Annotated in this window: 46 protein-coding genes, 3 tRNA genes and 1 riboswitch; of the genes, 27 read left to right on the top strand and 22 right to left on the bottom strand. The window is 67.9% G+C overall.

From position 1 onward, the window contains the following. From tuf to BM436_RS26115, 4 genes are all read right to left on the bottom strand, one after another. The coding region (gene tuf, locus BM436_RS26100; RefSeq protein ID WP_093558081.1) for an elongation factor Tu at positions 1-947 on the bottom strand (947 nt) is incomplete at its 3' end. A 68-nt stretch (positions 948-1015) separates the two neighbouring features. Further along, a tRNA-Thr gene (locus BM436_RS26105) sits at positions 1016-1090 on the bottom strand. Positions 1091-1132: 42 nt separating this feature from the next. Next, a tRNA-Gly gene (locus BM436_RS26110) sits at positions 1133-1206 on the bottom strand. Between the two features lie 54 nt (positions 1207-1260). Continuing rightward, a tRNA-Tyr gene (locus tag BM436_RS26115) sits at positions 1261-1345 on the bottom strand. Positions 1346-1566: 221 nt separating this feature from the next. On the opposite strand from BM436_RS26115, the gene BM436_RS26120 reads away from it, so the two are divergent. Then, positions 1567-4857 (top strand): EAL domain-containing protein, encoded by a 3291-nt coding sequence (locus BM436_RS26120; RefSeq protein WP_093558468.1) that lies wholly within the window; start codon positions 1567-1569, stop codon positions 4855-4857. 21 nt (positions 4858-4878) lie between these two features. Here the strand turns inward: BM436_RS26120 and BM436_RS26125 are convergent, their stop codons facing one another. Further along, positions 4879-6444: an HDOD domain-containing protein gene (locus BM436_RS26125; protein ID WP_307666158.1), complete on the bottom strand. Its 1566-nt coding sequence runs from the start codon at positions 6442-6444 to the stop codon at positions 4879-4881. Positions 6445-6655: 211 nt separating this feature from the next. Continuing rightward, positions 6656-8251, bottom strand: coding sequence for a DUF3369 domain-containing protein (locus tag BM436_RS26130; RefSeq protein ID WP_093558469.1), 1596 nt, complete (start codon positions 8249-8251; stop codon positions 6656-6658). Between the two features lie 235 nt (positions 8252-8486). Here BM436_RS26130 and BM436_RS26135 point away from each other — a divergent pair, with 235 nt between their 5' ends. Together BM436_RS26135 and BM436_RS26140 are read left to right on the top strand one after the other, a co-directional pair. Beyond that, positions 8487-8984, top strand: coding sequence for a chemotaxis protein CheW (locus BM436_RS26135; protein ID WP_093558470.1), 498 nt, complete (start codon positions 8487-8489; stop codon positions 8982-8984). A 21-nt stretch (positions 8985-9005) separates the two neighbouring features. Beyond that, positions 9006-10742 (top strand): methyl-accepting chemotaxis protein, encoded by a 1737-nt coding sequence (locus tag BM436_RS26140; RefSeq protein WP_093558471.1) that lies wholly within the window; start codon positions 9006-9008, stop codon positions 10740-10742. A 117-nt stretch (positions 10743-10859) separates the two neighbouring features. Here the strand turns inward: BM436_RS26140 and BM436_RS26145 are convergent, their stop codons facing one another. After that, positions 10860-11837, bottom strand: a complete 978-nt coding sequence (locus BM436_RS26145; protein ID WP_177307519.1) for a J domain-containing protein — start codon at positions 11835-11837, stop codon at positions 10860-10862. Positions 11838-11960: 123 nt separating this feature from the next. After that, positions 11961-13118, bottom strand: coding sequence for a class I SAM-dependent methyltransferase (locus BM436_RS26150; RefSeq protein ID WP_093558473.1), 1158 nt, complete (start codon positions 13116-13118; stop codon positions 11961-11963). 61 nt (positions 13119-13179) lie between these two features. Here BM436_RS26150 and BM436_RS26155 point away from each other — a divergent pair, with 61 nt between their 5' ends. From BM436_RS26155 to BM436_RS26180, 6 genes are all read left to right on the top strand, one after another. Next, a complete protein-coding gene (locus BM436_RS26155; RefSeq protein ID WP_093558474.1) occupies positions 13180-13968 on the top strand; it encodes an SDR family oxidoreductase in 789 nt (262 codons plus the stop codon). Positions 13969-14001: 33 nt separating this feature from the next. Next, entirely contained in the window at positions 14002-14400 is a 399-nt protein-coding gene (locus tag BM436_RS26160; protein WP_093558475.1) for a dihydroneopterin aldolase, read from the top strand. Beyond that, complete coding sequence (ttcA, locus tag BM436_RS26165) at positions 14400-15332, top strand: tRNA 2-thiocytidine(32) synthetase TtcA (protein ID WP_093558476.1); 933 nt, start codon at positions 14400-14402, stop codon at positions 15330-15332. Before BM436_RS26160 ends, ttcA begins: the two co-directional genes overlap by 1 nt. An 85-nt stretch (positions 15333-15417) precedes the next feature. Further along, positions 15418-15657, top strand: a complete 240-nt coding sequence (locus tag BM436_RS26170; RefSeq protein ID WP_093558477.1) for a CopG family ribbon-helix-helix protein — start codon at positions 15418-15420, stop codon at positions 15655-15657. A gap of 30 nt (positions 15658-15687) precedes the next feature. After that, the gene (locus tag BM436_RS26175) at positions 15688-16014 is read left to right on the top strand and encodes an ArsR/SmtB family transcription factor (RefSeq protein ID WP_093558478.1); all 327 of its coding nucleotides are present in this window, start codon (positions 15688-15690) and stop codon (positions 16012-16014) included. A gap of 12 nt (positions 16015-16026) precedes the next feature. Further along, on the top strand, positions 16027-16959 hold the full coding sequence (locus BM436_RS26180; RefSeq protein WP_093558479.1) for an acyl-CoA desaturase: 933 nt from the start codon (positions 16027-16029) through the stop codon (positions 16957-16959). A gap of 17 nt (positions 16960-16976) precedes the next feature. Here BM436_RS26180 and BM436_RS26185 read toward each other — a convergent pair whose 3' ends face one another. From BM436_RS26185 to hppD, 5 genes are all read right to left on the bottom strand, one after another. After that, positions 16977-18749 (bottom strand): M14 family metallopeptidase, encoded by a 1773-nt coding sequence (locus tag BM436_RS26185; protein WP_093558480.1) that lies wholly within the window; start codon positions 18747-18749, stop codon positions 16977-16979. A gap of 88 nt (positions 18750-18837) precedes the next feature. After that, positions 18838-20409, bottom strand: a complete 1572-nt coding sequence (locus BM436_RS26190) for a S41 family peptidase (RefSeq protein WP_093558481.1) — start codon at positions 20407-20409, stop codon at positions 18838-18840. Between the two features lie 15 nt (positions 20410-20424). Next, positions 20425-24246, bottom strand: coding sequence for a M48 family metallopeptidase (locus tag BM436_RS37580; protein ID WP_218164931.1), 3822 nt, complete (start codon positions 24244-24246; stop codon positions 20425-20427). A 308-nt stretch (positions 24247-24554) separates the two neighbouring features. Beyond that, positions 24555-28133: an indolepyruvate ferredoxin oxidoreductase family protein gene (locus tag BM436_RS26200; protein WP_093558482.1), complete on the bottom strand. Its 3579-nt coding sequence runs from the start codon at positions 28131-28133 to the stop codon at positions 24555-24557. Positions 28134-28304: 171 nt separating this feature from the next. Then, positions 28305-29429 carry a 4-hydroxyphenylpyruvate dioxygenase gene (gene hppD, locus BM436_RS26205; protein WP_093558553.1) on the bottom strand — a complete coding sequence of 375 codons (1125 nt, stop codon included), beginning with the start codon at positions 29427-29429 and terminating at the stop codon, positions 28305-28307. Between the two features lie 139 nt (positions 29430-29568). On the opposite strand from hppD, the gene BM436_RS26210 reads away from it, so the two are divergent. The 4 genes from BM436_RS26210 to BM436_RS26225 all read left to right on the top strand — a co-directional run bounded on the left by BM436_RS26210 (position 29569) and on the right by BM436_RS26225 (position 33357). Further along, positions 29569-30102: an Lrp/AsnC family transcriptional regulator gene (locus BM436_RS26210; protein ID WP_093558483.1), complete on the top strand. Its 534-nt coding sequence runs from the start codon at positions 29569-29571 to the stop codon at positions 30100-30102. Between the two features lie 131 nt (positions 30103-30233). Then, positions 30234-31823 carry a methyl-accepting chemotaxis protein gene (locus BM436_RS38555; protein WP_093558484.1) on the top strand — a complete coding sequence of 530 codons (1590 nt, stop codon included), beginning with the start codon at positions 30234-30236 and terminating at the stop codon, positions 31821-31823. A 14-nt stretch (positions 31824-31837) separates the two neighbouring features. Then, the gene (locus tag BM436_RS26220; protein WP_229490738.1) at positions 31838-32245 is read left to right on the top strand and encodes a hypothetical protein; all 408 of its coding nucleotides are present in this window, start codon (positions 31838-31840) and stop codon (positions 32243-32245) included. Between the two features lie 14 nt (positions 32246-32259). After that, entirely contained in the window at positions 32260-33357 is a 1098-nt protein-coding gene (locus tag BM436_RS26225; protein WP_093558485.1) for a porin family protein, read from the top strand. A gap of 10 nt (positions 33358-33367) precedes the next feature. Here BM436_RS26225 and BM436_RS26230 read toward each other — a convergent pair whose 3' ends face one another. From BM436_RS26230 to BM436_RS26245, 4 genes are all read right to left on the bottom strand, one after another. Then, positions 33368-34036 carry a GNAT family N-acetyltransferase gene (locus BM436_RS26230; protein WP_093558486.1) on the bottom strand — a complete coding sequence of 223 codons (669 nt, stop codon included), beginning with the start codon at positions 34034-34036 and terminating at the stop codon, positions 33368-33370. Positions 34037-34213: 177 nt separating this feature from the next. Next, entirely contained in the window at positions 34214-35464 is a 1251-nt protein-coding gene (locus BM436_RS26235; RefSeq protein WP_093558487.1) for a multifunctional CCA addition/repair protein, read from the bottom strand. Positions 35465-35466: 2 nt separating this feature from the next. Beyond that, on the bottom strand, positions 35467-36183 hold the full coding sequence (locus BM436_RS26240; protein WP_093558488.1) for a glutathione S-transferase family protein: 717 nt from the start codon (positions 36181-36183) through the stop codon (positions 35467-35469). A gap of 30 nt (positions 36184-36213) precedes the next feature. Then, complete coding sequence (locus BM436_RS26245; RefSeq protein ID WP_093558489.1) at positions 36214-38187, bottom strand: lytic transglycosylase domain-containing protein; 1974 nt, start codon at positions 38185-38187, stop codon at positions 36214-36216. A gap of 98 nt (positions 38188-38285) precedes the next feature. Between BM436_RS26245 and BM436_RS26250 the strand changes: the two genes are divergently transcribed. Next, positions 38286-38807: a 5-formyltetrahydrofolate cyclo-ligase gene (locus tag BM436_RS26250; RefSeq protein ID WP_229490740.1), complete on the top strand. Its 522-nt coding sequence runs from the start codon at positions 38286-38288 to the stop codon at positions 38805-38807. On the opposite strand, the gene metF is transcribed toward BM436_RS26250, so the two are convergent. The 4 genes from metF to metK form a co-directional block, all read right to left on the bottom strand. Further along, the gene (gene metF / locus BM436_RS26255; protein ID WP_093558491.1) at positions 38804-39631 is read right to left on the bottom strand and encodes a methylenetetrahydrofolate reductase [NAD(P)H]; all 828 of its coding nucleotides are present in this window, start codon (positions 39629-39631) and stop codon (positions 38804-38806) included. The two genes, BM436_RS26250 and metF, sit on opposite strands and share 4 nt — an antisense overlap. Continuing rightward, entirely contained in the window at positions 39618-39974 is a 357-nt protein-coding gene (locus tag BM436_RS26260) for a phage holin family protein (RefSeq protein ID WP_093558492.1), read from the bottom strand. Before BM436_RS26260 ends, metF begins: the two co-directional genes overlap by 14 nt. Positions 39975-40028: 54 nt before the next feature. Continuing rightward, on the bottom strand, positions 40029-41444 hold the full coding sequence (gene ahcY / locus BM436_RS26265) for an adenosylhomocysteinase (RefSeq protein WP_093558493.1): 1416 nt from the start codon (positions 41442-41444) through the stop codon (positions 40029-40031). Between the two features lie 27 nt (positions 41445-41471). Continuing rightward, a riboswitch (S-adenosyl-L-homocysteine riboswitch) is annotated at positions 41472-41541 on the bottom strand. A 74-nt stretch (positions 41542-41615) separates the two neighbouring features. After that, a complete protein-coding gene (gene metK / locus BM436_RS26270; protein ID WP_093558494.1) occupies positions 41616-42785 on the bottom strand; it encodes a methionine adenosyltransferase in 1170 nt (389 codons plus the stop codon). A 188-nt stretch (positions 42786-42973) separates the two neighbouring features. Here metK and BM436_RS26275 point away from each other — a divergent pair, with 188 nt between their 5' ends. From BM436_RS26275 to dapF, 3 genes are read left to right on the top strand one after another with little or no spacing between them, the layout of a single operon-like run. Continuing rightward, positions 42974-43837, top strand: coding sequence for a lysophospholipid acyltransferase family protein (locus BM436_RS26275; RefSeq protein ID WP_093558495.1), 864 nt, complete (start codon positions 42974-42976; stop codon positions 43835-43837). Beyond that, positions 43834-44736, top strand: coding sequence for an LpxL/LpxP family acyltransferase (locus tag BM436_RS26280; RefSeq protein ID WP_093558496.1), 903 nt, complete (start codon positions 43834-43836; stop codon positions 44734-44736). The genes BM436_RS26275 and BM436_RS26280 overlap by 4 nt, the downstream gene beginning before the upstream one ends. 20 nt (positions 44737-44756) lie before the next feature. Continuing rightward, complete coding sequence (dapF, locus tag BM436_RS26285) at positions 44757-45620, top strand: diaminopimelate epimerase (protein WP_093558497.1); 864 nt, start codon at positions 44757-44759, stop codon at positions 45618-45620. 11 nt (positions 45621-45631) lie between these two features. On the opposite strand, the gene BM436_RS26290 is transcribed toward dapF, so the two are convergent. After that, positions 45632-47125, bottom strand: coding sequence for a tetratricopeptide repeat protein (locus BM436_RS26290; protein WP_443094107.1), 1494 nt, complete (start codon positions 47123-47125; stop codon positions 45632-45634). A gap of 488 nt (positions 47126-47613) precedes the next feature. Here BM436_RS26290 and BM436_RS26295 point away from each other — a divergent pair, with 488 nt between their 5' ends. From BM436_RS26295 to BM436_RS26340, 10 genes are all read left to right on the top strand, one after another. Continuing rightward, a complete protein-coding gene (locus BM436_RS26295; RefSeq protein WP_093558499.1) occupies positions 47614-48660 on the top strand; it encodes a porin in 1047 nt (348 codons plus the stop codon). A 216-nt stretch (positions 48661-48876) separates the two neighbouring features. Continuing rightward, positions 48877-50178, top strand: coding sequence for a porin (locus BM436_RS26300; protein WP_093558500.1), 1302 nt, complete (start codon positions 48877-48879; stop codon positions 50176-50178). A gap of 99 nt (positions 50179-50277) precedes the next feature. Continuing rightward, complete coding sequence (locus BM436_RS26305; RefSeq protein ID WP_093558501.1) at positions 50278-50952, top strand: DUF484 family protein; 675 nt, start codon at positions 50278-50280, stop codon at positions 50950-50952. Between the two features lie 4 nt (positions 50953-50956). Beyond that, positions 50957-51904, top strand: coding sequence for a tyrosine recombinase XerC (locus BM436_RS26310; RefSeq protein WP_093558502.1), 948 nt, complete (start codon positions 50957-50959; stop codon positions 51902-51904). Positions 51905-52031: 127 nt separating this feature from the next. Further along, positions 52032-53093, top strand: a complete 1062-nt coding sequence (locus BM436_RS26315) for a CobW family GTP-binding protein (RefSeq protein ID WP_093558503.1) — start codon at positions 52032-52034, stop codon at positions 53091-53093. 111 nt (positions 53094-53204) lie between these two features. Continuing rightward, positions 53205-53648 (top strand): RNA polymerase-binding protein DksA, encoded by a 444-nt coding sequence (gene dksA, locus BM436_RS26320; protein ID WP_093558504.1) that lies wholly within the window; start codon positions 53205-53207, stop codon positions 53646-53648. Between the two features lie 150 nt (positions 53649-53798). After that, positions 53799-55139: an STAS domain-containing protein gene (locus BM436_RS26325; protein WP_093558505.1), complete on the top strand. Its 1341-nt coding sequence runs from the start codon at positions 53799-53801 to the stop codon at positions 55137-55139. 117 nt (positions 55140-55256) lie between these two features. After that, positions 55257-55805, top strand: coding sequence for an ATP-dependent protease subunit HslV (hslV, locus tag BM436_RS26330; protein WP_093558506.1), 549 nt, complete (start codon positions 55257-55259; stop codon positions 55803-55805). Beyond that, entirely contained in the window at positions 55802-57142 is a 1341-nt protein-coding gene (hslU, locus tag BM436_RS26335) for an ATP-dependent protease ATPase subunit HslU (protein ID WP_177307521.1), read from the top strand. Before hslV ends, hslU begins: the two co-directional genes overlap by 4 nt. A gap of 20 nt (positions 57143-57162) precedes the next feature. Next, positions 57163-57354, top strand: coding sequence for a hypothetical protein (locus tag BM436_RS26340; RefSeq protein ID WP_093558507.1), 192 nt, complete (start codon positions 57163-57165; stop codon positions 57352-57354). Positions 57355-57385: the final 31 nt, after the last annotated feature.

Here is a 57385-nt window from a genome sequence, read left to right on the forward strand (position 1 = left end):
TTCGACAGCACATAGATCTCGCCGGTGAAGTGGTTGTGCGGCTTGATCGAGCCTGGCTTCGCCAGAACTTGACCACGTTGCACGTCTTCACGCTTGGTGCCGCGCAGCAGCAGACCGACGTTGTCGCCGGCTTGACCCTGGTCCAGCAGCTTGCGGAACATTTCCACGCCGGTGCAGGTGGTTTTCACCGTGTCGGTGATGCCGACGATTTCGATCTCTTCGCCGACTTTGACAACGCCGCGCTCGACACGACCGGTCACCACGGTGCCGCGGCCGGAGATCGAGAACACGTCTTCCACTGGCATCAGGAAGGCGCCGTCCACTGCGCGCTCTGGCGTAGGGATGTAGCTGTCCAGCGCGTTGGCCAGGGCCATGATGGCTTCTTCGCCCAGCGGACCGGTGTCGCCGTCCAGTGCTTTACGTGCCGAACCCTTGATGATCGGCAGGTCGTCGCCTGGGAACTCGTATTTCGACAGCAGCTCGCGCACTTCCATCTCAACCAGTTCCAGCAGCTCTTCGTCGTCCACCAGGTCGCACTTGTTCAGGAACACGACGATGTATGGAACGCCAACCTGACGGGCCAGCAGGATGTGCTCGCGGGTCTGTGGCATTGGGCCGTCGGCGGCGGAGCACACCAGGATCGCGCCGTCCATCTGCGCGGCACCGGTGATCATGTTTTTGATGTAGTCGGCGTGGCCTGGGCAGTCAACGTGGGCGTAGTGACGGTTGGCGGTTTCGTACTCGACGTGCGCGGTGTTGATGGTGATGCCGCGTGCTTTTTCTTCTGGAGCAGCGTCGATCTGGTCGTACGCTTTGGCTTCGCCGCCGAATTTCTTCGACAGAACGGTTGCGATCGCAGCGGTCAGGGTGGTCTTGCCATGGTCAACGTGACCGATGGTGCCAACGTTCACGTGCGGCTTAGTCCGCTCGAACTTTTCTTTTGCCATTTTAGACTCCTAACAAATTTGATAAGTGTGCAGGGCACGCGCCCGACTGCTGAAGATACTGCGAATTCTGGTGCCCTTTACGTGGATTGAACACGTGGCCTCTCCCTTACCAAGGGAGTGCTCTACCACTGAGCTAAAAGGGCTTTTATTTGTTGCGATGCGCTGCTATGCATTGCAAGTCCAACTGGAGCGGGTGAAGGGAATCGAACCCTCGTCGTAAGCTTGGAAGGCTTCTGCTCTACCATTGAGCTACACCCGCGAGGTATTCGTTCACTTTCTTTACTGCTTGCCACTCAGTCTTCTTGCAAAAACTTGGTGGAGGGGGCTGGATTCGAACCAGCGTACTCATAGAGAACAGATTTACAGTCTGTCGCCTTTAACCACTCGGCCACCCCTCCGCGAGGAACCGCAGAGTATGAAGCAATTACTTTGACTTGTCAACACATCCCGCAGTTCATTCAACCGACCGATCTGCAAGCTGCGATGTCTCGTCTGCTTCGGGACGAAATTATAAGCACATAAATTCGAAAGCGCAAGGGTAGTTTTTACATGGAATGAATCGGGTCAAAATTCTTATACAATCGACCGCAACCGGGCGAATGGAGCACAGGCTGAGCATATGCGGACTAGCAATCAACCGAACTGGCGCGCGCCCCTGCTGGCCAACCTGCTCCTGGCGCTGGCCTACCTGGCCACCGGGCGCCTCGGCCTGCAACTGGCGATCGGCGGCAGTTACGCCTCGCCACTGTTCCTGCCGGCCGGCATCGCGCTGGCCGCGGTCTACACGCTGGGGCCGCGCGTGCTGCCGGGCGTGGCGCTCGGTTCGCTCGGCGTCAACCTGATCCCCTTGGGCAACGGCATGCCGGTCGACGGCGTGCAGGCGCTGGCGGCGCTGGCCGCCGCCGCCAGCGCCAGCCTGCAGGCCTGGACCGCCATGCTGGTGCTGCGGCGCCTGGTGCAGCCGGCCGTCGGCGCCGGGCGCGACGTGCTCGGCTTCATGCTGCTGACGCCGGTGCTGGCCACCATCAGCTGCACCCTCGCGGTGGGCGCCACCGTGCTGCTGGGCCGCCTGCCCGCGGCCGAGATGGCCATCACCTGGTTCACCTGGTGGCTGGGCGACACCACCGGCATCCTGCTGGCGGCGCCGCTGACCTGGATCGCCATCGGACGCCCGCGCCCGCTGTGGCTGCGGCGCCGCTGGCTGGTGGGCTTGCCGCTGCTGCTGTCGGCGGCCGTCTTCATCGTCATCTATTTCCAGGTCGAGCACTGGGAAAACGCCCAGCAGATGCAGACCTTCCGCCTCAAGTCGCAACAGGCGGGCGACCTGCTGCAGGCCCAGTTCAGCGAGCACGAGCGCTTCATCTACGCGCTGTCGCGGGCGCTCGGCGACCCGCGCCGCGCGCCCAGCGCCGATGACTTCCGCAACCTGGCCAGCGGCTACCTGGACAAACGCCCGGAGTTGCTGTCGATGATGTGGCTCAAACCCGTCACGCGGGAGCAGCGCCCGGGCTTCGAGGCCTGGGGCCGGCGGTACATCGAGCCCGGCTTCGAGATCCGCGACGGCGGCCCCGGCGGCCTGAAGCGGGCGCCCGAGCGCGCGCAGCACATGGTGTCGACCTACATCGAGCCGGCCGCCAGCCGGCGCTACGCGGGGGTGGACTTCCTCGGCGAGCCGCTGCGCGCCGAGACCGTGCGGCAGGCGCTGCGCAGCGGCCAGCCCAGCGCCACCGCGCCGCTCAAACTGTTCCGCCAGAGCCAGCGCGGCCTGCTGCTGATGCAGGCCGCCTACGCCGGCGGCAGCAGCGCCGAGCCGGCGGGCATGCTGCTGATCTCCATGCACGTCGAATCCTATGTGGAGCGCGCGCTGTTGCAGGTCAACTTCCCCGCGCTGCGGGTGCGGCTGGACGACATCAGCGACGGCACGCCGCTGCCGCTGCACGACCAGCTCGGGCGGCCGCCGCGCCGCGGCGACGCGCAGCGCGCGCTGAGCTTCGGCGGCCGCCATTACCTGCTGACCCTGGCGCCCACGGCGGCCTACGCGGCCCAGCAGCGCGGCTGGCAGAGCTGGACCGTGCTGACCTGCGGCCTGCTGCTGACGGCGCTGCTGGGCGGCATGATGCTGCTGATCTCGGGCGAGCGGGCCCAGATCCAGGCCCAGGTCAAGGACAGCACCGCCCGCCTGCGCGAGCGCGAGGCGCGGCTGCAGGCCATCCTCGACAAGGCGGCCGACGCCATCCTGACGCTGGACCGCGACGGCGTGCTGCTGTCGGCCAACGGCGCGGCGGGCCGGCTGTTCGGCTACGCGCCGGAGCGCATGCCGGGCCTGCCGCTGTCGCGCCTGCTGCCGCTGCCGCCGGGGCAGACGGCGGCCGGCCTGCTGCGCGGCGTGGCCGGCGGCGCCAGCCACGAGCACGAGGCCACCGGCTGGCGCGGCGACGGCAGCGCCTTCCCGCTGGCGGTGTCGGTCAGCGAGGTGGAATTGCCCGACGAGCACCTGTTCGTCGCCATCCTGCACGACCTGACCGAGCAGCGGCGCGCGCAGGAGCGCATCCACCGCCTGGCGCACCACGACCCGCTGACGGGGCTGGACAACCGGCTGTCGCTGAACTTGCGGCTGGACCAGACGCTGGCGCAGGCGCGCCGCGGCCAGGGCATGGCGGCGGTGATGTTCATCGACCTGGACCACTTCAAGAAGATCAACGACACCCACGGCCACCAGACCGGCGACCTGCTGCTGCAGGCGGTGGCCAACCGCCTGCGCGAGATGCTGCGCGAGGTCGACACCATCGCGCGCCTGGGCGGCGACGAGTTCATCATCGTCACCGCCGACGGTGTCACGCCGGACACGGCCAGCCAGATCGCGGTGCGCATCGTCGAGGCCCTGTCGGCGCCGTTCGCGCTGCAGGGCACCACCGTGCACAGCGGCGCCAGCGTGGGCGTGGCCATGTATCCGGCCGACGGCGAGGACAGCGCCACGCTGCTGCGTCACGCGGACACGGCGATGTACGCCGCCAAGAGCCAGGGCCGCGGCAATTTCCAGTTCTTCTCCAGCGACATGAACGCCGCCACGCACGAGCGCCTGCTGCTGGAGAGCCGGCTGTGGCGCGCGCTGGAGCAGGAGGAGTTCGAACTGCACCTGCAGGCCCAGGTGGAACTGGCGAGCGGCGCCATCATCGGCGCCGAGGCGCTGCTGCGCTGGCACCATCCCGAGCTGGGCACGGTGGGGCCGGACCGTTTCATCCCCATCGCCGAGGAGTCCGGCCTGATCCTGCCGCTGGGCGACTGGGTGCTGCGGCAGGCGGTGCGGCTGCTGGTGCGCTGGCGCGAACAGGGGCTGGGTCATTTGCGGCTGGCGGTCAACCTGTCGGCGCGGCAATGCCACGGCGGCGGCCTGCTGCCGCTGCTGGACGGCCTGCTGGCCGAGATGGCCGGGCACGGCATCGCGCCGGCGCTGCTGGAACTGGAGATCACCGAGTCGGCCGCCATGCGCGATCCGGAAAGCAGCCGCGCCCTGCTGCGCGAACTGCGCTCGCGCGGGCTGAAGGTGGCGATCGACGACTTCGGCACCGGCTACTCCTCGCTCAGCTACCTGAAGCTGTTCGAGCTGGACCGCATCAAGATCGACCGCGGCTTCGTCAAGGACATCGAGAGCGACCCGAACGACGCGGTGATCGTGGCGGCCACCATCGCGCTGGCGCACACCTTGCGGCTGCAAGTGATCGCCGAGGGCGTGGAGACGGCCGCCCAGCGCGACTTCCTGAGCAGCAAGGGCTGCGACGAGGCGCAGGGCTATCTGTTCGCGCGGCCGCTGCCGGTGGAGCGCTTCGAGGCGCTGGCGCGCGGCAACCCAACGGCAACGGCCGAGGTCAGACCCGACGGGTCCGACCCCACACCCGCGGCGGCCGCGTGACATGACACCGCTGTGCGGTTTTCAAGGCGGGGTCAGCGCCACGATCAGCTGGCTTTTCAGCGCGCGGATCAGCGCGGTCTCGTCGGGCGGCACGCCCTCCGGCGCGGGGACGTTGCGGTCGGCGTAGAACAGGCCCAGCGGCGTGCCCTGCACCACCAGCGGCAACACGATGAAGCTGCGCGCGTCCGGCAGCAGCGCGCGGTGCCAGTCCGGCAGCAGCGCGCGGATCTTGGGCGTGCCGGCGTCGGCGATCATCAGGTCGGCGTCGTTCTTCATGGCCAGGTGGAACAGGTCCGGCCCCGCCAGCGGGAAGCTGAAGCCGGCCATGCGCTCGACGTGCTTTTCGCCGAACGCGATGCGGGCCCGGAACTGCCCCACCCGCATGTCGCGCAGACACACGGTGGCGAAACGGAAACCCATGCCGCGGTAGAGCGTCTCCAGCACCGCCTGGATCAGCTCGTTCAGCTTGCTGTTGCCGGAGGCCCGCATCTGCGCCACCTCTTGCACGCCGGACAGCAACTGGTCGCGCGCGTTGTAGGGCTTGCCGCTGGGATGGCAGCCGGCGGCGGGGCCGCCGCCCGCGTCCAGCGCGGCCAGCAGCAGCACGTTGGGCAGGCCGTCCGCGCCCTCTTCCGCGTCGTCGCCGCCGGGCGCCGCCGGCGGCCGCATGTTGAGGCTGTCCAGCAACTCGTTCATGCCGCCACGCACCGTGCCCAGCAGGTCGGCAAGCTGGTCCCGGTCCAGCGCCAGCGCGGCGCCGTAGCGCTGCAGCAGCGCCTGCAGCGCGGCGGCCGACGGCTTGCCGCCGCGGCCGAGGATGCGCGCCACCTCCATGCTGAAGGACACCACCATGCGCACCCATTCCTGGCGGTGCTGCGGCGCCTTCAGCGGGCCGGGCGGCAAGGGGCCGATGGAGCGCACGATCACTTCCGGGATCTTCCACTCGTGCAGGATGGCGGCCGACAGCGCGTCGTAGCTGCTGCCCAGTATCATCTGCGAGGCCTGGCCGGCGCCGTGGCTGCCGCCGGCCACCAGCGCGTTGATTTCGCGGTAGCGCTCATGCTGCTGGGCCGCCACCAGCAACGGGCCGATGTTCTTGAACAGCGCGCCGATCGAGGCCTCCTCCGCGCCCTGGTGGGCGCTCACGCGCGCCATCTCGCGGCCCACCAGGCTGGCGCACAGCGCCGCCTCCAGCTCCAGCCGTATGCTTTGCGCATGGCGGCTGTTGGCCAGCGTGTCCACCAGCAGCATGGCCAGCGCGGACGATTTGACGTTGTCGAAGCCGAGCAGCGAGATCGCGCGCGACACCGTGGTCACCGGCGTGCCGGCGGCGGTGCGGAAGCGCGGGGTGTTGGCCAAGCGCAGCACCTTCTGCGTCAGCGCCGCGTCGGACAGGACGAAGTAGGCCAGGTCGTGGGTGCCGCCGTCGTCGGAGTCGATCAGCTGCACCACGCGCGCCACGGACACGCCCAGCGCGAACACGTTCTCGTCGCTGCACAGCTTTTTCAACAGCGCGCCGCGCACCGGCTTGAGGTCGGCCTCGGCGGTGTACGGCGCAAGCGCCGCGGGGCCCTTCATTGGGTTCATTTTTCCATTTCCAGAGTTCCGTCTGCGCAGGGACGAGGCGCACGTGACGCGGCGGGCGCGCGGGTAGCGGCGGCCGGCTGCTCTTTCGGAAGTATATTCCGCTAGTGCGGGAAAGAAACGGAAATCGTGGAAATTGGAGAGAATCGGGGGCATTCGCCGTCCGCGGCGGGGCTGGCCCGCCACAGACTGGCAAAAAAACAATGGCAAGCCGTCAATGTTCGCCGGGCGCCGGCTTCTGGCCCAGCGTGGGATCGCGCGCCACCACGTCCATCAGCGAGCGCACCACTTCCGGGTCGAACTGGGCGCCGCCGCGGGCCTGGATGTAGGTCATCACCTCCGGATACGGCCACGGCTCCTTGTAGGGCCGCTCGTGCAGCAGCGAGTCGAACACGTCCACGATGGCGACGATGCGGGCCGACAACGGGATCTCCTGGCCCTTCAGCCCGTTGGGATAGCCGTTGCCGTCGAAGTGCTCGTGGTGGGCGCCGGCGATCTCGGCGCCGTAGGTCAGGTAGCTGACGCCGTCGACCATGTTGGCGGCCCGCTCCAGGATGGTCTGGCCCACTTGCGCGTGGCTCTGCATCTGCACCCGCTCCTCGGGCGTGTGGATGCCCGGCTTGAGCAGGATGTGGTCCGGCGTGGCCACCTTGCCGACGTCGTGCAGGATGCTGGCCAGGCCTATCATGTCCAGCAGCTGGGGCGTGAGCTGCTCCGGGTAGACGCCGCGCTCGGCCATCGCGTTGGCGATCGCCGTGGACAGCGCCTGCACCCGGCGCACGTGGCCGCCGGTGCCGCGGTCGCGGAACTCGGCCAGGTCGGCCAGCGCCACCACCGTGGCCTCCTGCGCCTTGCGCAGCTGGCCGAACATGTACAGGTTGTCGAACGCGGCCGCGATGCGCTGGCAGAACACTTCCAGCAGGTCGCGCTGGATCTGCGCCAGCGGCCACGGCGGCGTGACGGAGATCGCCACCTCGCGGTTTTCCTGGGTGTGGATGAACAGCACGTTGGCGGGGTGCTCGAACTGGCTTTTCTTCTCGGCGAAGGCCTTGGCGATGGTCGGCCACAGCGGGTGGCTGGTGGGCATCAACTCGTGCTCGGCCAGCGCCGCGTAGCCGCCCGTGGCGGCCACCACCGTGGCCGGGCCGGTGTCGCCCTGCATCAGGCACAGCACGCCGTCGGCGCCGACGTCGAGGATGGCCGACACCTGGTTCAGCACGCCGGAGGCGAACTCGCGCAGCGAATGGATCTGGTACAGGTTGGTGGCGCCGGCCAGGATCTTGCCCAGGCCGACGCGGCTGCGCTCGAGCATGTTCAGGCTCTCGTAGGCGCGCAGCGCCGAGATCACCGTGGTGAACAGCTTCTGCGTGGTCAGCTCGGTCTTGGCCTTGTAGTCGTTGATGTCGTATTCGATGATGACGCGCTGCTCCGGCGCCTGGCCCGGCTGGCCGGTGCGCAGCACCACCCGCACGATGGCGTTGTGCAGCTCCTCGCGGATGCGGCGCGCCAGCAGCAGGCCGGCGTCGTCGGTCTCCATCACCACGTCCAGCAGCACCAGGGCGATGTCGGGGGTGTCGCGCAGGATGTCGAAGGCCTCGCGCCCGCTGTGGGCGGAAAACAGTTCCAGCTCGCGGCCCTTGAAGCTCACGTTGCGCAGCGCCAGGCGGGTGACGGCGTGGACGTCGACGTCGTCGTCGACGATCAGCACGCGCCAGAGGCGCTGGTCGGGAGCAGCCGGGCTGGCCGCTGGCGCCTCGTCTTCATCCTCGTCGAGCAGCCAGTTTTCTTCCGCGGCGGTTGAATCGGTCATACAGTCTCCCAGGTCGCACGAGCCCGTCGGGTTCACGCGCATTGCGCTCGAGGCGGCGCTCGGTGTCTAGTTCCCAGCATAATCAGATTTTGCAAGCATGACAACCCCCACACTTGCCACCGGCGCATCCTGGCAACAATCAGCAAAGTCCCCGAAAACCAGCTAATCTGATGATTATCGGCAAGCATCGGCGCCGTCATCACATCGGACCACACCGAACCCCCAAGGACCCATTATGCAAGATACAGCAGGCAGCAGCGCACAATCCGGCGGCGACATCGCCGGCCGCGAATTCCTCGCCTTCAAGCTGGGCAAGGAGGAATACGGCATCGACATCCTCAAGGTGCAGGAGATCCGCGGCTACGAGGCGGTCACCCGCATCGCCAGCGCGCCCGAGTTCATCAAGGGCGTCATCAACCTGCGCGGCATCATCATTCCCGTGGTCGACATGCGCATCAAGTTCCGCCTGGGCGAGCCGGTGTACGACCAGTTCACCGTGGTCATCATCCTCAACATCAAGGGCCGCGTGGTCGGCATGGTGGTGGACTCGGTGTCCGACGTGACCACGCTCACGCCCGAGCAGGTCAAGGCGGCGCCCGAGATGGGCACGGCCTTCTCCACCGAATACCTGATCGGCCTGGGCACGATAGACGAGCGCATGCTGATCCTGGTGGACATCGACAAGCTCATGTCCAGCCCGGAGATGGGCCTGATCGACGCCATCGCCCCCTGACTCCCCCTACCCAAAAAAACCATGAACCTGTCCAAACTGAAGATACGCACCCGCCTCACCGCCGGCTTCGGCGTGCTGGCCGCCCTGCTGGCCATCACCATCGCGCTGGCGTTCGGCAGCCTGACGGCGGTGGGCAACGACAACAAGGCCATGCGCGAGCGCGATTTCGTCAGCGCCCAGGCCGCCACGACGGTGGACGCGCTGGCGCGCGAGAACGTGGGCCGCACGCTGGCCCTGTTCATCCTGCCAGACAAGGCCCAGCGCGGCGTGTTCTACGGCCAGATCGACGCCAACAAGAAGGCCATCGAGCAGGCCCTGGCCACGCTGGACAAGGTGGTCGAGTCCGACAACGGCAAGCGCGGCCTGGCCACCATCCGCGCCGACCTGGCCGCCTACACCGCCTCCTTCATCAGGGTGGCCGACCTGGTCGAGGAGGACCGCAAGGACGACGCCGCCAAGCTGATGAACAGCGAGACCTTCCCGGCGCTGAACACGCTGCTGGCCTCGATCAAGACCACGGTCGACAAGCAGCAGCGCGACATCGACGAGGCCGGCGCGAAGGCGGCCGGCGACATCGCCTTCGCGCGCGCGCTGATCACCGGCATCGGCCTGGCCGCGCTGGCGCTGGCGGCCGCGCTGTCGCTGACGATCACGCGCTCCATCACCGGCCCGCTGGACAAGGCGGTGGCGGTGGCCAGGGACGTGGCGGACGGCGACCTGACCAGCTGCATCGCCGTCCCGGGCGACGACCGCACCGAGACCGGCCAGCTGCTGCTGGCGCTCCGGCACATGAACGAGAGCCTGTCGCGCACGGTGGGCGGGGTGCGCGACAGCTCGGCCACCATTTCGCGCGCCTCCGGCGAGATCGCCAGCGGCAATATGGACTTGTCGGGCCGCACCGAATCGCAGGCCAGCTCGCTGGAGGAGACCGCCAGCTCGATGGAGCAGCTGACCTCGACCGTCAAGCAGAACGCGGACAACGCGCGCCAGGCCAACCAGCTGGTCATATCCGCCTCGTCCGTGGCGCAGCGCGGCGGCCAGGTGGTGGCGCAGGTGGTCGACACCATGGGCTCGATCAAGGATAGTTCGCGCAAGATCGTCGACATCATCGGCGTGATCGACGGCATCGCCTTCCAGACCAACATCCTGGCGCTGAACGCGGCGGTCGAGGCGGCCCGCGCCGGCGAGCAGGGCCGCGGCTTCGCGGTGGTGGCCTCCGAGGTGCGCAACCTGGCGCAGCGCTCGGCCTCGGCCGCCAAGGAGATCAAGACGCTGATCGGCGACTCGGTGGAAAAGGTGGACGGCGGCAGCAAGCTGGTCGACGAGGCCGGGCAGACCATGGAACTGATCGTCACCTCGGTGCGGCAGGTGGCCGACATCATGAGCGAGATCACCGCCGCCAGCCAGGAACAGAGCATGGGCATCGAGCAGGTCAACGAGGCGATCTCGCAGATGGACGAGATGACGCAGCAGAACGCCGCGCTGGTCGAGCAGGCCGCCGCCGCCGCTCAAGCCATGCGCGACGAGGCGGGCACCTTGGCGCAGTCCGTCAGCGTGTTCAAGGTGCTGGAGCGGCACGGCGGCGAGGGGGCGGCGGCGGCCAAGACGGCGGCGCCGGCGCTGCGCGCGGTCGACCAGGCCCGGCCCGCCAGGACGGCGACGGCGCCCCGCTCCGCCGCCGCGACGCCCAAGCCGGCAACGCGCGCCGGCAACGCCAAGCCGCAGGTTGCGCCGGACGAGAGCTGGGAGGAGTTCTAAGCCGCGGGGCCGCCCCGCGCCGGCCAACGCGGGGAAACGCCGGGCCGGCGCCGGGCCGCCCCCACCAGGCGCCGGCCAGCCCCGGGACGAGGCCGGCAAGCGCCGGGCCAGCGCCGGCTAGCGCCGGCAGCCCGGCCGGTCGGCGCCGGTGTGCAGGTTCTGGTAGCGGATCTCGTAGCGGCCGGTGGCCAGCTTGTCCACCACCAGCGTGTCGCGCGCCAGCACATAGGCGTAGCGCACATTGGACTTGCGCTCCAGGTCGTACACCTTGATGAACACCGCCGACGGGTTGTTGGCGTTGTCCAGGGTCAGCTGCATGTCCTCGCCCTTGTTTCCGACCGGGAAACCATCCACGTAACCCGACTGCGCCGGCCACGGCTCGCCGTTGGGCGCCATCAGCGCGGCCGGTTCGCCCTCGCAATCCTGCGCCACGGCCGAGCCCGGCAACACCACCTGCGACAGCGCCACCACCTTGATCGCCGGCGCCGCCGACAGGGTCGCGCCCGCCACGTGCGGCTTGGGCACGGCCCAGCTGTCGGCCAGCGGGTCGGTCCTGGCCTCCTCGGCCTTGGCCTTGGCCTTGAGCGCGGCGCGCGGCGCCGGCGCCACGGTGGCGCTCAGCTCGCTGTTATTGCCCAGCGCGGCGGCCAGCACCGCCTGCAGCCGCGGCTGGCCGGCCGACAGCACGCCGCCCACCCAGCCCGCCATCACGCCGACCGATACCGCCACGCACCATTTCCAGTTGCGCCGCAGCAGGGTCTTCACCGGACGCGGCTCGGCCATGTCGGGCCAGGCCTGCGCCGGGCCGTCCTGGCGCGCGGGCCGGTGGCCGTCCTCGCCGCGGGTGCTTTCCAGCCACTCGATCTCCCACTCCTCGGCGGCGATCCACTCGTCGTGCTCCTTGCGCTTTTGCGGGTCGGACAGGGTGCCGTAGGCGCTGTTGATGATGGCCATGATGCGCGCGGCCTTCTCGTCGCCGGGATTCTTGTCCGGATGGTATTTCTGGCTCAAGGCCTTGTAGGCGGCGCGTATGACCTCCTGCGGCGCCATGCGGGCCACTTTCAGGTTGTCGTAGTGAGAATGTATCTTTCCCATCAGTCGGTTGAGGTTTTAACAGGCGCGCGGCGACGGGATTGTCGCGCTGAGTCGATCATCATAGCCGATTCCGCGGCGGCGTTCGCATCGAGCAGGCGATGTAAAACCGTCCAGTTCACGCGATCACAGGCGGTGGCTGCGGTCGGCGGCGGCCAGCGCGGGCGCCAGTCGCACGCCCTTGCCGACGATCAGCACCTTGAACAGCTCGCCCATTTCCGCCGGCGACAGCAGCTTTTGCACGGCGTTCGCCCGCGGCAGGTAGGCCTTGGCGTCGGCCGGGTCGGTGCGCGTCAGCAGCTCGCCGATGCCGGCCGCCAGCAGGAAGCTGGCCTGGCTCATATAGGCCAGCACGTCGGCGCCGCCGTCCTGAGCGGCCACCGCCATGGCGGTGAAATCGACGTGGGCGGTGATGTCCTGCAGGCCGGGCAGGTAGAACGGGTCGGCGTGCGCGTGGTGGCGGTAGTGGCACATCAGGGTGCCGGCCTCGCGCTGGCCCAGGTAGTACTCGTGCGCGGGGAAGCCGTAGTCGAGCAGGATGGCGGCGCCGCCCGCGCCGCGCGCCAGCATGCGCGCCAAGGTGGCCATGAAGCCGCGGGCGGAGCCATGCAGCTCGGTGGTGTAGCCCTCCGGCAGCAGCGCCTCGTCCTCCGGGTGGACCTGGGCGGCCAGCTGGTCCAGCAGGGCCGGCCCCGCCTCCACCTCCACATAGTCGAAGCGGCCGTCGGCGACCGTCACGTGCAGTTCGCGCCAGCCGGCGGCCGTCTTGCGCGCCAGGTGCACGGGCATGGCGTCCAGCACCTCGTTGCCGATCGCCACCCCGGTCCAGGCGTCCGGGAAGCCGTCCAGCCACTCCACCTGCGGGAAGCCGCGCAGCAATTCCTGCTGACGCGCGCGCAGTTCGCCGGACAACTCGACGATGGCGTAGCGCTCGACGGCGACGCCGGCGGCGGCCGCCTCGGTGAGGATGTCGCGCGCCAGCTTGCCGGTGCCGGCGCCGAATTCGAGGATGTTGGGCGCGCTTTGGGCGATAATAGCGGCTGCCGTGTGCGCCAGCGTGGCGCCGAACAGCGGCGTGAGCTCGGGGGCGGTGGTGAAATCGCCGTCTTTTCCCAGCTTGGCGGCGCCGCCGCTGTAGTAGCCGAGGTCCGGCGCGTACAGCGCCAGCTCCATGAAGCGGGCGAAGGAAATGGCGCCCGATCCCGCGGCGATGTCGGCGGCGATCAGGTTCTGCAGGGCGTGGGACGCGGCCAGCGCGTCACTGGTGGGTGCGGGTAGGGACATTCCGGCATTTTAGTGTATCGCCGCGGCCCGCCGGCGGTTTTTGAAACAGCGGATTATGCAAATGACAACGACGAATTCCGACAACGGCGGCGCGGCGGCGCCGGTCGCCCTGGTGACCGGCGCCGGGCGCCGTATCGGCCGCGCCATCGCGCTCGGCATGGCGCGCGCCGGCTGGGACGTGGCCGTGCACTACCGCCACTCCGAGGCCGAGGCCCGGCTGGTGGCCGGCGAGATCGCCGCGCTGGGCCGGCGCGCGGCCCTGCTGCCCTGCGACCTGGCCGACGAGGCCGACGTGCGCCAGCTGCTGCCGCGCGCCGCCGCGCTGCTGGGACCGGTTTCCTGCGTGGTCAACAACGCCTCGCTGTTCGATTACGACAGCGCGGCCGACTTCACGCTGGCCAGGCTGGAGGCGCACATGGCGGCCAACGTGGCCGCGCCCATCCTGCTGGCGCAGGCGCTGCACGCGGCCACGCCGGACGGGTATCAGTCCGTGGTGATCAACCTGCTGGACCAAAAACTGTACAATCTCAACCCCGACTTCCTGTCCTACACGCTGTCCAAGGCCGCCCTGCACACGGCGACGACCTTGCTGGCGCAGGAACTGGCGCCGAAATTGCGCGTGGTCGGCGTCGCGCCCGGCATCACGCTGGTGTCCGGCGAGCAAAGCGAGGAAGGCTTCGCCAAGGCGCACCGGCGGACGCCGCTGGGACGCTCCAGCACGCCGGACGACATCGTCGAGGCGGTGCTGTACGCGGCCGGCGCGCGCGCGCTGACCGGCAGCACGCTGCTGGTCGACGGCGGCCAGCACCTGACGGCGCTGCCGCGCGACGTGATGTTCCTCGCCAAATAGCCACACCCCACAACACCTTACGAAAGACCTGACATGCTGTCCGCCCTGACCCATCCCCGCCTGCAAGACTGCCGCCGCCTGTTCCTGCGCAACTACGAAGTGCTGATCAACATCGGCGTGCACGAATTCGAGAAAAAGGGCGAGCAGCGCGTCCTCATCAACGTCGACCTGTACATCCCGCTGGCGGTGTCGACCCCGTCGGCCGACGAGCTGCACGAGGTGGTGGACTACGACTTCATGCGCGACACCATCGCGCGCCGCATGGCCGAGGGCCATGTGCACCTGCAGGAAACGCTGTGCGACGACGTGGTCAGGGCCATGCTGTCGCACCCGCGCGTGCGCGCCGTGCGCGTCTCGACCATGAAGCCGGACGTCTATCCCGACTGCGAGGGCGTGGGCGTGGAAGTGTTCTCCATCAAGGACAACGTGTGATGAACGCCGTGCTCAACATCACCGCCCCGGCCGCCGAGCCGAGCCAGAAATCGGTCGAGAAGACCGCGCTGGAAAACAACAAGCTGCACAAGCGCCTGTGCCGCCTGGTGGGCCAGGCCATCGGCGACTTCAACATGATCGAGGACGGCGACAAGGTCATGGTGTGCCTGTCCGGCGGCAAGGACAGCTACGCGCTGCTGGACATCCTGATGACCCTGCGCGAGCGCGCGCCGATCGATTTCGAGATCGTGGCCGTCAACCTGGACCAGAAGCAGCCGAACTTCCCGGCCGACATCCTGCCCGCGTATCTCGCCAAGCTGGGCGTGCCCTTCCACATCGAGAACCAGGACACCTACAGCATCGTCAAGCGCCTGATCCCGGAGGGCAAGACCACCTGCTCGCTGTGCTCGCGCCTGCGCCGCGGCATCCTGTACCGCGTGGCCGACGAGCTGGGCTGCAACAAGATCGCGCTGGGCCACCACCGCGACGACATCATGGAGACCTTCTTCCTGAACATGTTCTTCGGCGGCAAGCTCAAGGGCATGCCGGCCAAGCTGGTGTCGGACGACGGCAAGCACATGGTGATCCGGCCGATGGCCTACGTGAAGGAGGAGGACACCGAGCGCTACGCGCAGGTGAAGGGCTTCCCCATCATCCCGTGCGACCTGTGCGGTTCGCAGGAGAACCTGCAGCGCAAGCAGATCAAGGCCATGCTGCGCGACTGGGAGAAGAAGCACCCGGGCCGGGTGGAGAACACCTTCTCGGCGCTGTCGACGGTGGTGCCGTCGCACCTGATGGACCGCGATCTGTTCGGCTTCGCCGACATCAAGGCCGACGGCCTGGCCAACCCGCAGGGCGACATCGCCTTCGACGAGGAGCCCTGCTCCACGCCGGCCGCCATGCCGGGCACGATCCCGCTGCAGCCGCTGTAACGCCCCCGTGGCGGCGCGCGCCCGCCGCCACGCGTCCCTTCCCGGCCGCCAGGCGTACAATGGACCTTCATTACTGGAGTACGCGATGAGCACCACTCTCAATATTGACGTGCGGATTTCGGACGAACTCAAAGCCGCGGTGGAAAAACTGGCGGAGACGACCGGCCAGCCCGTCAGCCAGATCGCGGCCCAGGCGCTTGAAGACTATGTGGGCTGGCGCACGGCGCAACTGCTGGATCTGCAGGACGCCATCGCGGCCGCCGACCGCGGTGAATTCGCCGACGACGATGAAACTTGGCAACAGCAAAGTCATATAGTTAATTAACAAATTCGTTAATTAGATAATTAAATCAGAATGTCTCTCGATAAAGTCTTCGAGGCGCTGGCCTCGGCGCCGCGCCGCAAGATCCTGGCCTATCTGGGCCAGACGGAAATGAACACCTCCGAGCTGGCCGAGCGCTTCGGGATGAGCGCGCCCGCGATTTCCCGGCACTTGTCCGTGCTGGAGAACGCGGGGCTGGTGAGCGGCGAACGGCGCGGGCAATTCGTCTATTACAAGCTGACGGCGGACAACGTCGCCAACACGCTGACCAGCTACGCGCTGGAACTGTGTCCCGAGGGACGGCCGCTGAAACGCGAATCCGCGGCCATCGCGGCGAAGCGTCGCGCCGGTAAAACCTGATCAGGAGGAATCATGCCACCCTTGCCGGAAAGCCTGAAACAGCATCGCGTCCGTAGCGGCGATCCTGCCGATGCGCTACAAGGCAGGGTGCGCTATTCCCCTGTCAAATCGCTGTGGTTCCTGGGCATGGCCGGCGCCGCGCTGGTCGGCGGCGCGATCACGTTCACCTGGACGGCGTTCGCCCTGTTCCTCGCGACGACGGCGTGCGTGCTGCTGTTCGGACACTCGCTGGGCAGTCACCGCAAGCTGATACACGACAGTTTCCAGTGCCCAAAATGGCTGGAATACCTGCTGGTGTATTGCGGCGTGCAGGTCGGGCTGGCGGGTCCGCTGGGGCTGCTGCGCCAGCACGAGCTGCGCGACTACGCGCAGCGCTTGCCGGCTTGCCACAGCTACCTGCGCCATGGTGGGGGGTTCTGGCTGGACGGCTGGTGGCAGCTCAACTGCGAGCTGGTGCTGGAGCGGCCACCCGCATTGCATCTGGAGCCGCGCATCGCGACGGACCGGTTTTACCGTGCCATGGAGCGGACCTGGATGCTGCAGCAACTGCCGCCCGCCCTGCTCCTCTACGCCGCGGGCGGCTGGGGCTTTGTCGCGTGGGGTGTCTGCGCGCGCATCACCGCGGGTATCTTCGGCCACTGGCTGATCGGCTATTTCGCCCACAACCACGGCCAAATGCACGCCGAGGTGGAGGGCGCGGCGGTCCAGGGGCACAACATCCGCTTCACCTCGCTCCTGACCATGGGCGAGTGCTGGCACAACAACCACCATGCCTACCCGGGTTCCGCGAAATTGGGCCTGTACGCCGATGAATGGGACCCGGGGTGGTGGGCGCTGTGCGCACTACGCCGGTTGGGGCTCGTGTGGGATACACGCTTGCCGCACGACCTGCCCGCGAGGCCGGAGTTGCGCAAGTTGGCCTGCGGCCGGTTGCTGGAGGCATAGTCGCTCCCCCAAGCTCCTCAATGCGCGACGGCGGAACGCATCACCGGATACAGCAGGTAGCGCTCGTCCCACGAGGCGTGGCGGCGGGCGAAGAAGTCCAGGCGGGCGGCGGGGCTGGCGGCGAAGGCGGGGTCGCTCTCCAGCTTGCGCTTGAACTCGGCGGCGACCGCCGGGTCGGCCGCCATCTGCTCGCGCGCCACCACCTCGGCCACGTATTCCTCCATGTATTCCTTGCGCTCGTAGGCGGCGTTGAAGGCGCCCCAGGCCAGCAGCGAGTCGGCGCCCTGCGGCTCGAGCATCGTCATCACCAGGCGCGCCTTGGGCTGCGCGATCGGCACGAACAGCGCGCCCTTGCCGACCGGACGCGCCTCCGTCGTCCACGCGCCTTCCAGCGCCAGCGTCTGGCGGCCCTCGAAGGACTGCGGGCTCAGTTTCGCCGCCCCGGCGCGGAACACTTCGACCTCGGCCCGCGCCAACGCCCTGTCCAGCACCTTGTACGCCACGCCATGCTGTTTCAGCTTGGCGCCCACCAGCGCCGCCTGCGCGGCCGGCACGATGTAGCCGCCGGCCGGCGCCGCCACCTGCAGCGCGGGCACCACCTCGTCGCGCAGCGGCACGGTCCACATCTGCGGCTTGCTCTCGTCGTACTGCGTCCACAGCGCGCCGGACACGTCGGACGGCACGCGCTTGTATTCATAGCCGGCGAACTGGATCATCTCGGTCCGGCCGGTGGCCTTGTAGCTCAGCGGGAAGGGCTGGCCGCCCAGCGCCAGCGCGCGCGCGTCGGCCTCCTGGACCTGCTTGCGCCAGGCGCCGCCGTGTCGCGCCACCTGCGACAGCAGCGAGACGATGGTGTTGCGCGTGACGCGCACGCGGGTCGGGTAATCCTTCCACGAGTGGGTTTCCACCAGCATCGCGAAGCGGTTGCGCATGGGGAAGTAGCCGGTCGAGAAGCGCGGCGGCGCCATGCTGTCCTCGAAGCCGGACGTCGGATCGTCGGTCTTGGCGAAGGAGATGTAGAAGTGCTTGGGGTCCGAGCCCTGGGCGCGCAGGTCGGCCATCACCGCGTCGCGCAGCGCGACGCCGGACTTCATCAGCGCCGCGTCGCCGCCGTGGATGGGCTCGACCTGGATCGACACGTCCGGCTGGAACTTGGCGCCGTCGGTCACGTGCAGGTCGATGTAGGCCAGCGGGTCCCAGGCGTTCACCAGCGCCAGCATGGCCTGCATTTCCAGCGCGTCGGCCTTCACGTAGTCGCGGTTCAGGTTGTAGTTCTGCGCCGTGGTGCGCCAGCCCATTTCGACCGGGCCGCGCTGGTTGGGGCGGTTCCACTGGCCGAAGCGCTCGTGGCCGTCGACGTTGAACACGGGGACGAACAGCAGCACCTGCTTGTCCAGCGCGCCCGGCGCGGCCCGGTTCTCCAGCGCCTCGCGCAGCGCCAGGAAGCCGGCGTCCTTGCCGTCGATCTCGCCGGCGTGGATGCCGCCCTGCACCAGCAGCACCGGCAGGCCGCGCTTTTTCGCCTGGTCCGCCGTCAGCGCGCCCGTGCGCGAGACGGCCAGCGCCAGCATGGGCCGCCCTTCCGGCGTGCGGCCGAACTCGAAGCAGCGCACCGCCTTCGGATGGGCCTTCTGGAACGCCTGGCACAGGCGCTCCACCTCGTCGTAGCGGCCGGTGCGCTGGAAGCCCGAGCGCTCGGAGACGGTGGCCAGGTCGGGCGCGGCGTGGGCCGGGGCGACGGCGGCGGACAGGGAGGTGGCGAGGAACAGCGGCAAGACGCGACGTTTCATGTATCAAGGCTCCGTGGTGGCGGGGTTGGGAACGGGCGGCGCGGCGAGCCGGCGCCGGATAGGCGCGGCCCGCACGCGTCGACGGGGACTACGGGGTACGAATCGAGATTTCGCTGACCGGCGGACGCACCGGCACCATCAGCATGCCGGGGCTGGCGCCGCCGGCGCGCGCGCGGGCGCTGGCCGCCGGCGCGCTGCACTTGCCGTTGGCGCGGTAGTGCAGCGCCTCGGCCAGCAGGGCCTCGGCCGGGTCGCCCTGGTGGCGGGTGAAGTCGTCCGCCACGGCGCAGGTGGGCGCGAAGCCGTCGCTGTAGTCGCCGAAACCCTTGGCGTTCACGCCCTGGTACTGGATGGTGAAATAGGTGGTGCCGCAGTTGGGCGTGGGGACGAAGGCGTAGGGCTTGCCGCAGGTCTGGCCGCCGATCAGGGTCACCTCCACGTCCACCCCGCGCAGGCCGTTGATCACCGATTCGCTGGCCGAGCAGGTGCCCGGGCCGGCCAGGATCGTCACCCGTTTCAGGTTCAGCGTCGGCAGCGGCTTGAGGTAGGGCGCGGGCTTGGCCGTGTGCAGGCCCAGCGACAGAGGCAGGAAGATCAGCGGCGTCTCCTGCCTGCCCTTGCCGTTGTTGAGCGTGTGCTCGAAGGTCTTGCCGGACGTGGGGCCGGGGCCGGCGATCATGTAGGCCAGTTCGCTGGCGATCACCAGCAGGCCGCCGCCGTTGTAGCGCAGGTCCAGCACCAGGTCGTTCACCTTGGCGTTTTGCAGCGCGGTGAAGGACTCGATCAGCTGCAGCTCGGAGACGGCGTTGTGGCTGTTGAAGGTCAGGTAGCCGACCTTGCCGGTCGGCGTCTCCAGCACCCTGGTGTTCTGCACCGGCGCCACGTCGACCTTCTGCGCCTGCATGAACACCATCAGCATCTGGAAGCCGCGCGAGAAGACCATCTCGTGCGTTTCGCCGGCCTTGACGGGGAACAGGCCGGCGTTCAGCTTGGCCACGGTGGCGGCGTCGCCCTTCCAGACGAAGTCCTCGTAGTCCACCTGCTCCAGCCGGTCGCCCCGCTTCAGGCCGGCCTTCTCGGCGGGCGAGCCCGGCGCGATGGAGGCGATGCGCCAGGTGCGCGGGATGTTGGGCGCGGCGTTGCGCACGAAGGTCAGCCCGTAGCCCAGCTCCACGCCGCGCGACAGTTCCTCGTATTCGTCGCTGTCGTAGGTGAAGTGGTAGCGGTCCTTGGGCTTGCCGGACGCGGTCAGCAGCGGCGTCTTCAGCGCGTTGAAGTAGGCGGGCGCGGTGGCGTAGGCGGCCGGGTCGGCGGCCGGCAGTTCGCTGTACCAGAGGTAGGTGTCCTCGCTCCACAGGCGCAGGAAGGATTTCTCGTCGTCCAGGGTGCCGGGGCGGTCCGCGTAGTATTTGCCGGGGCCGGGCGCGCGCGGCGCGGCGCACAGGTTCTGGAACGCCGAATAGGCCGGCAGCGCCGGCACCTCGGCCAGCGCCGCGTCGGCGGCCGGCGCGGCCGAGGGCGAAGCCGCCGCGGCGCCTTGGCGCGTGGCGGCGGTGGTGTTGGTCGTGCCGGTATCGCTATTGCCGCTACCGCCGCAGCCCGCCAGGATCGCCAGCGTGGCCAGCGCGACTAAACGCGCGCGTATGGGAATCGATTTCATCCACCGATTATAGCGCTAGCGGAAGTAAGGCCGCTCGGGCGCGAACAGCAGCCGCTTGCCGGCCAGGCGCCAGTCCGCCGGCGCGCGCTCGCCGGCCAGCACCAGCGCCGCGCTGTAGGCCAGCATGCGCACCTCCGGCTGCGCGCCGCGCAGCAAGGCCTCCGCCTCGGCCTGGCCGCTGCCGCGCCGCACCGCGTCCAGGAAGGCCCGCACGCGCGGCTGTTCCGGGCCGTACAGGCGGCCGGCCGCCTCCATGTACGGCTCCGGCGACGCGCCGTGGCGCAGCGCCAGCGCGACGCTGGTCCAGACGGTGGCCTCGTCGATGCCCTGGTCCGGCTTGAGCGCCAGCGCGCGGCGGATGGTGTCCGGCCCGGCGCCGTCGGAGGCCGCGGCCAGGCGCAGCATGCGCGCGGCCGCCGGCGTGTCCGCCGTGAAGGCCATGGCCGCCGCCAGCGCGCCCCGGTTCAACTGGGCATAGGCGCGGGTCGGCGTGTCCTGCGGGCCGTAGCCCTCCTCCAGCTCGGACAGTTGGCGCAGCCGCGGCGACAACGGCGCCAGCGCCTGGTAGTCCATCGTCCCCCGTTGCAGGCGCTGGATGCGCGCCAGCGTCAGGCTGTATTCGGCGGCCAGTTGCGGCAACTGGGTGCGCACCGCGTCCAGGTGCGGCGCGGCGGCGGCGAAATCGCCGTCCAGCAGGGCCTCGTAGGCCACGGCGTTGCGCAGCCAGGGATGCGCGGGCCAGCGCCGCAGCGCGTCCCGGTAGCCCTGCCGCGACGCCTCGCCCTCCGGCGCGCAGCGCAGCGCGAGGTAGGCCAGGTCCGGGTCGTCCGGCGCCGCCCGGGCGCGCTCCTCGTGGCGCAGGCACACGGCCGCGTGGGCCTCGCCGCCGGCCGCGTCCTGCTCCAGCCGCAGCAGCGCCACGTCGCCCGGCGCCTCGCGCAGGCGCCGCGCCAGCAGGGTGGACTGGCCGCTGTCGGCGGCGATGGCGCGCGCCAGCCACTCGGCCGTGTAGGGCTGGCGCGTGTCGTCCCAGCGCGCGTGCAGCAGCGTGACGCGGCGGCGTTCGGCGTCGTCCGGCAGCAGGTCCAGCTGCGCCGACGGCGCCAGCGCCGCCGCGCCCTCGAGCACCGTGCGTGTGCCGCCGCCCTTGGCGGAGATCGATTTCGGCGCGGCGCCGAACAGCACGTCGGCCCGGCTCCCCAGCCAGCGCGGCGCGCCCAGGCGGCGGTCCGGCACGGCGGCGGCGCGGCCGTAGCTGGCGGTCCATTCCACCATCGGCCCGGCGGCGGCCACGTTGTAGACCGGCGAGCCGCCGGCGCCGGCCCCGCTGTCGAATTCCTCGATCAGCGCGCCGGACGCGGTGTGCGCCGCCACGCGATGGCTTTCCTGCGGCGCCACCGGCAGCTCCCGATGGCTGAACGGCCCCACCGTGGCGGCGCGCCCGTCCACCGTCACCCGCACCGGCACGCCCAGGCCGTTGTACACCGTCAGGACGGCGTCGGTCTGCAGCATGCCGGCGCCGAGCGCCGCCGCCACCACGCCGCCGGCCACCGCCAGCCGCGCCGCCCCGGGCAGCACGCCGTCGGCGCGCAGGAAGCGCGCCCACGCGCCGAGGCGGGTCTGGCGTTTGCGCTCGTCGCCCGGCGCCAGCCGCGCGTAGTCGTACGGCACGCGGGACGGCGCCGGCGCCGGCCTGGGCGCGGCCTTCAGGTGCACATGGCGGGCGATCAGCGTTTCCGTCAGCAGCAGCTGTTCCAGGGCCGCCCCGCGCAGGGCCGTCAGCGCGCCGGTCGCGTGGCCCACCCAGCCGTCGATCGCGCCCATCCACTGGTTGATGTTCTCGCGCCCCGCCAGCGGCAGGCCGAATTCGCCCAGCATCTCCTTCCAGTTGCCCTCCAGTTCCAGGCGCGCCACCAGGTGCGTGTCCAGCACCAGCGCCTCGCGCTGCTTGTAAACCTGCCCCAGCAGGTAGTGCAGCTGGTTCGCCTCCGACACCACGCGCACCACGCCCTCGTCGGTCACGTGGCGGATCGCCGTGACCACGCTGGCCGCGTTCAACAGCAGGCCGTGCGCGTCGCGCAGATTGGCCTCGGTGTGCTCGACGTAGTGCAGCAGCGCCAGCAAACCGTCCAGGTAGGGCTGCCAGCCGCCCTCCATCCGCGCCGCCATGGCCTGGTGCCAGCTTCGGCACAGCCGGTCGTGCGCGCGCAGCCGGCCCTCCACCGCCGCCAGTTCCCCCCTCGCGCGCGCCAGCGCGGCCGGCAGTTCCTTGCGCCGGTAGTCCACGCCGCGCAGCTGCACGCTGCCGCCGGACAGGCGGGCGGCGCCCGCCACCAGCGCCTCCAGCTGGCCGCATTCATCGGCCAGCATGCGCGCCTGGCGCACATCGTCCTTCAGCGACAGGGGATAAAAGGCCGCAGCCTCCTCCGGCGTGGCGGCATACAGCTGGTCGGCCAGCTCGCGGTGGCTGGCCGCGTGGCGCGCCAGCGCGCGGCCGAAATAGACGCCGCAATAGCGGCGGTTGAATTGCTCGCGGCGGTAATAGGTGCCCAGCTTGCGCAGGGACGCCTCCAGCTCCGTGTCCGCCAGCTCGGGCGCGCCGTCGCCGCGCGGCCCCGCGGCGTCCAGCAGCCGCGCCGACATGCGCTCGCGCAGCGCGACCGGTTCGCTGAACAGCGACCACGCGCTGGCCTGGTCGATGGGCGCCGGCACGTACAGGCGCTTGGCGTTGGCCTCGCGCTCGTGGTTCAGCGGGTGGGTCTGCCACATCCTGGGCGGCTGCGCCAGCTCCGCCTTGAACAGCCGGTGCGCCTCCGGATCGCGCTCCGGCAGCGGCGGCACCGCGCCGTAGGACGGATCGTCCAGGATGGCCGCCATGCGCTGCGTGATGTGGCTCTGCACCGCGTAGGCGTCGCGCGTGGCGCGGCCCTCGGCGCGCTCGCCGTGCACGAAGCCCAGCGCGCGGCTCCACGCGTCGTCGGCCGAGCGCAGGCGGTGCAGCGCGTGCACCAGCGCGTCGCTGCCGGTCAGCGACACGGCCACCAGGTCGGCCTGCATCTCCATCTCGCGTGACAGGGCGCTCTGCATCAGCACCACCACGTGGAAGGCCGACTCCACCAGCGAGCGGATCGACCACACCACCAGCTTGGGCGCCCAGGCCAGCACGCGCAGGCGCAGGTCGATGCGGCCCAGGCCGTCGAGGAAGGCGTCGAAACGGTCGCGGCGCGACACCAGGTGCATGGCGATCTGCTGCGCCACATAGACCCAGCGGCCGACCGCCATCGAGCGCTGCGCGAAGTGGCCGAATTCGTGCGCCAGCACCGCGCGCAGCTCGCCCAGCGGCAGCGCGTTCACCAGCGGCAGGCCGATCTCCAGGTTCTTTTTCGACGGGAAGATCAGGTTCAGCAGCGACAGGTCGTAGAACACCGCCGCGTTGACCCGGTTGGACAGGAACACCCGGTGCGGGCGCGGCGCGCCGGCGGCGTCGGCCAGCGCGTGCAGGAAGGCGAACAGGCGCGGCTGCTCCTTGGCCGTGACCTCGGCCAGCCCCTCGGGCATGGAACTGCGGATGGAAAAGATCGCCTTCAGCATGAACGCGCCGAAGAAGGCCGAGCAGAACGCCGCCAGGCCGGTCCACAGCACATGCTGGTTCGAATGGTAGGCCACCAGGGCGAGGCGGTAGGCGGTCCAGGCGAACCAGCCGGCCAGCAAGAAATACAACAGCACGAAGCCCAGCAGCCCCGCCACCGCCAGCCGCGCGCTGCGCTTATACGAAGGCGAAGGCCGCGCCAGCTGCTCGATCAGCGCCGCCGACTGGCCGGCATGGATGGCGTCCATGATATCCCCTCAAAAATGTATCTCTACGGAAATTCTAAGATGCCATTAGTGATTTGTATATAACTTTTTGCAAGCCAAAGAAATCGCCCAGGGCCATTTTTTCCGCGCGGGAAAAAGAGCCCAGGGCTAATATTACCGTGGCTGCAAAAAACGGTCTCGCCCAAGGGCGTCGTATGCGATTCGCCGCCGAAAAATAGCCCTGGGCGTTTATTGCCGCATGGGAAAAAGAGCCCTGGGCGCTTTATTGGGGGCGAAAAAAAACCGGCGGCCGCAGGGGCGGCGCCGGTTTTCTTGGTGCCCCCCCTCGCCTATGCGGCGTGCGGGGATTGGCTGGCGACGGGGTTGTGGTAGGCGGCCAGCAGGGTGGCCTCCTTCTGCTTGGCCGACTTCAGGTGGCGCTCCTTCACGTGGCCGTAACCGCGGATGTCCTCCGGGATGCTGGCGATCGCCACCGCCTGGCCGACGTTGTCCGCCGTGAGCTTGCCGAGCAGGCCGCTCACGGTCTGGCGGTACTCGGCGATCAGGGCGCGCTCCATCTTGCGCTCCTCGGTGTGGCCGAAAATGTCGAACGCCGTGCCGCGCAGGCCCTTGAACTTGGCCAGCACGCCGAAGGCTTTCATCATCCATGGGCCGAACTGGCGCTTGATCAGGTGCCCCTGCGCGTCCTTCTTGGCCAGCAGCGGCGGCGCCAGGTGGAACTTGAGCTGGTAGTCGCCTTCGAACATGTTCTCGATCTTGGCCTTGAACGCGGGGTCGGTGTACAGGCGCGCGACCTCGTATTCGTCCTTGTAGGCCATCAGCTTGTAGAAGTAGCGCGCCACCGCCTCCGTCAGCCGCAGCTGCTTGCCGCCCAGTTTCGATTCGGCCGTGCGCACCTCGTCGACGAAGATCTTGTACTGGTTGGCGTAGCCGGCGTCCTGGTAGGCGGTCAACAATTCGACGCGGCGGGCGACGATGTCGTCCAGCGTTTCGTTGCGCTTGAACTCGATCACCCTGGCCGGCGTGGTCAGCTTCGTCACCAGCGCCAGGTCGTGCGCGGCGGTGCGGCCCCAGTGGAAGGCGGCCTTGTTGAAGTTGACCGACACGGCGTTCAGCTCGATCGCCTTGACGATCGACGCCTCGGCCAGGGGCACCTGCCCCTTCTGGAAGGCGTAGCCCAGCATGAACATGTTGGTGGCGATGGAGTCGCCCATCAGCGCGGTGGCGATCTGGCCGGCGTCGATGAAGTCGACCCGCCCGGCGCCGCAGGCCTTCACGATCTCGGCCTGCGACGAGGCGGCCGGGAATTGCCAGTCCGGGTTCTTCACGAAGGCGGCCGTGGTGGCGCCGGTGGAGTTCACCGCCGCCCAAGTGCGGCCCTCGCCCATGCGCGACAGCGCGTCGCGGCTGGCGGTGACGATCTGGTCGCAGCCGATCACGAGGTTGGCCGCGCCGGTGCCGACCCGGGTCGAGTGCAGGTCGGACTGCTTGTCCGCCAGGCGCACGTGCGACATCACCGGGCCGCCCTTCTGCGCCAGCCCGCTCATGTCCAGCACGATGGCGCCCTTGCCCTCGACGTGCGCGGCCACGGCCAGGATCTGCCCCACCGTCACCACGCCGGTGCCGCCGATGCCGGTCACCAGGATGCCGAACGGCTCGGCCGTCGACGGCAAGACCGGCGTCGGCAGCGGCGGCGTCGCGGCCGCGTTGGACCCGCCCTCGCCGCCGGCCTTCTTCGGCTTTCTTAGTCCGCCGCCCTCCACCGTCACGAAGCTCGGGCAGAAACCGGTGGTGCAGGAGAAGTCCTTGTTGCAGGACGACTGGTTGATTTGGCGCTTGCGCCCCAGTTCCGTCTCCAGCGGTTCCACCGACAGGCAGTTGGACTGCACCGAGCAGTCGCCGCAGCCTTCGCACACGGCCTCGTTGATGACGGCGCGCTTGGCCGGGTCCGGGTATTCGTTGCGTTTCCGGCGGCGCCGCTTCTCGGAGGCGCAGGTCTGGTCGTAAATCATGGCCGACACGCCGGGCGCGTCGCGCAGTTCGCGCTGCACGTCCATCAACTCGGAGCGGTGGCGGATGGTGACGCCTTCCGCCCATTTGTAATCGTCCGGATACTTCTCCGGCTCGTCGGTGACGACGATGATGGGGCCCACGCCCTCGGCCGCGATCTGGCGCGAGATCATGCCCGGATCGAGCGGGCCGTCGAAGGCCTGGCCGCCGGTCATCGCGACCGCGTCGTTGAACAGGATCTTGTAGGTGATGTTGACCTTGGCCGCCACCGCCGCGCGGATCGCCAACAGGCCCGAGTGGAAATAGGTGCCGTCGCCCAGGTTGGTGAACACGTGCTTTTCATTCGTGAACGGCGCCTGGCCGACCCAGGTGATGCCCTCGCCGCCCATGTGGGTGAAGGTGGCGGTCTCGCGGTCCATCCACTGCACCATGTAGTGGCAGCCGATGCCGGCCAGCGCGCGCGAACCCTCGGGCACCTTGGTCGAGCTGTTGTGCGGGCAGCCGGAGCAGAAGAACGGCGTGCGGTCCTTTTGCGGGTCCGGCTTGACGTTGATGTTGTTGAGCACCAGCTCCTTCGCCTCCAGGAAGGCGATGCGCTCGGCCACGCGCCGCGCCACCGGGTGGCCGGCGCAGTAGTGCGAGATGCGGCTGGCGATGGCGCGCGCGATCTGCGCCGGATTCAGCTCGTAGGTGGCGGGAAGCAGCCAGTCGCCGTGGCCGGTGCGCGGGTTGTTCGACCATTCGCCGGTGTCGTCGAACTTGCCGACCACCCGCGGGCGCTCGCCGTCCTTCAGGTTGTACAGCTCCTCCTTCAGCTGGTATTCGAGGATCTGGCGCTTCTCCTCCACCACCAGGATCTCGTCCAGCCCGCGCGCGAATTGCTGCACGCCCTCCGCCTCCAGCGGCCAGGTCATGCCGATCTTGTACAGGCGCAGGCCGATGTCGGCCGCCGCCTGCTCGTCGATGCCCAGGTCGGCCAGCGCCTGGCGCGTGTCCAGGTAGGACTTGCCGGCGGTGATGATGCCGATCTTCGGCGCCGGGCTGTCCCAGATGATCTTGTTGAGCTTGTTGGCGCGCACATAGGCCAGGGCCGCATACCACTTGTAGCTGTTCATGCGGGCTTCCTGGTCCAGCACCGGGTCCGGCCAGCGGATGTTCAGGCCGCCGGCGGGCAGCTCGAAGTCGGTCGGCATCTGGATCCGCACGCGGTCCGGGTCGAAGTCGACCACGGCGCCGGACTCGATGATGTCGGTCACGCATTTCATCGACACCCACAGCCCGGTGTAGCGGCTCATGGCGAAGGCGTGCAGGCCGTAGTCGATGTATTCCTGCACCGAGGCCGGGTACAGCACGGGGATGCCGCAGGCGTTCAGGATGTGGTCGGACTGGTGCGCGATGGACGAGGACTTGGCCGCGTGGTCGTCGCCGGCCAGCACCACCACGCCGCCGTGCCTGGACGAGCCGGCGCTGTTGGCGTGCTTGAACACGTCGCCGCAGCGGTCGACGCCGGGACCCTTGCCGTACCACATGGAGAACACGCCGTCGTACTTGGCGCCGGGGAACAGGTTGGTCTGCTGCGTGCCCCAGACGGCGGTCGCGGCCAGGTCCTCGTTCATGCCCGGATGGAACTTGATATGGTGCGCGTCCAGGTATTTCTTGGCCTTCATGGCCGTCATGTCGACGCTGGTGACCGGCGAACCGCGGTAGCCGGTGATGTAGCCGGCCGTGTTCAGGCCGGCCGCGACGTCGCGCTCGCGCTGCATCATCGGCAGGCGGATCAGCGCCTGGGTGCCGGTGATGAAGGCGCGGCCGCGCTCCAGGGTCCATTTGTCGTCCAGCGTGATGTCGTGGGCGGGCGAGCCGGGTTCCAGGTGGGAACCTTTGACGGGTGCATTCATTAAGTTGTCTCCATTGTTCTCGGATTGCGCGGCGGCGCCCCTCGTGAGGACGCCGCCGGTGAATACTTTATGCAAAACAGGTTAGCACACACTGTGGCTATGGGGTCAGACCCGCGATCCGCACCTCCACACTCTGCGACGGACTATGGCGCGGATGGTCTGACCCCGGTTTTAGGCCGCCGGCGCATCGTCCTTCAGCACGCCGCGCTTGATCTGGTCCAGCTCGATGGACTCGAACAGCGCGCGGAAGTTGCCCTCGCCGAAGCCCTGGTCGCCCTTGCGCTGGATGATCTCGAAGAAGATCGGCCCGATCACGTTTTGCGTGAAGATCTGCAGCAGCAGTTCGCGCTCGCTCTCGGTGCTGTGGCCGTCGACCAGGATGCGCAGGCGGCGCAGCTCCTCCAGGTTTTCGCCGTGGTGCGGCAGGCGGCGCTCGACCAGCTCGTAATAGGTCTCGATGGTGTCCTGGAACACGATGCCGGCGTCGCGCATGCGCTGGATGGAGCGGTAGATGTCGTCCGTGCCCAGCGCGATGTGCTGGATGCCCTCGCCGTGGTAGGCGTCCAGGTATTCGGCGATCTGCGACTTGTCGTCCGACGATTCGTTGATCGGGATGCGGATCTTGCCGCAGGGCGAGGTCATCGCCTTGGACTTCAGGCCGGTCAGCCTGCCCTCGATGTCGAAGTAGCGGATTTCGCGGAAGTTGAACAGGTTCTCGTAGAACGAGGCCCATTCCTTCATGCGGCCGCGGTGGACGTTGTGGGTCAGGTGGTCGATATAGGTCAGGCCGTTGCCCACCGGGTCGGCCTCGGCGCCGGGGATGGCGACGAAGTCCACGTCGTAGATGCTGATGTCGCCGATGGCGCCGTCCGGCACGCCCTTGGCGGCGTTCTTGCCGCGCCAGCGGTCGACGAAATAGATCAGCGAGTCGCCCACGCCCTTGATGGCGGGGATGTTGAGCTCCATCGGGCCGGTCTTGTTGTCGAACCCCCAGGCGCCCAGTTCCAGCGCGCGCTGGTAGGCGTAGGCGGCGTCGTCGACGCGGATGGCGATCGCGCACACCGACGAGCCGTGCTGGCGGGCGAAGCGCTGGGCGAACGAGTCCTGCTCGGCGTTGATGATGAAGTTGATGCCGCCCTGGCGGTACAGGGTCACGTCCTTGTGGCGGTGGCGGGCGATGGCGGTGAAACCCATGCTCTCGAACAGCGCGCCCAGGGCCTTCGGGTCCGGCGCGGCGTATTCGACGAACTCAAAACCATCGGTTCCCATCGGGTTGTCCCAGGACTCGAATTTCATCTGCGTCTCCTTGGCGAAATACATTGCTTATTTTTCGCACAGTATAGACCCCGGGGGCGGGCATTAAATTGCGAACAATTCCCAGGCATCGGGAATTTGCGCAATAATATTGCCGTAAAAACGACCAAAAGAGGATTTTATGACCAAGATCGCGCTCGACAAAACCGATCGCAAGATTTTGTCCATCTTGCAGGCCGACGGCCGGCTGTCCAACCAGGACGTGGCCGAGCAGGTCAGCCTGTCGCCCTCGCCCTGCCTGCGCCGCATCAAGCGGCTCGAGGAGGAGGGCGTGATACGCCAGTACGTGGCCCTGCTGGCCCCGGACAAGATCGGCCTGGGACTGCTGGCCTATGTGAACGTGCGGCTGGAAAAGCACAGCGACGCGGCCGCCGTGGCCCACAGCAACGCCCGCGCGCTGGGCGTGAACCCGACCTCCGCCTCGCCGCGCGCCGACTTCGCGGTGGCCGTGGAGCAGTGGCCGGAGGTGGTGGCCTGCTACGCGATGACGGGCGAAATGGACTACCTGCTGCGCGTGCACGTGGAGGACATGGACCACTTCTCGCGCTTCATGATGGCCACCCTGCTGCGCCACCCGGCGGTGCTGGACGTGAAGTCCAGCTTCGCCCTGCAGCGCATCAAGGACACCACGGCGCTGCCGCTGCCGCTGGTGTGACGGGATGAAAAGGTGTGAAAACGCCACAGCCGGCGCCCCGATAGTATCAAATCGCTAGCTTGTTAGTTTTCGATAGTATTTCCAATCGATAATTTCTGTAACATCATGGAAAATTCATCGACGAGGACCGCATGTCGCTCACTTTCAAGCAAAGAATCTGGTCTATTCCCGCCATCGCCGCGCTGCTGTTCGCCGGCGGCATCGCCATCAATCTGAGCTACACCTCGTCCGCGCTGTCGCACATCGCCCACGCCGGCAATGTCGACTACCCGGCGCTGGACCGGCTCAACTCCATGCTGCGCGACGTGCGGGCCATTTCCGAGGACATGAAGAACGCGGTGACCGACGGCGAGAAGGACGGCTTGGTGGCCATCCAGGCCTCGGAACAGCGCATCCGCGCCACGCTGGCGGCCATCCGGGCCATCGAGGGCCACGCGCCCGACGCCGAGCGCCTGGGCAGGGAGTTCGACGCCTACTACGCGCCCACGCTGCAGGCCGGCAAGATCATGCTGGGGCTGGAGAGCGGCGACGCGCCCGGCGCCATCGCCCGCATGCAGGCCGCGCACAAGGTGCTGAACCAGGACCTGGAGCGCAGCTATGCGCGCGAAAGCAAGCAGCTGACCGCCGCGCTGGGCGACGGCACGCGCGACGTCAAGTTCCTGATGACCCTGAACATCCTGGTGGCCGCGCTGGCGGTGGGCGCGCTGGCCGCCGCCTCGGCCTTCATCATCCGCCAGCTGTGGCGCCAGCTGGGCGGCGAGCCGGAGTACGCGATCGCCATCGCCGAGACGGTGGCCGAGGGCGATTTCACCAGCCCCATCCGCACCATGCGCGGCGACAGCGCCAGTCTGCTGCTGAGCCTGCGCGACATGCAGCACAAGCTGGCCGGCACCCTGCTGCGCATCCGCGCGGCCGGCACCACCATCGCCAGCGCCGCCCACGAGATCGAGGCCGGCAACAGCGACCTGGCCGCGCGCACCGAGCGCGGCGCCGGCGCGCTGGAGCAGACCGTCAAGTCCATGCAGCGCCTCACCGCCACCGTGCGCCAGAACGCCGACAACGCGCAGCAGGCCAACGAACTGGCGCGCTCGGCCTCCGGCGTCGCCGAACAGGGCGGCGCCGTGGTGGCGCAGGTGGTGGACACCATGGGCGCCATCAACGCCTCGTCGAAGAAGATCGTCGACATCATCGGCGTGATCGACGGCATCGCCTTCCAGACCAACATCCTGGCGCTGAACGCGGCGGTCGAGGCGGCCCGCGCCGGCGAGCAGGGCCGCGGCTTCGCCGTGGTGGCCACCGAGGTGCGCAACCTGGCGCAGCGCTCGGCCGCCGCCGCCCGCGAGATCAAGACCCTGATCGACGACTCGGTGCAGCGCATCGACGACGGCGCCCGCCTGGTGGACCAGGCCGGCACCACGATGACCGCCATCGTCGACAGCATCGGCCGCGTCACCGGCATCATGGGCGAGATCACCCGCGCCAGCCACGAGCAGAGCGCCGGCATCGAGCAGATCCAGCACGCCATCAGCGCCATCGACGGCGACACCCGCCAGAACGCCACGCTGGTCGAGCAGGCGTCGTCGGCGGCGGTCTCGCTGCTGGAACAGGCCACCAGCCTGGCCGAGGAGGTCGGCACCTTCAAGCTGATGCAGGCCGACGCCCTCCACCCGCCGCGGCACGCCGCCGCGCCGCAGGCGGCCGCCATCCCCCGATTAACGTAACCGCAACGCCAACCATGCCCATCAAACCCCTAGCCGCGCCCGCGCTTCTGCTGCTGGCCGCCCTGCTGCCGGCGCAGGCCCGCGCCGAACTCGTGGTGATCGTCTCGGCCAAGGCCGCCGCGCCGGCCGCCGAACTGATCTGCCAGTCCTACCTGGGCAAGATCAAGCAGCCCGCCCCCGTCAACCTGCCCGAGAAGCACGCCGCGCGCGACCAGTTCTACGCCAAGGCCTGCCACAAGGACCCGGCCCAAGTGCGCTCCATCTGGTCCAAGCTGATCTTCACCGGCGGCGGCACGCCGCCGGTCGAGGTGGACAGCGAGCAGGACATGAAAAAAACCGTCGCATCCGATCCCAACAAGATCGGCTACATCGACAAGAAGGACGTCGACGCCAGCGTCAAGATCGTCGCCACCCTCAATTGAAACCACGCTTACCTATGAAGAAACTGATTACCGGCCTGCTGCTGGGCGCCGCCAGCCTGGCGCACGCGGGCGACCTCTCCGTTTCCGGCTTCGCCACCGTGGCCGCCGGCAAGGCCTTCGACGGCGACCAGGGCAAATGGAACGCCTTCGACTGCCCGTGCAACATCGCCAACTACGAACACGGCGCCGTCTACGACAAGAACCGCGTCAGCCTGGCCGAGGAATCGCTGGCCGGCCTGCAGCTCAAGTACAAGTTCAGCGACACCGTGTCGGCCACCGCGCAGGTGGTCAGCCGCGCCTCGGAGAAGATGAAGGGCGAGATCGACTGGGCCTACCTGAGCTGGGACATCACGCCGGACACCACGCTGCAGGCCGGCCGCCGCCGCCTGCCGATCTACGCCTTCTCCGACAGCGTCTACATCGGCTACACGCTGCCGTGGATACGGGTGCCGCAGGACATCTACGGCTGGGAGATCGGCGCCTACAACGGCGCCAACATCAGCCACCGCAAGACGGTGGGCGACTGGGTGGTGCTGGGCAACGTGTTCGCCGGCCAGGAGGTCAGCAAGGGCAACCCGGAGATGGAGCGCATCTATTACGACGCGCGCGTGGACGACGCCTGGAAGCGCATCCTGGGCGCCTACCTGGACGTGTCCAACGACTTCATGGGCATGCGCCTGATCTACATGCAGAACAGCATCGACCTGACCAGCTTCCCGGCCGACCCGGCCGACGCCGAAGAGATCCGCGGCCTGCGCCAGAAGATCATGGGCGTGTCGGCCAGCGTGGACTACAACAACTTCCTGCTGCGCGCCGAGGCCAACCAGTTCCGCCGCCCGGCGCAGGATTACAAGGCGTCCAGCTGGACCGCGACGGTGGGCTACAAGATCGGCGACTTCACGCCGCTGGTGGGCTACTCGCGCTACAAGGAAAAGCTGACCGCCGGCTACACCGACCTGCAGCTCGACAGCACGCGCTTCGCGGCGCTGCGCTGGGACTTCCGCAAGAACATGGACTTGAAGATCCAGTTCGACTCCGTGATCGACCGCAGCCACGTGGCCTTCAGCGGCAGCTCCAAGCTGGTCAGCGTGGCGCTGGACGCGGTGTTCTGAGACCGGCCGCTCAGTCGTTCTTGATCTTGTCCAGCCACTTGGCGGCGGCGCGGGTGTTGGCCTTGAGCGCGTAGTCCAGCGTGGCGAACTGCTCCTCCACCGCCTCCTGCAGCATGGTGACGGGACTGGGCGCGGGCAGGGTCAGGTAGGCGTCCGCCTCGCCGTGGTCGCGCTGGATTTGCATGCCGGCTTTTTTGGCGATGTGCATCATGGTCTGGTTGGACGACAGGCAGTGCATATAGAGCGTGTCGACGTCGTTGTTGCGGCAATGGATGGCGGCGCGCTCGAACAGCTTGGAGCCGATGCCCAGGCCGCGCGCCGATTTCGACACCGACACGCCGAACTCCGCCACCCTCTCCTTCTCGGTCAGCGAGTTCTTGGCCTCCCTGGGCGCGAACGCCAGGTGGCCCACCGCCACCAGCTTGAACAGCCGGTTGTAGACCCCGAACACCATGTCGCGCGCGAAGTCGATGCCGTACACGTAGTTGGTCACCTGCTGGTCCGGGGCGTGGGAGCCGAAGCGCAGCAGGCGGTCCGGCCTTTCCAGCGCCAGGAAGTGGCGCAGCATGCGGCGCCGGTCGCGCTCGGCCAGTTCCTTCACCAGCACCGTCGGGCGCGACTCGCCGTCGCCCGGGAACCAGCGCTTGAACGGATTGCGGAACAGATTCAGCTTGGTCATTCGCGGCTCCCCGTGCGCATTGTGCGGCGCAACATCGACAACCATTGTAGCCCAACCACCGGATTGATACCGAGGATGGACTCTAGCGGACCGGCCGGCCTGTTAAAACCCGCCGCAAATGCCGGGGTCGGACCCTGGGGGTCCGACCCCAGGGTTACGCCTCTGGTTTCGGACGCGCTATACCTCGTCGTCATCCATGCCGGCGCCCAGCGCGGCGCGCACGGCGGCCACCCGGGCCTGGTGCACCATTTCCGGAATGCGCGCGGGATGGTCGGCGCAGGCCTGGGCGACCTCGCCGGCGTTGACGCCGCGCGCGGCGGCCAGCGCCTTTTCAAGGTGGGCGCGCTGCGGGTAGGGCTGGTCGCGGAAGCTGACGCCGCCCCCTTCCCTGCCGCGCGCGTCGCATTCGGCCGCCATCAGCATCTGCGAGAAGCGCGCCGGCTTGCGGAAGGCGTCGCTGCGCTCGAACAGCTTGACCATCGTGTTGGGCCGCAGCGCCAGCGCGCGCGAGACGTTGCCGTGGTCGCGCGCCGTCATCACCGCCAGGTCGCGGCATTCGCTAGGCGCCTTCAACCGCTTGCACACCCGTTCCACCAACGCCGCGCCCTCGCCCTCGTGGCCGTGGTGCGACGGCCACTTTTCGGGCGGCGTGAGGCCCTTGCCCAGGTCGTGCATCAGCGCGGCGAAGCGCACCGGCAGTTCGTGGCCCTGCGAGGCGGCGTAGTCCACCACCTGCTCCATGTGGATGCCGGTGTCGATTTCCGGATGATGGGCCTCGGGCTGGGGCACGCCCCACAGGGCGTCCAGCTCTGGGACGATGCGCGCCAGCGCGCCGCAGTCGCGCAGCACTTGCAGCATGCGCGAGGGCTTGTGCTCCATCAGGCCGCGCGCGACCTCCTGCCACACGCGCTCGGGCACCAGCGCGTCCACCTCGCCCCGCTCCACCATTTGCCGCATCAGCGCGTTGGTTTCGGGGGCCACGACGAAGTCGGCGAAACGGGCGGCGAAGCGGGCCACGCGCAGGATGCGCACCGGGTCCTCGGCGAAGGCGTCGGACACGTGGCGGAACACGCGCAGCTCGATGTCGCGCCGGCCGTTGAACGGGTCGGTCAGGGTCCCGTCCTCGGCGCGGGCGATGGCGTTGATGGTGAGGTCGCGCCGCACCAGGTCATCCTCCAGCGTGACGTCCGGCGAGGTGTGGAACACGAAGCCCTTGTAGCCGGGCGCGGTCTTGCGCTCGGTGCGGGCCAGCGCGTACTCCTCCTGCGTTTGCGGATGCAGGAACACCGGGAAGTCCTTGCCCACCGGGCGGTAGCCTTGCTTGACCATCTCCTCCGGCGTGGCGCCGACCACCACGTGGTCGTGGTCCTTGACCGGGAGCCCCAGCAGCTCGTCGCGCACGGCGCCGCCGACGGTGTAGATGCGCATGCTCAATCCGGCATTTCCGCGTCGTGCTGCGGGCAGGTTTCGGTTTCCGCCAGCGCCTCCGTGATCCAGCGCGCCACGGCCGGATGCGCGCGCACCCGTTCGCAGTAGGCGTTCAGCGCGGGCGGCAAGGTCACGCCGTAGGTGTGGAAGCGCATGACCACCGGCGCGTAGTAGGCGTCGGCGATGGAGAAGTCGCCGAACAGGAACTGGTGGTGGCCGAAGCGGCTCAGGCACTCCTCCCAGATCTCGCTGATGCGGCCGATGTCGGCCTGGGTGCCGGGCGTGCGGCCCTTGCCGGGATAGCTGCCCTTGATGTTCATGGACATGGAGCTACGCAGGCTGGAGAAGCCCGAGTGCATCTCGGCGCAGATCGAGCGCGCCATCGCGCGCGCGGCCACGTCCTGCGGCCACAGGTGCTTTTCCTGGAACTGCTCGGCCAGGTATTCGCAGATGGCCAGGCTGTCCCAGATCGTCATCTCGCCGGCCAGCAGCACCGGCACGCGGCCGCAGGCCGAGTAGGAGGCGATCTTGTTGGCGGTGTCGTCCTGGTCCAGCAGCACGCGCACCTCCTGGAACGGGATGTTGAAGGCGGTCATCGCCACCCAGGGCCGCATCGACCAGGACGAGTAGTTCTTATTGCCGATGACCAGCGTCAGACCGGGCTCGCGCGCGGCGGCCAGGGCTTGCGACAGGGAGGGGTCGAGTTCTGTGGTTTGCATGCTTGCGTTCCGATGGTGTTTGAATTGTTGTCAGCGGCCGCCGAAGGAGGTTTCCTGGCGTTCCTGCTCGGTGTAGCCCTTCGGCCCCACCACGCCCAGGCGCGCCTTCAGCGATTGCGGGCGCCCCTCGAACAGGGCGGCGTAATAGGTGGCGTTCGACATCACGTTTTTCACGTAGACGCGGGTTTCGAAGAAGGGAATCGATTCGATGAAGACGGCGCTTTCCATCGGCTTGTCCAGCGTGGCGCGCCAGGAGCGCAGCCGTCCCGGGCCGGCGTTGTAGGCGGCGGTGGCCAGCACCTGCGAGCCGTCCATATTGCCCAGCACCATGTTCATGTAGTTCGTGCCCAGCATGATGTTGGTGCGCACGTCGCTGATCGCGTCCTGCGCGTAGTCGGTGAGGCCCAGCTTCTTGGCCAGCCAGCGCGCGGTGGACGGCATCACCTGCATCAGGCCCGAGGCGCCGGCCGACGATTGCGCGTCCATGATGAAGCGCGACTCTTGCCGTATCAGGCCGTAGACCCAGGCCTTGTCCAGGCCCAGGGTCTGCGTGGCCGGGTGCATGATGTCGTCGTGCGGCGAGGGGAAGCGCTGCGTGTAGTCGACCTGCACGCGGGTGCGGTCGGAGGTGTTGACCATGCGGTCCAGGATGTGGTGCTGGCGCGCGAATTCGGCGGCGGCCAGGTGTTCGCGTTCGTTCAGGCTGCGCAGCTCCCAGTTCCATTCGCGCGTGCCCTCGAAGCGCAGGCGCATGCCGAAGAACTTGAGCGCGCGCTGGAAACCGGGACGCTCGCCGATGGCCGCCACCTCGGCCGGCGCCAGCGGCGCGCCCGGCGGCGGAATGGTGATCATCCGGCCCAGCTCCTCCAGCGCCAGCTGGCCGTAGAAGTGCTGCTGCTCCGATATGCCGCGCAGCAGCTGGGCCGCCTCCGGCGTCGGCTGTGACGCCCCGGCTTCGGCCATCAAGGCGCGCGCGCGCCAGTAAATCCAGGCCGGATCGTTGCGCAGCCACTCGGGCATGGCGGCGATGTTCTTTTTGACCTGCTTCCAGTCGCCGTCGCGCAGCGCGATGCGGGTCTTCCACTGGTGCTGGTCCACCGACAGCGGCGCGCCGGCCGACTTGCGCCAGTATTCGCTGGTCTCGGGCGACAGCGAGTACGAGGACGCCAGCGCGATGTTGGCCCAGCCTATGGCCTGCTCCTGCGCGGTCAGCCTGGACTCCGCCTTGTTCAGCGCCAGCGCCGCCAGCTTCACGCTGGTGCGCGCGGCGCGGCCGACGGCGACCAGGAAGGTTTCATGGTCGGCCCGGCCCGCGCCGGGGCCCTTGGCCATGGCCACCATGGGCGTGTCCACCGCCTGCGAGATCTTCTTGTCGGCGCCGCCCAGCAGCAGGATGGCGCGGCGCGCCTGGCCGGTGGCGTTGAATTCGCCGGACAGGCGCACCTGCGCCCACACGTCCTCCGCGCTGAACTGGCCGGCCTGGTACAGGGTGGCGATCAGGCCCGCGCAGGCCTCGCCGTAGCCATTGGGGGCCGTCAGCAGCGTGCGCGCGTCGTCGGCCACCTTCAGGCCCTTCAGGGCCTTCGATTGCAGCGCGTAGCACTTGACCTGGGTGTCGTCGTTCAGCACGAACTGCGGGTACTGGTCGTCGAAATTGGGCCAGTCCCGCTTGCGCCCCAGCTCCAGCAGCCAGTCGTTGCGCAGGCGGTCGGCGATCGCGCTGCCCTCGTGGCGCTTGAGGAACTCGCGGATATCGTAGGTGGTGGCGTCCCTGAAACGGGATTTCAGCCGATAATAATCGACATAGGACGGAATGGAATAATTGGCCAGGCGCGCGGCGTAGAAATCGGCCTTCTGCGGTTCATCCTTGCGCACCGCCTCGCGCAGCAGCAGGAAGGAGTCGTCCTCTTTACGGCTATCGTTGCCACCGTCGTCGGCGTGCGCGAACGAGGTGATGGCGCATGCTACCGCGACGCCGGTGATCCATTTCGACAGGGAAATCAATGTACGGCTCTCACTAAAATTCAGACATGACTGGCGACCCTAGAATACCACGCAACCCTGTACAGCAACCAGCGCCCCCGGCGCCGCTCAAGACGGCGTTGCGCAAGCGGCTACTGGCCGCGCGCCGCGCGCTGGAAGCCGAGACGCGCGCGCGATGGGACCGCGCGCTCTGTGACCATGTGCTGGCGTGGCAGCTGCAAAACAAGTGCGACGTGCTGGGAGTTTACTGGCCGCTGCGCGACGAGCCGGACCTGCATCCCGCCTACGCGGAGCTGGCGCGGCGCGGCGTGCGGCTGCTGCTGCCGGTGGTGGTGCGCAGGGACGCGGCGCTGGAGTTCGCGGAATGGGACATCGGCGAGGCCATGGTGAAGGACGCGATGGGGGTGGCGGTGCCGGCCGAATTGCGCATGGCGCCGTATCCGCCGGCGCTGCTGGTGCCCTGCCTGGGCTACAACGCGCACCGCTACCGCCTGGGCTACGGCGGCGGCTTCTACGACCGCACGCTGGCGCGCGAGCCCCGTCCGGCCACGGTCGGCGTCGCGTATTCGATCACGCGCGCCGACTTCCCGGATGATAGCCACGACGTCGCGCTGGACGCCGTGCTGACCGAGGCCGGTTAAACCAGCCGCTGCCACAGCGCCGTGGTCGGCGCGGCCTGGTTCATGCTGTAGAAGTGCAGGCCGGGCGCGCCGCCCGCCAGCAGGCGCTGGGCCAGGCCGGTCACCACGTCCAGGCCGAACTCCTTGATGGAGGCGGTGTCGTCGCCGAAGCTGGCCAGCTTCAGGCGCACCCAGCGCGGGATTTCCGCCCCGCACATGTCGGAAAAACGCATCAGCTGCGTGTAGTTGGTGATCGGCATGATGCCCGGCACGATGGGCACCGTGACGCCGGCCTTGCGCGCCTGCTCGACGAACTGGAAGTAGGCGTCGGCGTTGTAGAAGTACTGGGTGATGGCGGCGTCGGCGCCGGCGTTCACCTTGCGCACGAAGGCCTGCAGGTCGTCCCGCGGCGATTTGGCCTGCGGGTGCACCTCGGGATAGGCCGCCACCTCGATGTGGAACCAGTCGCCGGTCTCGGCGCGGATGAATTCCACCAGCTCGTTGGCGTAGCGGAATTCGCCGGCGGCGCCGTAGCCGCTCGGCAAGTCGCCGCGCAGCGCGACCACGCGCTTGATGCCGGACGCCTTGAACTCGGCCAGGATGGCGCGCAGCGATTCGCGCGTGCCGCCCACGCAGGACAGGTGGGGCGCGGCGTCCTCGCCGGCGGCCAGGATTTCGCGCACCGTGTCCAGCGTGCCCCGCTGCGTGGTGCCGCCGGCGCCGAAGGTCACGGAGAAGTATTTGGGGTGCAGTTCGGACAGCTTGGCGCGCGTGGCGCGCAGCTTTTCCGCGCCTTCCGCCGTCTTGGGCGGAAAGAATTCGATACTGAAGTTAGGAGTTTCCATCTGCGTTCTTCAAAAGTAGGGTAGACAGAGCCCAGGAGATCACGCTGTACAGGATGGCGCCGCCCATCGCGGACCAGAAGCTGTCGACATGGAAGCCGTCCACCATCTGCGCCACGGCCCAGAACAGGAAGCCGTTGATGACGAGAATGAACAGGCCCAGCGACAGCATGGTCACCGGCAGGGTGAGCAGCAGCAGCACGGGACGTATCAGCGTGTTGACCAGGCCCAGCACAAGGGCCGCGACCAGGGCCGCGCCAACGCTCGTGACGTTGACGGAATGCATCAGGTAGGGCACTGCGAACAGGGCTGCCGCATTGATTAACCAGGTAAGGACCAAACGCATAGATAAGCCTCGCAGCTGACGTGAAAAGGGCCGGCTGGGCCGGCCCTCGGCTGATTAGTAGCGGTAGTGGTCGGGCTTGTACGGGCCCTCGACGCCGACGTTGATGTAGGCGGCCTGCTCCTCGGTCAAGGTGGTCAGCTTGGCGTTCAGCTTTTTCAGCTGCAGGCGCGCGACCTTCTCGTCCAGGTGCTTGGGCAGGGTGTACACGCCGACCGGGTATTGCGCGGTGTTGGCGAACAGCTCGATCTGCGCGATGGTCTGGTTGGCGAACGACGACGACATCACGTACGACGGGTGGCCCGTGCCGCAGCCCAGGTTCACCAGGCGGCCCTCGGCCAGCAGGATGATGCGCTTGCCGTCGGGGAAGATCACGTGGTCGACCTGCGGCTTGATGTTTTCCCACTCGTATTTCTTCAGCGAGGCGACATCGATCTCGTTGTCGAAGTGGCCGATGTTGCAGACGATGGCCTGGTCCTTCATGGCCAGCATGTGCTTCTCGGTCAGGATGTGGTAGTTGCCGGTGCAGGTGACGAAGATGTCGCCCTGCGATGCGGCCTCGTCCATCGTGACGACGCGGTAGCCTTCCATCGCGGCCTGCAGCGCGCAGATCGGATCGATCTCGGTGACCCACACCTGGGCCGACAGCGCGCGCATGGCCTGGGCCGAGCCCTTGCCCACGTCGCCGTAGCCGGCGATGACGGCGACCTTGCCGGCGATCATCACGTCGGTGGCGCGCTTGATGCCGTCCACCAGCGATTCGCGGCAACCGTACAGGTTGTCGAACTTGGACTTGGTGACCGAGTCGTTGACGTTGATGGCCGGGAAGGCCAGCTTGCCGTCCTTGTGCATCTGGTACAGGCGGTGCACGCCGGTGGTGGTTTCCTCGGTCACGCCCAGGATCTGCGGCAGGCGCTTGGAGTACCAGGTGGCGTCCACGGCCAGGTGGGCCTTGATCGAGTTGAACAGGCAGATCTCTTCTTCCGAGCCCGGGTTGTTCAGCACCGAGATGTCCTTCTCGGCGCGCGCGCCCAGGTGCAGCAGCAGCGTGGCGTCGCCGCCGTCGTCCAGGATCATGTTCGAGTAGACGTTGTCGCCGGGCCACTCGAAGATGCGGTGGGTGTAGTCCCAGTACTCGTCCAGGTTCTCGCCCTTGACGGCGAACACCGGGGTGCCGGCGGCCGCGATGGCGGCGGCGGCGTGGTCCTGGGTCGAGTAGATGTTGCACGAGGCCCAGCGCACTTGCGCGCCCAGCGCCTCCAGCGTGCGGATCAGCACGGCGGTCTGGATGGTCATGTGCAGCGAACCGGTGATGCGCGCGCCCTTCAGCGGCTGGGCGGCGGCGAACTCCTCGCGGATGGCCATCAGGCCCGGCATTTCCGTTTCGGCGATCTTGATTTCTTTTTCGCCCCACGCGGCCAGGCCGATGTCAGCGATGATGTAGTCTTGCGAAGATTTGAGTACGGCGTTCATCACGCCCTCCTTTCAAAGTTGAAAAAAGTAACGTGAGCGCGGTGTTGATTTCCGAGCCTGGCCAGCTGATAGGCGGGTCGCAGCGCTCCTCGGGAGGGGAATTTTACACGAAAAACCGCCGCGTCTGTGTGACGCGGCGGCGTTACAACATCTTGCTTAGTTCGGGCCGGCTTAGTTCAAGCCCGCCGCCGCGCGCAGGGCGGCGACCTTGTCGGTGCGCTCCCAGCTGAATTCCGGCTCTTCGCGGCCGAAGTGGCCGTAGGCGGCGGTCTTCTGGTAGATCGGACGCAGCAGGTCCAGCATCTGCACGATGCCCTTCGGACGCAGGTCGAAGTGCTCCAGCACCAGCGCTGCGATCTTGTCGTCCGAAATCACGCCGGTGCCTTCGGTGTACACCGTGATGTTGATCGGACGGGCGATGCCGATCGCGTACGACACCTGCACCTGGCACTGGCGCGCCAGGCCGGCGGCGACGATGTTCTTCGCCACGTAGCGGGCGGCGTAGGCGGCCGAGCGGTCGACCTTGGACGGGTCCTTGCCGGAGAACGCGCCGCCGCCGTGCGGGGCCGCGCCACCGTAGGTGTCGACGATGATCTTGCGGCCGGTCAGGCCGCAGTCGCCCTGCGGGCCGCCGATGACGAAGCGGCCGGTCGGGTTGACCAGGAACTTGGTTTCCTTCAACCACGCGGCCGGCAGCACCGGACGGATGATCTCCTCGATGACCGCCTCCTCGATCTGGCGGTGGCTCACCTCCGGCGCGTGCTGGGTCGACAGCACCACGGTGTCCACGGCCACCGGGCGGCCGTCGACGTAGCGCAAGGTGACTTGCGATTTGGCGTCCGGACGCAGCCATGGCAGGCGGCCGTCCTTGCGCAGCTGCGACTGGCGCTCGACCAGGCGGTGCGAGTAGTAGATCGCGGCCGGCATCAGTTCAGGCGTCTCGTCGCAGGCGTAGCCGAACATCAGGCCCTGGTCGCCGGCGCCCTGGTCCAGGTCCAGGCCGGCGCCCTCGTCCACGCCCTGGGCGATGTCCGGCGACTGCTTGTCGTAGCACACCATCACGGCGCAACCCTTGTAGTCGATGCCGTATTCGGTGTTGTCGTAGCCGATGCGCTTGATGGTTTCGCGCGCGATTTGAATATAATCCACGTTCGCGTGCGTGGTGATCTCGCCGGCCAGCACCACCAGGCCGGTGTTGCACAGGGTTTCGGCGGCTACGCGCGCTTTCGGGTCTTGCGCCAGGATGGCGTCGAGAATGGCGTCCGAGATCTGGTCGGCGACCTTGTCGGGATGGCCTTCGGATACGGATTCGGAAGTGAACAGATAATCATTTGCGGACATCGCAAGCTCCAGTTGATTTGATTGTTTAAACATGTCGCAACAACCAAACCGGCTGGCGACGCTTTAGCGAGATTTATATTCCGCCTCGCAAGTTGTCTGTTAACTCGGCGGTTACTGCATACGTGGTATTTTACGCTTCTTAAAAAACTTTTGGCAAAGCAAAATTCTTTGCGGCGACCGATTCATACATGCTTGTCACCATATTTCGTCTCCTTTCCGTCCTTCCCTTGCCACTCTTGCACGCGCTGGGCGCGGCATTGGGCTGGCTGGTTTATATCCTGTCACCATCGCACCGCCGCCGCATGCGCGAGAACATGCGGCAGGCCGGCTTTGAACGCCATGTGCGCGCGGCGATCGCGGAGTCCGGCAAGAGCATACTGGAATTGCCCTTCATCTGGTGCGCGCCAGCGGAACGCGTGTCGCGCCACGCCCGCACCGAGAACTGGGAGCTGGTGCAGGGCGCGCTGGACGCCGGCCGCGGCATCGTGTTCCTCACGCCCCACCTGGGTTGCTTCGAGATAGTCGCCCAGGAGATCGCGCTGCGCACCGAGCTGATGGTGATGTACCGGCCGCCGAAAAAAGCCGCGCTGAAACCGCTGATCGAGGGCGCGCGGGCGCGCAAGAACCTGCTGCTGGCGCCGGCCAACATGTCCGGCGTGCGCATGCTGGCCAAGACCTTGAAGAAGGGCATGCCGATCGGCCTGCTGCCGGACCAGGTGCCGCAGGAGGGCGAGGGCGTGTTCGCCGACTTCTTCGGCCGCCGCGCCTACACCATGACCCTGCCGGCCAAGCTGGCGAAGATGGGCGACGCGGTCGTCATCGTCACCTACGCCGAGCGGCTGCCGGGCGGGCGCGGCTACCTGATCCGCTTCGTGCCCTTCGACGGCGCGCTGGACGGCTCCACCGCCGAGCAGGCGCGCGCCATCAACGGCGCCATGGAAAGGCTGATCGCGCGCGCGCCGGCCCAGTATTACTGGAGCTACAACCGCTACAAGGTGCCGGCCGGCGCCGATGACGCCGGCAACGACGGCGACGGCGGGGTGGCGGCATGAGGCTGATGCTGGGATTCATGTGGCTGCTGCACTGGCTGCCGCTGCCGCTGCTGGGCCGCTTCGGCGCGGCCGTGGGCTCGCTGCTGTTCGCCGTGATGGGCAAGCGGCGCCGCATCACGCTGACCAATCTGCGCCTGTGCATGCCGGAGCTGGGCGAGGCGCAGCGCGTGGCGCTGGCGCGCCGCCACTTCCAGGGCTACACGCGCAGCGTGTTCGAGCGCGGCGTGCTGTGGTGGGCGCCGCAATCGCGGCTCAAGCGCCTGATCCGTGTGACGTCGTGGGACGGCCCCCATCCCGACAGCAACGGCGTGCCGGTCGAGGCGATCTCGGCGCGGCCGACCATCCTGCTGTGTCCACATTTCGTGTGCCTGGACGTGGCGGGCGCGTCGATCGCGATGGAGATGTCGGCCTCGTCCATGTACGTGCAGCAAAAGAACGCCGCCTTCGACAAGGTGCTGCGCGACGGCCGCGCGCGCTTCCAGCCGGTCAAGCTGTTCACCCGGCTGGACGGCATCAAGCCCATCCTGCGCGCGCTGCGCGACAAGCTGCCGTATTTCATGCTGCCGGACATGGACTTCGGCGAGAAGGACGCGGAATTCGTGCCCTTCTTCGGCATCCAGGCCGCCACGCTGACGGCCACCGCCCGCATCGCCGCCGCCACCGGCGCCCAGGTGATGCCGGTGATTTGCACCTTCCTGCCCGGTTATCGCGGCTGGGAGGTAAAATTCTACGCGCCGTGGGAGAATTACCCCGGCCCGGACATGGCCGAGGCCACGCGCCGCATGAACGCCTTCATCGAGGAGCGCGTGCGCGAGGCGCCGGCCGAGTATTTTTGGACGCACAAGCGTTTCAAGACCCGTCCCCATGGCGAGCCGTCGTTCTACGGCCAGACCCGCTAGGCACACTTACAGAGCACTCAATGAAACTCAAATTCACCAAAATGCACGGCGCCGGCAATGACTTCGTGGTCATCGACGCCATCAACCAGCGCATCGATTTCACGCCCGAGCAATGGAAGCGCCTGGGCGACCGCCGCTTCGGCATCGGCGCCGACCAGATGCTGGTGGTGGAGAAACCCACGCGGCCCGGCTGCGACTTCCGCTACCGCATCTTCAACAGCGACGGCGGCGAGGTCGAGCAGTGCGGCAACGGCGCGCGCGCCTTCGCCAAGTTCGTCTCGGAGAAGGGGCTCACGGACCGTTCCAGCATCTCGGTGGAAACCATGGCCGGCGTCATCGCGCCGCGGCTGGAGGCGGACGGCAGCGTCACGGTCGACATGGGCGCGCCGGTGCTCGATCCGGCCCTGGTGCCGTTCGACGCCGAGGGCCTGCGGGGCGTGGCCGAGGGCCGCGACGTGCTGTGGCCGCTGACCCTGGAGCTGGCCGGCGACAAGGAAACCGTGCTGGTGTCGGTGGTGTCGATGGGCAATCCGCACGCGGTGCAGCTGGTGGCGGACGTGGACAGCGCGCCGGTGGAGCTGACCGGCCCGCTGATCGAGCACCACCCGCGCTTCCCGCGCCGCGTCAACGCGGGCTTCATGCAGCTGCTGGACCGCAAACACATCCGCCTGCGCGTGTTCGAGCGCGGCGTGGGCGAGACGCTGGCCTGCGGCACCGGCACCTGCGCCGCCGTGGTGGCGGGCATCCGCCGCGGCCTGCTCGACTCCCCGGTGAGGGTGGACGCGCGCGGCGGCCAGTTGTCGATCGCGTGGGAGGGCGAGGGCCAGCCGGTGTGGCTGACCGGCCCGGCCGTCACGGTGTTCGAGGGCGAGATCGAGATCTAAAAAGGTAAAACTCAGGCCGGCACCAGGCCGGCGTCCCCATCCGTCCCGTCGCCGGGCAGCCAGCTCTTCAGCCGGTACAGGCGCTGGCGGTAATTGCCCTCCGGCCCCGCCAGGCTGCAATCGACCTGTTCGAACAGCCGCGCGACGCGGTCCAGCGCCTGGCGCTGCTGGGCCGTGCGCACCAGCACCAGGCGCCGCTTGCTGCGCCCGTAGCTGGCGCGGATATCCACCACCAGGCAATGGCCCTGGTCGGCCGCCCGCACGTCGAGCAGCAAGGCCTCGGCCCGCGTCAGGCTGAACAGCCGCGCCAGTTCCAGCCGCGCCGCCAGCAGCGGCTGGCTGCCGGCCAGCCCGCGCGGCGACGGCGCCGCGATCCAGTCCGCCGCGTCGCCGTCGGGGGCGATGCGGGCCAGCGCGGCCCGCGCCTCGGCCGAGCCCTGCGCGGCCGCCTTCTGCAGCCAGTAGGCGGCGCGCACGTCGTTCTGCTCGTCGCCGCGGCGCGCGCGCCAGGCGTGGATGCCGCACTCCAGCTGGGCCGCGCTGTGGCCCATGTCGGCGGCGCGCTCCAGGCAGGCTTGCGCCTCGGCCACGCTGCGCTGCGAGAATTCCGGTTTGATGTAGATGCGCGACAGCGCGAACCAGGCGTCGGCCAGGCCCTGTTCGCCGGCCTGCGTCAGCCAGCGGATGGCGCGCTTGAAATTGGCGGCGGCGATGCCGTCGCTGACGCGCTCGCCGTCGCAGTTCATGCGGGCGAACCACAGGCCCAGCGCCAGCTGCGCGGTGCGGTCGCCGCCGTGCGCGGCCAGCTCGCAAAAGCGCTGGCGCTCGCCGTGGCGGTCGTCGCCGTCGGCCAGCGCCTGGGCGCAGCGCGACAGCAGCAGCACTTGCGCCGGCGGCGCCTGCCAGCCGCCCAGCCGGGCCGACTCGGCGTCCGGCGGCGCATCCCGCACCAGCGCGCGCGCCAGCGGCAGCGCGTGGGCCAGGAAGACCGCGCGCGGCTGCTGGCGCCAGGCCAGGTCCAGCGCGGCGTAATGGTCGGGCCGGTCCGGTTCGCCCTCGGGGACGGCGGGCCGCTCGCCGGCGGCGCCGTGCGCGCCGGCGGCCAACGCCGCCGAGGCGTGCTGGGCCTGCAGGCGCAGCGCGTCGGGCAGGCCGGCGCGGGCCGCCGCCTCCAACGCCCGCAGGGCCTTGGCGCGTAGCGCGGACGCAACACCGTCGGGCGCCGACAACACCAGCTGCGCCAGCACCAGTCCGGCCGGCGCCACGCCCGCCTCCCAGGCCCGTTCGTACCACGGCAGCACGGCGCCGCGGCTGTGCCGCGCGTGCTCGAAGCCGACATGCTTGCCGATCAGCCGCCACGCCTCGTCGCGCCCCTGCGCGGCCGCGCGGTGCAGCCAGTGCAGCGCGGTTGGCGGGCTCTGCGGCAAACTGGCGCCACCGAATAAATACAGCTTGCCCAATGCCAGCTGGCATTCGGCGTCGCCGGCGCGCGCCCCTCGGATCATTCCTAGTTCTTCACGATTTGCCATCGTTCCACTATTAATATGATTCATTCAAGAAAAACGCGGCGGCGGTTGCCGCCGGCGTACGGCGCCTTTAGTAATCTTGCCACATCTCAACAAACCAGCACATTAAAAAAGTGACGGCAAGTGTAGTATGCGCGCGATTTCGTATTCCCTTCCAAATACTAAGTATTTGATATTGCTCAAGTATTCGCATCGGTAATTGCATGTACGCTGTACATTAGTTATTAATTTCCAGAAAGGACATATGGATAAATAACCAGCTATGAACAGCCTATCAAGCGTTACAAAAAAACAACAGGAACGTCCTTTTTTTTAGCTTTTGACCAATATTAGCCTTCATAATCGACCAATGATCGGTGGTTGCCGTGACGAGCAATTAAGGTTTAGTACATCGGAAGCGGCGGCGTGGTCCGCGCTTTTACGCGTCTTTGCAAATAGTTGAAGATTTCTCACTAAAGGAAACAACAATGAAAAAATCGTTAGTGGCCCTGGCACTCATGGGCGCCTTCGCTGGAGCCCAAGCGCAATCCTCCGTCACTATTTACGGCACGGTGGACGCCGGCATTTCCAAAACCACCGGCACCACCGCCCAGATCGGCAAACGCGACAACAACAAGCTGGGTTTCCGCGGCGTGGAAGACCTGGGCAACGGCCTGAAGGCCCTGTTCCACCTGGAAATCCGCTACGAGCCGGACACCGGCACCATCGAAGGCGTCACCCGCCCCCTGTTCCAGGGCCAGAGCCGGGTCGGCCTGCAGGGCGGCTTCGGCACCGTGCGCCTGGGCCGCGGCCTGACCGCCTTCCAGGAATCGATCACCGCCTTCGAGCCGTGGAACGGCCTGCCGGCGGTGGCGGGCTTCCAGACCAACCTGCAGGTGGCCGGCTACACCAGCGATCCGCTGTCGCCGGCCGGCAACTCGGGTAACCGCTTCTCGAACGGCGTGTGGTACAACTCGCCGGTGTGGGGCGGCTTCCAGTTCAACGGCACCTTCGGCACCAAGGACGCCAACGGCGGCCCTGCCGTGATCGGCCGCGGCACCGCGCTGGCGCCGCAATACGCGGCCAACGCCCAGGCCTCGGCCCATCCGTACTCGGTCAGCGTGACCTACAACAACGGCCCGTTCGCGGCCATGGCGGCGACCGAGCGCAACGCGATCGAGACCAAGCTGTGGTCGGTGGCGGCCTCGTACAAACCCACCACCGCGCTGAAACTGATGGCCTCCTACCAGCAGCAGGACCAGGACCACACGCTGCGCGTCAATCCCGAAACCGACGCCTGGGTGATCGGCGCCAACTACACCATGGGCCCGGGCAAGGTGCTGGTGGGCTATGGCCAGAAGCATCCGGACGGCGTGCTGAAAACCAAGGAAATCTCGCTGGGCTACGAGTACAGCCTGTCGGCCCGCACCTATGTATACGTGGACGTGTCGAACCGCAAGCTGCCGGTGCCGGTGACCGCCGCCTCGGACAGCAGCCTGAACCACTATTCGCTGGGCATCCACCACAACTTCTGACCGGAGCCCGCATCCGGTCGCTCGCGACAGCAAGGCCCGGGCGACCGGGCCTTTTTTCATCCCGGCGGAATTCGCCAGTTTGTGACTTTTTTGCAACCGTGGCGTGGCGCGCCACATGGCTTTCTGTACAAGGCTACGGAACGATGTCATATTAGCCCTACCGAATTAGTACGCACGTACTATTTCTAGAACAAAGAATAATTCACTGGAGACACAATGAAAGCAAAATTCCTCGCAGCTGGTATCGCCGCCTGTTTCGCCGCCCCGGCCATGGCGCAATCGAACGTGACGATCTATGGCATCGCCGATGCCGGCATCATGCACGTGCGCAATGGTGGCGGCGACGCCAAGACCAAACTGGTCAGCGGCATCGCCGACGGCTCCCGCCTGGGCTTCCGTGGCACGGAAGACATGGGCGGCGGCTGGAAAGCCATCTTCAACCTGGAAGCGCGGGTGGAGCTGGACACGGGCCGCCAGCAAACGGGTAACCTGAGCAGCAACCAGACGGTCGCGCTGACCGAGGGCTTGAACCTGACCATCCCCGGCCTGCCGGCCGCCGTCTCGACCGCCGTCGCCGGCATCGTGCAAAACGCCGTCAATCCCGCCATCAACGTCAACCCGAGCAACGCGCTGTTCGACCGCACCTCGATGGTCGGCCTGATCACGCCGGTGGGCGCGGTCCTGCTGGGCCGCATGTACACCCCGGGCTACGAGGTGCTGGCCGCCGGCGACGTGTTCGAATCGGGCACCGCGGCGGGCTGGGGCGGCATCGTGGGCGGCACCGGCGGCCTGCTGACGGCCGGCGTGGCGATCCGCTCCGACAAGTCGATCCAGTACCGCATCGAACTGCCGAACGGCATCAAGGCGGCCGCCATGTACGGCACCGAGAAATCGGGCTACATCGGCCTGGACAAGCGCTCCTGGGGCGCCAACGTGCGCTACGTGGCCAACGGCTTCGACCTGGGCCTGGGCCACAACCACGGCACCGACCAGGTCGGCAACCGCGGCCTGATCACCACCACCCTGGCCGGCGCCTACTCCGTGAACCAGTGGAAACTGTTCGCCGGCGCGCACAAGCAGAAGAACGAGAACTCGGTGATCATCCGCCTGGTCGGCGACACGCTGGCGGCGCAGTTGCCGGCCGGCCTGCCGGCCGCCGTGGCGCCGCTGATCCCCACCATGCTGGGCCGCATCAACACCAACCTGAAGCGCAACTTCTACCTGGACGCGATCAGCTACCAGGTCGGCCTGCACTACAAGGTGGGCGCCGGCCGCGTGATGGCCTCCGTGGTGCGCCAGGACGACAAGCGCGCCGACGCCAGCGACGCCACCCAGTTCGGCCTGGGCTACGACCACAACCTGTCCAAGCGCACCGACGTCTACCTGATCGGCGCCTACATCAAGAACGAGAACGACGGCCAGTACGCGATCGGCGCGGCCAGCGCCTCGGGCGGCTTCACCGCCAAGCCCGGCATGTCCAGCAAGGGCGTGCAGATCGGCATGCGCCACCGCTTCTAAGCGCGTTCCGCCCCGCCACGAAAGACGCCCCCGGGCGTCTTTTTTCATGGCGCGTCGGTTAGAATGCGGATTGCCTTCTACCCTTAGCAACCAAGAACAATGACCACCACCACCCTGGATTCCGCCGCCGTCGCCAGCTTCCTGGCCGACCATCCGCACTTTTTCGAAGAGCACGCCAGCCTGCTGGGCGACGTCAAACTGTCCAGCCCGTTGACCGGCCGCGCCGTGTCGCTGCAGGAGCGGCAAATGGAGGTGATGCGCGACAAGTACAAGGCGCTGGAGCTGCGCATGGCCGAGCTGGCGCGCCACGCCAAGGAAAACGAGACCATCGCCGGCCGCTTCCACACCTGGACCCAGGCGCTGCTGCGGGTGCGCGAGGACGGCGACATGCCGCGCGTGCTGGTCGACAGCCTGAAATCGGCCTTCCACGTGCCGCAAACCACCTTGCGCCTGTGGCAGGCCGCGCCGGCCCACGCGGACCAGTGGTTCACGGCCGGGGTGTCCGACGACGCGCGCATCTTCGCCAACAGCCTGATGGCGCCGTATTGCGGCAGCAACAACGACTTCGAGGCCGTGCGCTGGCTGGAGGACGCCGGCCACATCCAGTCCACCGTCATCATCCCGCTGCGCAAGCCCGGCTCCAAGGGCGCCACCTTCGGCCTGCTGATCCTGGGCTCGCCCGACTCCGAACGCTTCACCTCGCTGATGGCGACCGACTTCCTGGTCCACATCGGCGAGACCGCCAGCACCGCGCTGGCGCCGCTGCTGGCCTGAGGCCATGGAGGCGGCGCGCGGCAAGGCCGAATGGACCGCCGCCTATCTCGACCAGTTGCGGGTGCAGCGCAAGCTGTCCCCGCACACCGTGGCCGCCTACGGGCGCGACCTGGCCGAGCTGCGCGAACTGAGCGGCGACACCGCCTGGAGCGCCCTGACCCACTTCGACGTGCGGCGCTACGCCGCCAGGCTGCACGGCCGGCAGCTCGATCCCCGCTCCATCGCGCGCAAGCTGTCCGGCTGGCGCGGCTTCTTTGAATGGCTGAGCCGCCAGATCCCGCTGGCGGCCAATCCAGTCGAGGGCGTGCGGGCGCCGAAACGCGCGCGCACCTTGCCCAAGGCGTTGTCGGTGGACGACGCCGTGCACCTGGTGGCGACGCCGGCGCGCGCCGCCGCCACGCCCGAGCCCGCCGAATTGTGCAACCACGCCATGTTCGAGCTGTTGTATTCCAGCGGCCTGCGGGTGTCCGAGCTGGCCGGGCTGGACGCGCGCTACCGCAAGGCGGACAGGGACGGCCCGGCCTCGCTGGGCTGGCTGGAGGCGGACAACCGCGAGGTGGTCGTCACCGGCAAGGGCGGCAAGCAGCGCAGGGTGCCGGTCGGCGCCGCCGCGCTGGCCGCGCTGGCGGCCTGGCTGGCGGTGCGCCCGGCGCCGACCGACGGCGGCGACGCCCTGTTCCTGAGCGCGCGCGGCACCCGCGTCTCGCCGCGCGTGGTGCAGCTGCGGCTGAAGGCGCACGGCCTGGCCGCCGGCACCCCCGCCAACGTGCATCCGCACATGCTGCGCCATTCCTTCGCCTCGCACCTGCTGCAGTCGTCCGGCGACCTGCGCGCGGTGCAGGAAATGCTGGGGCACGCCAGCATCGCCTCGACCCAGGTGTATACGGCGCTGGATTTCCAGCACCTGGCGCAGGTCTACGACCAGGCGCATCCGCGCGCGAAAATCAAGTAGCCCGTGCGCCGCGCCCGCGAACATGCGCGGTATCAAGACAGCCGTTTGGCCGCGCGTGCGAAATTCCGGCATAATCGCTCGATTCCCGGACCGCCCGGCGGCCCCAACCCATAATCGGCAAGCAGACATGGCACTGATCCCCACCACCATCCTCACCGGCTTCCTCGGCGCCGGCAAGACCACCCTGCTCAACCGCATCCTGCAGGAAAGCCACGGCATGCGCATCGCCGTGATCGAGAACGAATTCGGCCAGGAGAACATCGACAACGAGATCCTGGTGCAGGACAGCAAGGAACAAATCGTCGAGATGAACAACGGCTGCATCTGCTGCACCGTGCGCGGCGACCTGATCGTGGCGCTCGGCAGCCTGGCAGCCAAGCGCCGCGCCGGCGAGCTCAACTTCGACCGCGTGGTCATCGAGACCACCGGCCTGGCCAATCCCGGCCCGGTGGCGCAGACCTTCTTCATCGACGACGAGGTGGGCGGCAACTACATGCTGGACGCCATCGTCACCGTGGTGGACGCGCGCCACGCCATGCAACAGCTGGACGACAACGAGGAGGCGCAGCGCCAGGTGGGCTTCGCCGACAAGCTGCTGCTGTCCAAGACCGACCTGGTGCAACCGGACGAACTGGCCGCGCTGACCACCCGCCTGAAGCGCATCAACCCGCGCGCGCCGATCGGCAAGTCCGACTTCGGCAACGCCCCGATCGCCGAGGTGCTGGACCTGAAGGGCTTCAACCTGAACGAGAAGCTGGAACTGGACCCGGACTTCCTGGCGGCCGAGGAGCACGCGCACGGTCATGATCATCACGAGCACCACGACCACGCGCATGGCGAACACTGCGACCACCCCAGTCATGCGCACGATCACCACCATTCCCATCATACTGACGAGATCGCCGCGTTCGTGTTCAAGAGCGACCGTCCGTTCGACAGCGCCAAGCTGGACGAGTTCCTGGGCGGCCTGGTCAATGTGTACGGCCCTCGCATGTTGCGCTACAAAGGCGTATTGTTGATGCAAGGCGCGGAAAGAAAGGTTGTTTTCCAGGGAGTACATCAACTGATGGGCAGCGATCTGGGCGCCAAATGGGGGGAAAACGAGACACGTGGCAGCAAAATGGTGTTTATTGGCAAAAATCTACCGAAAGACATCTTTATTCGCGGATTGGAACAATGTTTGGTATAAACTAACCGGGTTTTTTGGGGTACCGGTTAGCAAGGAGCGTGCCGGTGCAGTTGTTGGCAAGGCCGCATCAACTGAAATTTGAAAACTCTGTCGTATCGAAGGTAAGAAGTCATGACTAAAACTAATAAAACCCCTGCCAGCGAAGAACGCGTCCTCACCGAAGAAGAGATTCTGAAGATGGGCGAGGCCGACTACATGAATCCAGCCCAATTGGCTTTCTTCAAGGCGAAGCTGCAAGGCCTGGAGAAAGAGTTGCTGAAGAACGCCGGCGAAACCACCGAACACCTGCGCGAGACCGTGCTGGTGCCCGATCCGGCCGACCGCGCCACCATCGAGGAAGAGCACGCGCTGGAACTGCGCACGCGCGACCGCGAGCGCAAACTGCTGAAAAAAGTGCAGCAATCGATCGTGGCCATCGACAACAACGAGTATGGCTGGTGCGAAGAGACGGGCGAGCCGATCGGTATTCCCCGCCTGATCGCGCGTCCCACCGCCACGCTGTCGCTGGAAGCGCAGCAGCGCCGCGAGCTGAAGCAGAAGCTGTACGGCGACTGAACGCCGTCGCGGACCGGCAGCCCCGCACCGGCGCGACGCCGGAGCCGGCCGTCTCACTTGAAAAAAGCATGCAGGCCCGCGCCGCGTGCTTTTTTTGTGTCCGCGTGATACTCATCGGCTACACTATGTATCCTGCTAGCGAGGAGCGCCGTGGGCCTGTTTTCCCTGTTCAAGAAAGGCAAACCGGACGCCGCCGATGAGGGCGACGAGGCCGCCGCTCGCCTGGCCGCGGACAGCGAGGCGCAGCGGATGAGCGCGCAGACCCAGTTGCAGCGCGACATCGCGCGCGCCACCGCGATGAAGATCGACGCCATCGAGGCGGCGATGGAGGCGGACATCTTCAACGAGCCGGAGCCCGCCTGGGGCAGCCGCCCGCAGCGACCGCCACGTCCGCCCGCGCCCGCCGCCGGCGACGACAATCCCGACACCCTGCCCCTGCTGGACGCCCACACCACCCAGTTGCTGGCCGACGACGAAATGCCGGCCCCGGTGGCGGCCGAGGAAACCGCGCCGGTGGTCGAGGAGAGCGCCATCCTGTACGCCAACGGCCAAGGCGCCGTGGCCGGGCAGATGCTCAGGGCGGCCCTGGCGGAAGCGGCCGGCCAAGGCGCGGCGCAGGACCGCACGCCCTGGTGGCTGCTGTTCGACCTGTACCAGGCGGACGGCCAACGCGACGCGTTCGACAGCCTGTCCATCGACTACGCCAGCACCTTTGAAACCTCGCCCCCGCCCTGGCGCGGCCCCGCGCACGGGCCGCCGGCGGACGCCGCGGACGGGGCCGCCGGCGGCGTGGCGCCGACCCACGTCTTCGGCCACGCGCTGGACGCGGGCGTCGCCGCCCAGCTGGAACGGTTGCGCGCGCAATCGGTGCCGCTGCTGCGGCTGGACTTCAGCCACATCGCCACCGTCGACGCGGCCGGCTGCGCGCTGCTGCTGGAAACGCTGCGCGCGCTGCAGGCCCGCCAGCAGGATTTGATCGTGGTGGCCGCCGCCGAATTGGCGGAGCTGCTGCGCTCCTGTGTGTGCGTCGGCCGGCGCGACGACGGCGAGGCCATCTGGCTGCTGTTGCTGGAAACGCTGCAATTGCTGAACCGCGAGAAGGATTTCGAGGAAACCAGCATGGATTATTGCGTGACCTTCGAAGTGTCGCCGCCCGCGTTCCAGGCGCCGCGCAAGGTCGAAACGGCCGCGCGCCAGCCGGTGGCGGCGCCGTCCGAGCGCTACATGCTGCCGCCGGTGATCGGCGGCGACATCGGCGGCCTGCTGGCGGCGATCGGCGCCTACGCGGAACAATATCCGGCGCTGGTGTTCGACTGCTCGCGCCTGGCGCGGCTGGAGTTCGGCGCCGGCAACCAGTTGCTGGCCCAGCTGCAAACACTGGCGGCGGACGGCAGGCGGGTCGAGTTCCGCGAGGTCAACCACCTGGTCGCCGCGCTGATGCGGCTGCTGGGCTACGCCGGCCTGGGCCGCGTCTTCGCCCACAAGTACTAGCGCCGATTTGCCCCGCGGCATGGAGCGGGGCGTGGCATGTCTTGCAATTGCGCGCCCTGCCCCCATTTCAGCGGCTGGCGTTCACACTGCGTCGAACGTCTTTACTTTGAGGTCAACATGGAACAATTTCACGGCACCACCATCCTGTGCGTGCGGCGCGGCAGCCAGGTCGCGCTGGGCGGCGATGGCCAGGTAACGTTGGGCAATATCGTCATGAAGGGCACGGCCCGCAAGGTGCGCAAGCTGTACCAGGGCAAGGTCCTGTGCGGCTTCGCCGGCGGCACCGCCGACGCCTTCACGCTGCTGGACCGCTTCGAGGCCAAGCTGGAAAAACACCAGGGCAACCTGCTGCGCGCGTCGGTCGAGCTGGCCAAGGACTGGCGCACCGACCGCGTGCTGCGCCGCCTGGAGGCCATGTTGCTGGTGGCCGATGCCACCTCCACCCTGGTGATCACCGGCAACGGCGACGTGCTCGAGCCCGAGAAAGGCATAGGCGCGATCGGCTCCGGCGGCACCTACGCCCAGTCGGCGGCCCTGGCGCTGCAGGAAAACACCGAGCTCAGCCCGGCCGAGATCGTGAAGAAGTCGCTGACCATCGCCGGCGAGCTGTGCATTTACACCAATATGTCCCACATCATTGAAACCCTGGACGGGGAAGCGCCATGAACATGACACCGCTGGAAATCGTCGGAGAACTCGACAAGCACGTGGTCGGCCAGGGCAAGGCCAAGCGCGCGGTCGCCATCGCGCTGCGCAACCGCTGGCGCCGCCAGCAGGTGGCCGAGCCGCTGCGCCACGAGATCACGCCGAAGAACATCCTGATGATCGGTCCCACCGGCGTCGGCAAGACCGAGATCGCGCGCCGCCTGGCCAAGCTGGCCGACGCGCCCTTCATCAAGATCGAGGCCACCAAGTTCACCGAGGTGGGCTATGTGGGCCGCGACGTCGACACCATCATCCGCGACTTGATCGACATCGGCGTCAAGCAGACCCGCCAGGCCGAGATGGCCAAGGTGCGCGCGCGCGCCGAGGACGCCGCCGAGGACCGCGTGCTCGACATCCTGCTGCCGCCGGCGCGCGACTTCGGCTTCAGCGCCGCCGCCACGCCCGCCCCCGAGGACAAGCCGGACACCACGCGCCAGACCTTCCGCAAGCGCTTGCGCCAGGGCGAGCTGGACGACAAGGAGATCGAGATCGAGCTGGCCGACAGCGCGCCGCAGATGGAGATCATGGCGCCGCCCGGCATGGAGGAGATGACGGAGCAGATCAAGTCCATGTTCTCGGGCATCGGCGGCGGGCGCAAGAAGGCGCGCAAGGTCAAGATCAAGGAGGCCATGAAGCTGCTGCTGGACGAGGAGGCCGCCAAGCTGGTCAACGAGGACGAGATGAAGCAGAAGGCGATCCAGAACGTCGAGCAGAACGGCATCGTGTTCCTGGACGAGATCGACAAGATCGCCTCGCGCTCGGAGGTGGGCGGGGCCGACGTGTCGCGCGCCGGCGTGCAGCGCGACCTGCTGCCGCTGGTCGAGGGCACCACCGTCAACACCAAGTACGGCATGATACGCACCGACCACATCCTGTTCATCGCGTCCGGCGCCTTCCACCTGGCCAAGCCGTCCGACCTGATCCCGGAGCTGCAGGGCCGCTTCCCGATCCGGGTCGAGCTCGAATCGCTGTCGATCGCCGACTTCGAGCGCATCCTCACCAGCACCGACGCCTGCCTGACCAAGCAGTACGAGGCGCTGCTGGCCACCGAGGGCGTGACCATCGCCTTCGCGCCGGACGGCATCACGCGCCTGGCCGAGATCGCGCACCAGGTCAACGAGCGCACCGAGAACATCGGCGCGCGCCGCCTGTACACGGTGATGGAAAAGCTGCTGGAGGAGATCTCGTTCACGGCCAGCGACGCCGGCGACCAGACCCTGGCCATCGACGCCGCCTACGTGAACGCGCGGCTGGACGCGCTGGCGGTCAACGAGGACCTGTCGCGCTACGTGCTGTAGGCGGGGAAAGGGAGGCGACCATGGCGAACAAGGCACTGGCGACGCGGCAGAAGATGCAGTTCCGCGTCGAGCCTTCGCAAAAACCCCGCAATCCCTATGCGGCGCTGGCCAAGGCGCGTTCGGCCGGCCCGCATGTCAAACCCGCCTCGGCGCAACGCCAGGCGGCCAAGCAGGCCCTCAAGAAAATCGATCCCGGGAAGTCCGGCGACTAATCCACCGGACTATTCCCTCTGCACGGCCAAC

The sequence above is a fragment of the Pseudoduganella namucuonensis genome (assembly GCF_900116645.1).
Taxonomy (GTDB): Bacteria; Pseudomonadota; Gammaproteobacteria; order Burkholderiales; family Burkholderiaceae_D; genus Rugamonas; species Rugamonas namucuonensis.

Excerpts from the sequence above, each read along its gene's own strand:
- BM436_RS26120 (WP_093558468.1), top strand. The coding sequence starts at position 1,567 with ATGCGGACTAGCAATCAACCGAACTGGCGCGCGCCCCTGCTGGCCAAC.
- BM436_RS26125 (WP_307666158.1), bottom strand. The coding sequence starts at position 6,444 with ATGAACCCAATGAAGGGCCCCGCGGCGCTTGCGCCGTACACCGCCGAG.
- BM436_RS26130 (WP_093558469.1), bottom strand. The coding sequence starts at position 8,251 with ATGACCGATTCAACCGCCGCGGAAGAAAACTGGCTGCTCGACGAGGAT.
- BM436_RS26135 (WP_093558470.1), top strand. The coding sequence starts at position 8,487 with ATGCAAGATACAGCAGGCAGCAGCGCACAATCCGGCGGCGACATCGCC.
- BM436_RS26140 (WP_093558471.1), top strand. The coding sequence starts at position 9,006 with ATGAACCTGTCCAAACTGAAGATACGCACCCGCCTCACCGCCGGCTTC.
- BM436_RS26145 (WP_177307519.1), bottom strand. The coding sequence starts at position 11,837 with ATGGGAAAGATACATTCTCACTACGACAACCTGAAAGTGGCCCGCATG.
- BM436_RS26150 (WP_093558473.1), bottom strand. The coding sequence starts at position 13,118 with ATGTCCCTACCCGCACCCACCAGTGACGCGCTGGCCGCGTCCCACGCC.
- BM436_RS26155 (WP_093558474.1), top strand. The coding sequence starts at position 13,180 with ATGACAACGACGAATTCCGACAACGGCGGCGCGGCGGCGCCGGTCGCC.
- BM436_RS26160 (WP_093558475.1), top strand. The coding sequence starts at position 14,002 with ATGCTGTCCGCCCTGACCCATCCCCGCCTGCAAGACTGCCGCCGCCTG.
- ttcA (WP_093558476.1), top strand. The coding sequence starts at position 14,400 with ATGAACGCCGTGCTCAACATCACCGCCCCGGCCGCCGAGCCGAGCCAG.
- BM436_RS26170 (WP_093558477.1), top strand. The coding sequence starts at position 15,418 with ATGAGCACCACTCTCAATATTGACGTGCGGATTTCGGACGAACTCAAA.
- BM436_RS26175 (WP_093558478.1), top strand. The coding sequence starts at position 15,688 with ATGTCTCTCGATAAAGTCTTCGAGGCGCTGGCCTCGGCGCCGCGCCGC.
- BM436_RS26180 (WP_093558479.1), top strand. The coding sequence starts at position 16,027 with ATGCCACCCTTGCCGGAAAGCCTGAAACAGCATCGCGTCCGTAGCGGC.
- BM436_RS26185 (WP_093558480.1), bottom strand. The coding sequence starts at position 18,749 with ATGAAACGTCGCGTCTTGCCGCTGTTCCTCGCCACCTCCCTGTCCGCC.
- BM436_RS26190 (WP_093558481.1), bottom strand. The coding sequence starts at position 20,409 with ATGAAATCGATTCCCATACGCGCGCGTTTAGTCGCGCTGGCCACGCTG.
- BM436_RS37580 (WP_218164931.1), bottom strand. The coding sequence starts at position 24,246 with ATGGACGCCATCCATGCCGGCCAGTCGGCGGCGCTGATCGAGCAGCTG.
- BM436_RS26200 (WP_093558482.1), bottom strand. The coding sequence starts at position 28,133 with ATGAATGCACCCGTCAAAGGTTCCCACCTGGAACCCGGCTCGCCCGCC.
- hppD (WP_093558553.1), bottom strand. The coding sequence starts at position 29,429 with ATGAAATTCGAGTCCTGGGACAACCCGATGGGAACCGATGGTTTTGAG.
- BM436_RS26210 (WP_093558483.1), top strand. The coding sequence starts at position 29,569 with ATGACCAAGATCGCGCTCGACAAAACCGATCGCAAGATTTTGTCCATC.
- BM436_RS38555 (WP_093558484.1), top strand. The coding sequence starts at position 30,234 with ATGTCGCTCACTTTCAAGCAAAGAATCTGGTCTATTCCCGCCATCGCC.
- BM436_RS26220 (WP_229490738.1), top strand. The coding sequence starts at position 31,838 with ATGCCCATCAAACCCCTAGCCGCGCCCGCGCTTCTGCTGCTGGCCGCC.
- BM436_RS26225 (WP_093558485.1), top strand. The coding sequence starts at position 32,260 with ATGAAGAAACTGATTACCGGCCTGCTGCTGGGCGCCGCCAGCCTGGCG.
- BM436_RS26230 (WP_093558486.1), bottom strand. The coding sequence starts at position 34,036 with ATGACCAAGCTGAATCTGTTCCGCAATCCGTTCAAGCGCTGGTTCCCG.
- BM436_RS26235 (WP_093558487.1), bottom strand. The coding sequence starts at position 35,464 with ATGCGCATCTACACCGTCGGCGGCGCCGTGCGCGACGAGCTGCTGGGG.
- BM436_RS26240 (WP_093558488.1), bottom strand. The coding sequence starts at position 36,183 with ATGCAAACCACAGAACTCGACCCCTCCCTGTCGCAAGCCCTGGCCGCC.
- metF (WP_093558491.1), bottom strand. The coding sequence starts at position 39,631 with ATGGAAACTCCTAACTTCAGTATCGAATTCTTTCCGCCCAAGACGGCG.
- BM436_RS26260 (WP_093558492.1), bottom strand. The coding sequence starts at position 39,974 with ATGCGTTTGGTCCTTACCTGGTTAATCAATGCGGCAGCCCTGTTCGCA.
- ahcY (WP_093558493.1), bottom strand. The coding sequence starts at position 41,444 with ATGAACGCCGTACTCAAATCTTCGCAAGACTACATCATCGCTGACATC.
- metK (WP_093558494.1), bottom strand. The coding sequence starts at position 42,785 with ATGTCCGCAAATGATTATCTGTTCACTTCCGAATCCGTATCCGAAGGC.
- BM436_RS26275 (WP_093558495.1), top strand. The coding sequence starts at position 42,974 with ATGCTTGTCACCATATTTCGTCTCCTTTCCGTCCTTCCCTTGCCACTC.
- BM436_RS26280 (WP_093558496.1), top strand. The coding sequence starts at position 43,834 with ATGAGGCTGATGCTGGGATTCATGTGGCTGCTGCACTGGCTGCCGCTG.
- dapF (WP_093558497.1), top strand. The coding sequence starts at position 44,757 with ATGAAACTCAAATTCACCAAAATGCACGGCGCCGGCAATGACTTCGTG.
- BM436_RS26290 (WP_443094107.1), bottom strand. The coding sequence starts at position 47,125 with ATGATCCGAGGGGCGCGCGCCGGCGACGCCGAATGCCAGCTGGCATTG.
- BM436_RS26295 (WP_093558499.1), top strand. The coding sequence starts at position 47,614 with ATGAAAAAATCGTTAGTGGCCCTGGCACTCATGGGCGCCTTCGCTGGA.
- BM436_RS26300 (WP_093558500.1), top strand. The coding sequence starts at position 48,877 with ATGAAAGCAAAATTCCTCGCAGCTGGTATCGCCGCCTGTTTCGCCGCC.
- BM436_RS26305 (WP_093558501.1), top strand. The coding sequence starts at position 50,278 with ATGACCACCACCACCCTGGATTCCGCCGCCGTCGCCAGCTTCCTGGCC.
- BM436_RS26310 (WP_093558502.1), top strand. The coding sequence starts at position 50,957 with ATGGAGGCGGCGCGCGGCAAGGCCGAATGGACCGCCGCCTATCTCGAC.
- BM436_RS26315 (WP_093558503.1), top strand. The coding sequence starts at position 52,032 with ATGGCACTGATCCCCACCACCATCCTCACCGGCTTCCTCGGCGCCGGC.
- dksA (WP_093558504.1), top strand. The coding sequence starts at position 53,205 with ATGACTAAAACTAATAAAACCCCTGCCAGCGAAGAACGCGTCCTCACC.
- hslV (WP_093558506.1), top strand. The coding sequence starts at position 55,257 with ATGGAACAATTTCACGGCACCACCATCCTGTGCGTGCGGCGCGGCAGC.
- hslU (WP_177307521.1), top strand. The coding sequence starts at position 55,802 with ATGAACATGACACCGCTGGAAATCGTCGGAGAACTCGACAAGCACGTG.
- BM436_RS26340 (WP_093558507.1), top strand. The coding sequence starts at position 57,163 with ATGGCGAACAAGGCACTGGCGACGCGGCAGAAGATGCAGTTCCGCGTC.